We start from the raw sequence: 57,671 nt of genomic DNA, 5'->3' as shown, positions 1-57,671 counted from the left end.
TGAGGGGTTCGACCTGCTGTTCAGCCGCCCCACAGCCCAGGCGCTGGACGCCGCCATGGATGCCGCCGACCGCCCCTTCCCGGCCGGCCTGATGACCGGCATCGGCATGGTGGTGGCCAACCCGGCCTACGCTCCGGCAGCGGTGCAGGACCTGTTCCCGCGTACCGCCTATCACGGCACGGTGGTCTGGTCCTGGCAGCAGGCGCTGACCGCCGCCGGCCTGGCCCGGCAGCTCACCCGAACCGACCTGCCGGCCGGAACCAGGGCCAAGCTGACTCGGATGCAGACGGCCCTATGGCAGGTGATCGACGCCGCCAAGGGCGTGCAAAGCTCCGAACTGTGGTCCTGGGACTTCCGCGACGGGCACTATGTGGTGGCCCCCTTCGGCGCCGGCGGCGGCGATGCCGATGAGTCCAACGCCGCCCAGCTGTGGAGCACCGTCTACCTGGCGGTGCAGCCGCCCAAGCATTGACCGGCCGCCCGAGCCGTCAGCCCCCGGATTGGGGGCTGGCGCCGTCCAGATGATAATACAGGCAATTCTCGTCATCCGGCGTCAGGCGCACGGTACCGGTAACGACCACCAGGTCATAGCTGACGGTGACCGGCACCGTCGTGCGTACCTCCACCACCGTCGGCCGCGCCCGGCGGCGGGCAGAAGGGGCAGCTGGGGGCCAGCGCGCTCAACAGGAAATGGGTGGAGCGCTCCGTCTGTTCCAGCGGGATGATATAGCCGCCCAGGGTCAGGCTCTGCCCCGCCATATGCTGCACGTTCGGGCCGAAGATGGCGCGCAGCCGCGTGCCGTTCTTCACCTTGACCTCGACCTCCTTCACGTCGGCGATCCTGTCCCAGCCCAGGGTGGCCCGGGGAATGTCCTGCACCTTGGGGGCCGTCCCCTTTTCCAGGCGCAAGGCCAGGGCGGAGGACGGCATCAAGACGGGAAGAAGGGCGGCCAGCAGCAGGACCGGACGGTGGGGCAGCGGCATGGGGCAATTCCGTGGATGGCGATAAAAAGACGTTATGTTATAACATCTCTCAATTCCAGCACTTCGACGGGAAACGGGACGATGAACAGGGCAATCGTTGGGATCATGGCGCTGGCCATAGGCTTGGCCGCCGGGACGGCGCGGGCGCAGGACGCGACGACCACATCCGCCCCACCGCCCCAGGCGCCCACCCCGGCCACCCCGCCGCGGGCGACCAGCACCACGCCGGAAGACCCGGAACTGGCCGCCGCCGCCATCCGCAACATGCGGGAGGAGAAATGGCGGGAGGCCGCGCGCGCCTATCAGGCCACCCTGGGACCTGACGCGCCGCCGGGCGCATCGGGCCTGTGCTGTCATCCCACACCCTACGGCACGGAGTGGTGCCACTAGAGCCGACTCTAGTTGAGTCTGTCCGCGAGCGGATTCACGCTTCAAGGCGATTCCGCCTTTACGCGACCCGCTCTAAATCAGGACTGCGCCAGCGTCCGCGCCACGTCGGTGCGATAGGCCTGGATGGCCGGCAGCGCCGCCGCCACGGCGGCAACCGCGACCGCCAGGCCCAGCAGGCCCAGTTCCGCCGGCACCACCGTCCACGGGCTGAGGCCGAAGTCGCGGGCCCGGGGCGACAGGGTCGCGAACAAGGCCAGCCCGCCATGGGCCAGCGCCAGGCCGGCCAGGGTTCCGGTCCCGCTGACCAGCAGCGCCTCCACCCCGATCTGGACAACGATGCGGGCGCGGCTGGCGCCCAGGCTGCGCATGACCGCCAGATCATAGCGGCGCTGTTGCAAGGCGTTGGTCAGCGCCACGAAGGTGCCCAGTGCCGAGGTCAGCACCAGCAGCACGCCGATGGCGCGAAAGGCATCCAGCCCCGCCCCCAGCAAGGACATCAGGCGGACCAGTTCGGCGGCCGGGCTGGCGGCCTGGGCGCCGCTTTCGCTGTTGATGGCCCGCGGCAACCGGGCGGCGGCCAATGGCGAAGCGTAGCGCACCAGGATGGCCGTCACCTCGCGCGGTGGCTGGGTGCCCGGCACTTCCGCATGGTCGCCATCCCCATCGCCATCGTCGTCATGGTGATGATGGTGGTCGTGCACCGCCCAGACGCTTTCCACCGGCGTCAGCACCAGGCGGTCCACCACCGTGCCGGTGGGGGCGAGGATGCCGACGATGGTATAGGGCATGTGGGCGTGCACCTCCCCACCCGGGGTCAGGCCGTGGCTGCCGGCGATGGTGTCGCCCACGCGCAGCCCGGCCGCCCGCGCCACGGATGCCCCCACCGTGGCCTCCATCGCCGCGGCGAACATCCGCCCCTCGGCCGGTACCGCCTGGTAGTGGGCCGGGTAATCCGGCGTGGTGCCCACGATGCGGAACCCGCGATAGCTGTCGCCCAGCGCCACCGGGATGGCCTGTTTCACCAGCGGGTTGCGCCGCAAATCCTCCAGCGTCGCCAGCGGCACGTTGCCGGTGGGCACGTCGGCCTGGTAGACGCTGGACAGGATCAGTTGCAGCGGGCTGCCCTTGGCGCCCACCACCAGGTCGATGCCGGCGACATCGCGGGTCAGCCGGCCCTGCATCTGGGCGTCGATCAGCGCCAGGCCGGCGATGGCGGCCACGCCCAGCGCCAGCAGCAGCAGGTTCAGGCCGGTGGCCAGGCGGTTCCGGCGCAAATACGCCAGGCTGAGGCCGATGGGACCCAGGGTGCCGGTCATGCCGCGGCCCCCAGAACGGGGGACGCCAGCACCAGCCGGGTGGACAGGCGGGTCTTCAGCCGCGCGTCATGGGTGGCGATCAGCAGGGTGGCGCCGTTCTCGGCCGCCTGCTCCAGCATCAGATCCAGCAGGCGCTGGCAATTGCCGTCGTCCAGCGCGCTGGTGGGTTCGTCCGCCAGCACCAGCGCCGGCCGGTTGACGACAGCGCGGGCGATGGCCAGGCGCTGGCGTTCGCCTTGCGAAAGCTGCCGGGGATAGGCCTGGGCGAGAGGACCCAGGCCGATGCGGTCCAGCAGGTCGGCGACACGGCCGTCATCCAGGGGATACCCGGCCAGCCGTTGCGCCAGCCGCAGATTGTCGGCCAGCGTCAGGGCGTTCACCAGGTGCAGTTGCTGGAACACCAGGCCGATGCAGGCGCCGCGCACCACATCGCGCACGCCTTCGCTCAGGCTGGTCATGTCCTGCCCCGCCACGGTCACCTGCCCCGCCGTCGGCGCCAGCAGGCCGGCGATGATCTGCAACAAAGTGGTCTTGCCGCTGCCGCTGGGCCCCAGCAACAGTCCGTGATCACCGGAATTCACCCGCCAGTCGGGCAGGTCCAACACAAGGCGGCCGGCCACCGCATGGCGCAGGTCACGCAGATGGATCAGGGGTGGCAAGGGCATGGGCGATCCTGGCGATAAATTAGTTACGTTATAACATAACTAAATATCGGCTCCGCCCGGAACCGTCCATGCCTTTCTTGTCGCGCCTCACCGGGGCCATCACGCGGCCGCGGCGGGGCGTCCACGCGGGCCCCCGCCCGGTGCGGGCGATTTTACGATTTGGTGCCAATATTCCCGGCGTCGGATGATCACCAACGTAAGCGGTGCGTACGCCCCACCGGCATAGCGGTTGACGGTTCAGTTGGCGCCGCAGCAGCGCTTGTATTTCTTGCCTGATCCGCAGGGGCACGGGTCGTTGCGGCCGACCTTGGCCTGGCGGATCGGCTCCGCCTTCCGGGGGCCGCGTGCCGCTCTGATCTTGGCGATCTTGTGCAGGACGAGGATGGCGCGGGGGATTTGTCCGGCGGCCTCATTGAGGCGTTCGTCGATGTCCTCGGCGGGGACGAAGGCGCCGTCGTCGAGGTCGATGAAGCCGGCGAAGGGGGTGATGACCGCCTCCAGCCGTTCATCTCCGGCAAAGGCGGTCCAGCCCTCGGGCGCCAGAGCCATGGCCCGCCAGAAGCCGGAGACCCATTCCCGGACAGCCTGGTGGGTGGGCTTTTCTCCAGCGTCCAGGAAGGCCGGGCGGTAGTCGCAGACCCGCTCCGTTTCCAGCCGTTCAAGGCCGGCGTCGATCTCGCTCAGGAGGCTGTTGTAACGGGTCATCAGCGTGCCGAGCACCGCATTGAGGTCGGCGTCGTTGTCGAAGACCGGTTCCTCGTCGCCCCAGAGAGCGGCGATCCAGCGGCTGGGCGGGATCAGGTCGGGCGCCACCACGACGCCGGTCAGATAGCCTTCCAGCGCCAGCGGCGACAGCGCGTTCCCCGGCGCCGCCGGCGAGGTGAGGAGGCCCAGCCAGGCGGTGGATGAGGAGGTGATGGTCATGCAGCACACCTCGTCGCGATGGGCCCCGTCACGGTGGCCTGCGCCTTGGCCCAGGCCCACGGCGTGAGCTCTGCCAGCCGCGCGTTGGGCCAGCCGTCGACCAGCCGGGCCAGCACGTCGGCCAGGTAGGCCTCCGGGTTCACGCCCTGCAGCTTGCAGGTCTCGATGAGCGAGGCGATCACCGCCCAGTTCTCCGCCCCCCGGTCATGACCGGCGAAGAGCGCGTTCTTGCGATTGAGGACCAAGGGCCGGATGCTCCGTTCCACCGTGTTGGAATCGATCTCTATCCGCCCGTCGTCAAGGAAGCGGACGAGGCCGGTCCACTGGTTGAGCGCGTAGCGGATGGCCTCAGCCGTGGTCGATTTGGCGGAGACGCGTCCCAGTTGCCGCTCCAGCCATTGCTTGAACTCTTCGACCAGCGGCTGGCTCCGTGCCTGCCGGACGGATCGCCGTTCCGCCGCCGTGCGGCCCCGTATCTCCGCCTCAATGGCGTAGAGCCGGGCGATCCGTCGCAACGCCTCCTCGGCGATGGGTGCCGGTCCCGTCTTGGTGATGTCGACGAACTCCCGCCGCAGATGCGCCCAGCAATGCGCGAGCCCGATGCCGGTGCGGCCCGCTACCGTCTTGTAGACGGTATAGCCGTCGGTCTGGATGACGCCGGCGAACCCGTCGAGCACGGCGGCGGCATGCTTGGCACCCCGGCCAGGCGCGTAGTGATAGACCACCGCCGGCGGATCACTTCCCCGCCAAGGCCGGTCATCCCGCGCCAGCGCCCAGAAGTAGCCGCTCTTGGTCCTGCCCCGGCCCGGGTCGAGCACCGGCGCCCTGGTCTCATCGACGAACAGCTTGGCGGAGTTCAACAGGTTGGCACGCATCGCCCGCCAGACCGGCGTCAATTCAGCGGCGGCATAGCCCACCCAGAAGGCCAAGGTCGAGCGGTCGATCTTTATCCCCTGCCGGGCGAAGCCCTGGGCCTGCCGGTAGAGGGGAACGTGATCGGCGTATTTGGTGACCAGCACATTCGCCACCAGCCGCTCGGTCGGCAAGCCTCCTTCGATCAGGCGGGCCGGTGCCGGGGCTTGGACCACCGCGCCCGAACAGGCGCGGCAGCCATAGCGGGGACGGCGGGTCACGATCACCTGGTAGCGGGCTGGCACCACGTCCAACCGCTCCGACCGGTCCTCGCCGATCACATGCATGGCGCCCCGGCAGCAGGGACAGGCCGTGTTCTCCGGCGCCACCACCACCTCGACGCGTGGCAGGTGCGGCGGCAGCGATCCCCGTGCCTTGCGGCGCTCGCCGGTTCGCCGCCGCTTCAGCGCGGGATCATCCTTCTCCGCCACCGCCTCGGTCTCAGCCTGCGCCTGCTCAACGCCCTCCAGCGCCAGGTTGAGCTGGTCGGCATCGAGCCGCTCCGACCGCGGGCCGAACTGCATGCGCTGCAGTTGGCGGATGAGGTGGCGCAACCGGTCGTTCAGATCCTCGACCCGTCGGCGCTCCGTCCGCTCGGCCTCCAACGTCTCCGCCAGCGCCAGAACCTGGGCGCGCAAGGCCTCGACGTCGGCCGGAAGGGTGTCGGGATCAATCCGCATGGTAGCGGCATTTATAGCACGGAATCAGCCACTTGGGCCATAGCCCCCTGCGGCCCCGGCGCTATTGCGCGGCTTTCGGACGTCCCTGCCGCGGGACGTGCAACCGGCTCCAGTCCAGCCCGGCCAACAGCGCCTCCATCTGTGCGCCCGACAGCCGCATAACCCCGTCGGTGATCGGCGGCCAGCGGAAGGCGCCGGCCTCCAGGCGCTTCCACACCAACACCAACCCGGTGCCATCCCAGACCAGGAGCTTCAGTCTATCCGTGCGCTTGGAGCGAAACACGAAGACCGTCCCCGAGAACGGGTCCTGCGCCAGCACCTCCTGCACCAGCGCTGCCAGGCCGTCAGCACCGCGGCGGAAGTCCACCGGCCGCGTCGCCACCAGAACCCGGATGCCGGACGGGGGGATGATCATCCCAGCCGCTTCAGCGTGCGCAGCACCCGCGCCAGCAGGGCCGGATCGGTATCATCGCCTACTCGGATCACGGCGCCCGCATAGGCGATCTCGATACCCGGACCTGTCGCCGCCGCCATCCCTTCCGCGAGCACGGGTGCGAACGTGATGCCGACCGCCTTCTCCTCGCCGCGAAGTTCCCGGCGCCACGCATACAACTGGTTCCGATGCATCCCGTGACGCCGCGCCACGGCGCTCGCCACCGCGTCCGGCTCCCTACTCTCCGCCACGATCCGCGCCTTCTCTTCAGCACTCCACCGGCGCCGACGCTCAGGTCCGTCCAGCACCTCCGCCAAAAGCGACGTGGGCTCATTGATTGGCAAATTAATGGGCAAACGATCCAACCGGGCCTCCTTCAACAGGCCCGATCGTCGCACATCGTGGGATGCCGGACGACGTGGGGGCAAAACAGCGCTTACTCACCAACGAATGGCGTCCATAATTAACTGACAGCCAATGGTGGATTTATTATGGAAAAATGCACATCGTCCGCAGTGGAATCGTGGACCTGGGGCCTAAAATGATGTCCGCCAAGCCATTGGGACATTAGAGCGGAACGGGGCGAATGACCGAAGATGTATTTTGGAAGCCTGGCGGCAGCGCTTGATGAATTTCAGACAGTTTCGTCCAATAGATAGCAATCACCACACCAGCGCACACGCATATTTACTACATTAATAGAATTTGGTTAATTTCACAAATAAAGTGTTGTGTTATTCGTTGGTAAATTCAGATTATTTTTGGATATCTTGCCTTGTAAATCGTCATGTACCCATCCCCAAGACACTCCTTGAGCATGTTTTCTATTTTTGCGCATTGCAGATAAGCCTCATCCACGTCGGCGATATCGAGTTTCTTCCCCGCGTAGGCGGTCGTCTTTTCGTTGCAGACCTGCCGTGCCTCATACAGCGCATCGATCAGGTCACTCGGGTCGAGCATGTTCAATTCGCGCTTATGCGGGACGACTTGCAACTCCTGACCTGAATTCGCCATTTAAGCCCCCCCTTTCGACTGGTCAGACAAGATATACTCCGTCCCCAATAGTTGCTATAGGCCGGGGGCAATACGCCTGGTGGTATAGCCCCCGCCCCGGATGGCTTGAGCCCCCTGCATCCATCATGACGGACGAGATGTTCACCGGCGTGCGTCGTCGGCTTCCCCCCGTGCCGCCGACTGCCTGCACGTGACGGGGGCCGCCTTGGGCACGGGCAGCAGCCCGGCGCGTTTTCGTATCAGAGGTTCAAGATCTTGGTGCGCATGGTCAGCTCCAGCGACGCACTGTCGAAGACGTTGTCCCAGTCGCCCTCCGCGCGCGGGCGGAACAGACGCATGGACGGGTACCAGGGACAGTCCGTACGGTCCAGCAGCCACAACCAATGGGCGACATGGCCCAGCAGCACCCAGACCTCCTTGCCCAGCGCACCCGACAGGTGGGCCACGGAACTGTCGGTCATGATGATCAGGTCCATCTGCTCGATCGCCGCCGCGGTGTCGGCGAAATCGCCCAGGTGCGGAGCCAGGTCGATGATGGGCCCCCCCTTGGGCAAGTCATGCAGCGACTTCTCCGGCGGCCCCTTCTGCAGGCTGTAGAGTTGGACGCCGGGCAGCGCGAAGGCCTGGAAGAAACGCAGCAGCGGCTGGGCCCGTTCCTCGTTGCGCTTGAAGGTCGTGCTGCCGGACCAGACGACCCCCACCCGCAGGCGGCCGTCGCGGGGGCCCACCAATTGCGTGAACTTCGCCCGCCGGTCAGCCGGCGCCTTCAGGTAGGGTTGGGTCGGGATGCGGGCGAAATCCGCCGTGAACAGGCCGGGCAGGCTGCACAGATGGGCGTGGTAGTCGGCTTCCGGCAACGGCGCCCCCCAGGGGATCAACTGGTCGGCGACGCCCATTTCCGCCAGCAGGGGAATGATCTCCTTCTGGCATTCGACGATCAATTCCCCGCCCAGCGCCTTCACCCGCGACAGATAGCGCGCCACCCACAGCGTGTCGCCGAACCCCTGCTCCGCCAGCAGCACCAAGCGCTTGCCGCCGTAGGGGCGGCCATCCCACTTGGCGCTTTTCAGGTTCTCGCGGATCGGCACCTGGCCGCTGATCAGCCGGACCTCGTAATCCTCCCACGCCGGCAGGTAGTTGCCGAAGTAGAGGTAGCTGCGCCCCCGGTCCCAACGCGCCTTGTGGAAATCCGGGTTCAGCTCCAGGGCGCGGCTGAAGGACAGCACCGCCTCCCCATGGTCGCCGGCCTCCGCCAGCGAGGTGCCCAGGTTGTGGTGCAGCAGCACATCCCGGGGCGCCAGCTCGATGGCCCGGCGGTGGGCGTTGACGGCACTTTTCAGGTACTTCAGCTTGGTCAGCGCATTGCCCAGGTTGGTCCAGATGCCCGACCCGCGCGGGTTGGCCGCCACCGCGTCGCGGTAGCACCACAAGGCATCCAGGTGCCGCCCCATCTGCGCGAACATGACGCCGCGCGCGTTCAGCAAATCGCCGTCATGGCCCAGGCGGGCGATGGCTTCCCGCAGCATCACCTCGGCTTCCGCATATTTGCCCGCATCGTGCAGCGCCGTCGCCTGGCGCAGGACTTCCGGAGCGCTCAAGACTTCCGTCACTTGAACCGTGTCCACTCACTCTTCTCCGACCCATGGGATGGGGTTGGGCGCCCATCGGTGTCTGGCCAAGGCCGAACACCGGCGGGCCGCCCTTCCCTTCACTATACCAAACCGTGATCAGTGCGCCGCCGCCAACTGCAATTGCTGCTGGGTGGTGCTGGCGGGATCGGGCAAGGCCGTCGACATGCCGGACGACCCGCTGCCGCTGAGCCCCGCCATCGCCTGGATCAACTGCTGGGTGGCGTCGTCCACGCTATAGGCCAGGGCCACGGCGGCCATGGCCCCCGTGGTGCCGTCGGTCTTGGTGTAGGCCCCATCCGACAGGATGGTGTTACCATTGTCGTCCCGGCTGGAGTCCGTCCCTTGAACATTGAGGGATGAAATGCCGAGATCACTCAGGCTGACCAGGTCGGCGGCGTTGAAGACGCCCTGGCCGGTCGGGTCCACCCAGACCTTGAGGCTGGACCAGGCGGCGTCGGCGCTATTGATCACCCCGTCATTGTTGCTGTCCATCTGGGCTAACTGCGAATAGCCGGAGACGAAATCGCTGTCCTGGGTGACCGTGTCCTTGCCATCCGGATCATAGACCAGGATGCCCTCGCCCGCCGTCACCCAACCGGTCGGCTGCGTCGTACCGGTGTTGGCCATGTCGAACTGAACCGTCGACCCGTCCAGCCCCGTCGTCGATACCGGCTGGCCCGCAAGGTTGAGGATGATCGGATCGTCCTCATTTACCCAATCTAGGACCGGACCGTAGCTGTCGTTGTTGCCTTTGCTGGGTCCAATCCAGAATAGGACTGAGGCGCTGCCGCTACCGTACGCCGTATCGTACGTCCCATGAACATTGGCGGAGACATTGTCAGCCTCGTAAATTGCATCATGACTACCAGACAGCGTGAAGCTGACGTCCGGGACCGTATTGATCGTGCTGTTGGAAACCGTAACCGTCGAATTGCTGCCAATGATGCCAACCGTACCGCTGCTGGTGATGGTCGTAGAGATGCCACCCCCAACGTTCGCCACATCACTACCGGTATCGCCGTTGACGGTTACACCATCGCCATAAATAGAACTGGTTTCATTACTGTCTCCCGTCATGTTCAAGGTCGTGCCGGACGAATATATGTACACTACGTGCTTCTGCTTGGAACTGTCTGTTGGACCGGCATTTACTATGCTGGCGCTGCCGTAAATCGCGACGGTTCCACTGGTATAGATCACGTCACCCGTGCCGTTGACCGTGATGCTGTCACCGTCGTTGGCGTAAATCACGTTATTGTTGCCGTTGACGGTCATCGAACTGCTGGTGCCAACGGCGATGATATTGCTGTCGCCCTTGATCGTGGCGCTGATGTTCTGCAGCGTGTTGATCCTGCCGCTGGAAATGGTGATGTTGTTGTTCTGGCTACCGTTGATCAGGCCTATATAGCCGTTGCTGCCAACGGACACGGTATTGCTGCTGCCCGATATGTTGAGGGAGTCGTTGGCGCCCAGCGTCACGGCATTGGAGGAACCGTTCAGGCTGATGATGCCGCTGTTGCCGACGTTGTCCTTGAGTGTCACCTGCCCACTGGACATGTTGAGATTGTCCGACTGATCTCCTGAAACCAGGGTGGCGGAACTGTTGTCCCCCATCGTGGCGGTGACGCTATTCCCGATGAAAGTCGCCGTCGTCCCAGCCAGGGCGCTGACCCAACTGCTGGACATGGTCAGCGTTTCACTGCTGCCGCTGAGGCTCAGCGTACCGCTCGTGGCGTTCACGACGATATTGTTGCCGCTGCCGCCGACAGATTCCGTCTGCCCGTTCGCGATGTTGAAGGTCACGGTGTCATTGGTGCCATTGACGACGTCGTTGGCCCCCGTCAGCCAGATACTGGCGCCGGCATATTCATTCACCGTGACGCTGTCGCCGTGGATAGTCGCCTGCGCGTCCCCATACACCGAGACGGTGTCCCCTTGGGCGTTGACGGTATTATTGCCACCGGCGTGAAGGCTGATGTCGTCATGCGCGCCGGAACGCAAGTTGATGATGTTGCCACCACCATAGATGTTACTGCCGGTGAGGCCGCTAACATCATTGATGGTGATGTTGGATCCGTTGATGACATTCGCGGAACCGGTCAGGCTGAGCGTGGTGTTGGCCGCCTGCATGGTCAACGTGGAACCGGACGTCGTCACCGTGGCATTTCCGTTGACGTAGATCTTGTCGCCAGTGCCCGTGGTGGTGAGGACGTCACCGGCGTTGATGTACACCGTGTTGGTGTAGCCATTGATCGTCGCGGCACTGTTCTGGTCCAGATGGACATCGTCGTTGCTGCCGCTCAGCGTGAAGCCGACGGACTGCTGGGTATAGATCGTGCCGCTGGACATGGTGATGATATTGCCCTGGTACCCGCCGATCAGGCCCAGGTAACCGCCGTTCCCCAGGCTCAGCGTATTGCTGCTACCGACCAGGTTCAAGGAGTTGGTGGCCCCCATCGTCACGATGTCGGAGGAACCGTACAGGGTGGTGATGCTGGTGTTGCCGACATTGTCCTGGGTCGCCAGACGCCCGCTGGACAGGGTGACGACGGTCCCCTGGCTGCCGGTAAGAAGGCCGACGTAACCGCCGGAACCCATGGTGATGTTGTTGCTGTTGCCGGCGAAATTGAAGGTGTTGTTGGTGCCGGCGTTGACGGTCAGCGAAGACCCGGAGACGTTGCCGGTCGTGCCAGCCTGGGTGTTGAGGTAGCTGCTGGACATCACCACCGTCTGGTTGGTGCCGCTCAGATTAAGGATGCCGCCGGTGGCGTTCACCCAAGTGCTGTTGCCGCTGCCGCCGACCGTCTCCGTCTGGCCGTTCGCGATGTTGAAGGTCACGTTGCCGCTGGTGGAATTCACCGTGTCGCCGCCACCCGTCAGCCACACGCTGGCCCCGGCCAACTCAGTCACCGAGACGTTGCCGCCGTTGATGGTGGCCTGGGCATTCCCATACACCGAGACGGTGTCCCCCTGGGCATTGACGGTGTTGCTGCTGCCGCTGTGAAGGCCGATGTTGTCGCCGGTGTTCGAACGCAAATTGATGATGTTGCCACCGCCATAGATATCACTGGCGCTGACGCCGCCGATGTCGTTCAGGGTGATGTTGCTGCCGTTGATGACGTTGCTGGAGCCGGTCAGGCCCAGGGTCAAACCGGCCACATCGAAAGTAATGGTGCCGCCGGACATCACCAGCGTGGCGTTGCCGTCCACATACATCGCGTCACCGCTGCCATTGACGGTGGCTTGCGAGCCGGCAGCCACGCTCAAGACGCTGCCGGTGGTGTTGGCGACAATTCCTGTACCGTTAATTCGAATATGATCGCCGGCATTATTGGCCGCCGTGACGGTATCATTGCTTCCTGCCACGCTGACGGTGTCGGTGGCCCCTAGCGTGATCTGGTCGCCCGAACCTGTGACACTCGCATAGGCGCCATCGGCAAGGACGATGACGCCGTTCGACATCAGAAGGCTGTTGCTCACCCCCGTGCTGGCGCCATTGCCATTCGCGTGGATGGTGTTGCCAGCAACCGATGTGACGACGTTTCCAGTGCCGTTCACGGTCAACGCAGCACTTCCGGTGTTCATCCACACATTGTTGCCGTTCCCGTTCAGGGTCGCCGACTGGGCGGCGGCACTGGAAAGCGTCAGGTTGGAACTGGTGGCGTTGACGGTGTCCCCGGTCCCCGTGATGGTGCCATAGGCGCCGTTGGTCAGGGTCAGCGTGTCACTGGTGCCGTTCAGCGTGGCCTGGGCGCCGTTGATGATGGACACGGCGTCGCCGGACGCGTTCACGATGTTGGCCGTGCCGCTGGCAACCGTGATGCTGTCGCCGGAACTGCTCCGCAGGTTCACGGTGTTGCTGTTTCCGTTCAGGGTGCTGCTGGTGATGCCGGTGGAGTTGATGGTGTCGCCGCTGGCGGTGATCGCGTTGCCTGCGCCCGATAGCGTCAGCGTGTACGCAGCCGCAGCAAAGATGACTGTGCCCCCGCTCATGGACAGATTGGCGCCGGTACCAAAAATCTTGGCAACGTCGCCACCACCGGTAATGGTCGCGGACGCACCCGCCACCAAACTGATATTATTATTGCTTATTTTTACCGTATTACCGGAACCCGATAATTGAACGTACGTGCCGGAACCAGAAATTGTCGTAGAGTTGTTGTTTCCATAAATGGCAATACTATCGTTATTTCCACCGGAAACGCTATTCCCGTCACCATGTATGTCTGTAGTGGCATTATCCAAGTTATGGACTGTGATTCCCGACCCGAACACGACGTTCGCCGTGCCGCCCTGGCCGTTTCCACCGATATTGAGAGTATCCTGAGAGGTCAACCAGAGGGTATCACCGCCGCCGGACAGGGATAGCGTCGCGTTCGCCGCGTTCATCCACACGTTGTTACCGTTCCCGTTCAGGGTCGCCGACTGGGCGGCGGCACTGGAAAGCGTCAGGTTGGAACTGGTGGCGTTGACGGTGTCCCCGGTCCCCGTAATGGTGCCATAGGCCCCGTTGGTCAGGGTCAGCGTGTCGCTGGTGCCGTTCACCGTGGCCTGGGCGCCGTTGATGATGGAAACCGCATCGCCGGACGCGTTCACGATGTTGGCCGTGCCGCTGGCAACCGTGATGCTGTCGCCGGAATTGGTCCGCAGGTTCACGGTGTTGCTGTTACCGTACAAGGTGCCGTTGGTGATGCCGCTGGAGTTGATGGTGTCGCCGCTGGCGATGATCGCGTCACCGTTGCCCGACAGGGCCAAGGCGTAGCCGGTGGCGCCGAAGGTGACGGTACCGCCCGACATCGCCAGGGTGGAGTTGCCATAGACTTCGACAAGATCGAGTGTTCCGTTGACGGCGACCTGCGACGCGGCGGCAAGACCGATGACGTTGCTGGTGGTGTTGACGACGATGCCGGTGCCGTAAATCATCATGTTGTCGCCACCATAGTTGGTGGCCGTCACCGTGACGTTGTTCCCGATGACTCCCAGGGCGTCACCGCTGCCCAGCGTGATCTGGTTGCTCGATCCCGTGACGTCGGAGCGCGCGCTGTCGGCCAGAATGACAGTGCCGCTGGACATCTGCACCAGGTCGGAATTCCCCGCGTTGCCGTTCCCGGCGATCTTGATCGTATTGCCGGAAACGGAGGTGACCGAATTGCCCGCCCCATTCAGGTTGAGCACGTCGCCTGCGGCGGTCATCCCGATGATATTGCTGTCGCCGGTGACGGTCTCCGTATAACCGGTCGCCCCAGCGAACGTCACCGTGGCGCTGGTCGCGGCCACCGCAAGCGCGTTGCCGGTCGCGGTTATGGTGGAATTGGCGTTCAGGTTCAGCGTGAAGCTATCGCCATTGACGGTGGTCCCGGTCGTGCCGGACTGGATGGTGATGGTGGGCGCCTTCGTCGGGTCGATCGGCGACACCGTGAGGACGCTGTTGGTGCCGGTGACCGTCAGGTTGTCGCCCGTCACGGTCGTGGTGGTCTGGGCCTCCAGGATCAACGTGTCGCTATTGCCGTTGATGGTGGCGGACGTGGCAATGCCGGACACCGTCGACGTCAGCACGTGAACCGCCCCGCCACTGATGGTGGCGACGTTGCTCTTTCCCTTCAGCGTGACATTGTCTTTGCCGCCGGTCACCGTCAGCGTATTGCTGCCGCCGTTGACGGTAATGATGTCGCCGCTGCCGGCCGTCAGGGTGTTGCTGTCACCGTTGACAATGATGTTGGAGACGATATCGGAGGTGCCAATTTCCGCGATGACGGCACCCGACAGGTTGACCGTGTCCACCGTGCCGGACAGGCCGTTGCCACCGATGGTCAGAACCTCTCCCGTGCCGCCGTTGACGATTTCACCGGCGCCGGTGACGGTGACGCTGGCGCTGTTGGCCAGGCTGACCGTGCCGCCGCTCTGCGTGATGCTGTGGCCGGTGCCGCTGACGTTCAGGACGCCGGCACCGTCCGTCACGGTGACCAGGGCATAATTGCCGCCAATGCTTTCCGTCAGGGAGGCGCCCGACACGATGACCGTGGCGGCGTTCGTCGCCGTACCACTCGACGTCACAGCGTTGCCCGCGCCGGTCACCGTCACCATGCCGCTGGCGCCCAGCGACACGGTATTGCCCGTGCCGTTCAGGGTGGTGGTGCTGGAGGCCGTCAGGGTGAGGGTGCTGGTGGTGGCGGTGACGGTGTTCGGACCGCCGCTGAGGGTCAGCGTGTCGCTTGCCAGCGTGATGGTGGCGTGCGAACCCGATACCGTCTCGCTCAGGCCCGTAGCCCCGATCAGCAGGGTGGCCCCCACCAAGGGAAGGGTACCCGAGGCGTCGGTGAAATTCGCCGTCACCACGTCACCGCTACCCAGCAGGGTGGCGGTGGAACCGCCGAGCAAGCTCACTTGGTTGCCGCCGTTGCCGATGGAGACAGCGTTGCTGATGGAGGCAGTGCTGCCGGCAAGCACCGTGACGGTGCCACCGCTGATGGTCACGGCCTGGCTGATGCCGCTGACGGTCAGGGCATCGTTCGCGGAGGTTACCGTGACATTGCCATGCTGGCCGTTGATCGTTTCCACCAGGCCGGTGTTGGTGCTGATGAGCAGTGACGCATAGGTCAGGGCGACGGTGGCCTTGGAGCCCGTCAGTGTCGCGCTGGGGTTGGTACCGGTCAGCGAACTGCCATTCAGCGTCAGATTGTCGCTCTCGCCCGTGGCAAGAACGGCGGCGGCACCCGTCAGTGTCAGGGTGTTGGCAACGCCGTTCACGATCGCAGTGGCGGCACCAGTCATCGAGATGGTGTCGCCACCGCCCGTGACAGTCACGCTGGTGCCGGAGATGGCCAGGGTGTCGCTGGCCGCCGTCACGCCGATGGTCTTCCCGGTAATGGATACCAGGCCGGCCTTGGCAGCCAGCGAGACGGTCTGGCCGCTGCCGTCGATGGTGCCGTCGGCGCCGGCCTGGACGTTAACGGTGTTGCCCGTGCCCAGCACCGTGTTGACGCTGCCGCCCAGGGTGATGATATCCCTGGTGCCGGTGACGGTGTTGGTCGTGCCGCTGATGATGGCGGTTTCGCCCGCCACCGTCAGGCTGGCCGCGGCGCCGCTGGCGGTCAGGTTGACCAAGGCCGAGGTGCCGGTCACCAGCACCGTGCCGCCGCTGCCGGCAACCGTGTCCGCGGTGCCGGTGATGGTGGCGACCCCGCCGGCCGCCAGCGTGACGGCGTTGCTGTCGTTGTTCACCGTGACGCTGTCGCCGCTGGACAGGCTGACGGCGTTCTGGCCGCCATTGACGGTGGCCGTGGTGCTGGCCGCCACCAGGACCGTCTCACCGCTGCCCGTCAGCACGTGGCCGGTCCCGCTCAGGCTGATGGTGGTGCCGGACAGGGTCGCGTTGATCGTATCGTTGCTGCCGCCCAGGGTTTCAATGTAGCCCAGGGCCCCCGCCAGGACCAGCGTGCCCGCCGTCAGGGTGGAAACGTCGTTGTTGCCGGTCAGGGTGACGACCGTGCTTCCCTGGCTGCCGCTCACGCTGTTGCGGTTGCCGTTGATGGTCAGGCCGGTGCCGGCATACAGATTGAACACGGCGGCCGTGGCCGTGGCCGTGTTGCCGGTGCCGCTCATCCACAGGGAATCACTGCTGCCGGTGGCCGTCACGACGTTGTTGGCGCCGTAAATGCCGGCAACGTCGCTGGAGCCTATGGTCACTTGGTTGCCGGAGCCGGTCAGGTCCACGACGGCGTTGGCGCTTTCCGTCAACGTGCCGTTGGACAAAGTCACGGCATTCGTCGTGCCCGTCTTGGTATTGCCGCCCACGGTGACGTTACCGCCGCTGACCGCGGTGACGGTGTTGCCGGCACCGTGGAGGCTCATGTCGGCCCCCGCCGCCAAAATGACGACGCCCTGGCTGACCTTCAAGGATTGGCCGCTGCCGCTGACATTGATGGTTGCACCCGCCAACGCCGTCAGGGTGTTGCCGCTGCCGCCCAGGGTTTCCACCAGGCCGTCGGTCGCCCCTAGGGTGACGGTGGCGTCAGTGCCGGTGATGACGGCGCCACTGCCGGACAGGGAGAGCGATGCGCCGCTGGCCAGGCTCACCACGTCGTTGCTTCCGGTCAGCGTCGCGACGGCCCCCGCCCCCAGGAAGATGGTATCACCGCTACCCGTCAGCGTTTGCTTCGTGCCGGTAACGGTCAGTGTGTCACCGGCACTCAGGGCGACAACGGCACCACTGCCCGCAATGGTTTCCGCCAGGCCATCCGCGATCGTCAGGGTTCCGCCTGGGGTGGGGATTGTCAGGGTTGTGTTTGGAAGCGCCATGACACCATTGGCCGTGGTGATGACGTTGCCGTTGCCGCTGGCGATGGTCAGCGCGTCCGCGGCGGCCAGGGACACGGTGTTGCCGCTCCCCATCAGTATCGCCGTGGCCGCGTTCACATTGATGGTGTCCCCGCTGGCGGCCAAGGTCTGGTCCGCGCCGCCCAACGTGAGGGTGTTGCCGACCGCGACCATCTTGATGACGCCCTCGTACCCGGAGATGGTTGCCACCTGGCCGGCCGCACCGTTGAGGGTGACGTGCGATCCGGCGACATCGATCAGGTCGCTGGTGCCGGTTACCATGAAGACACTGCTATCGTCACCATACAGCGTATTAGTATTGCCGGAGGTGGTAACCGTATTAATATTCATCAAGGTATCGTAGGTATCGCTACCGTCAATACTGGCAGTATAAGCCATCATCAATGGCCCGTTCCCGCCCAGATTGACGACCAAATTGTCGGCGGAATACTGGGCAATCACCGCCACGGCGTTATTGGCATCCAAGGTATTGCCCATCCCGCTCGACACCAATGTCGTCAGGTCGCCGCCGGCGGCCAAGATCTCGCCCGCCCCATCGGCGATAAGGGTGTAAGTGCCCGTGGCGCCTGCGGACACACGGGCAAATGACCACGCGCCCGATATTTCCACCGCCGTGACACCCACCAGCGTGTCCGAAGAGCCGTGCAGGTTGTCAAAGGCTTCATCCTGACCGAGGGGACTGCCGATGCTGATGTCCATGTCGTCGGCAGCGTAAGTGGCCAGCGCGATCCCCCCATTCACCTCTAAGGTGCTGCCATTGGCATGGCCCAGCAGGGTGGCGTTGCCGCCGATAGCGATGAGGGTGGAGGCGGCGGCACCGGCGATCAGTGTGTCGTCCGTGCCGCTGCTGGTCAGCGTGCTGGCCACCGCATCACTGCCGATGATGGTGTCATGGGCGCCGGTGACCAGGATGGCCTCGATGCCCGCCAGGGTGCCGATCTCGCTGGTGCCGTTCACCTGCGACAGGTTGGTTTGCAGGTTGATGGTCAGGTCATCGGCCTCGTAGCCGGCGACCACACCCAGCCCGCCGTCGGTCACCAGGGTGTTGGAGCCACCGTTGGCCACCAACGTGGTGGCGCCCACCCCATGGCTGGACATCAGCGTGTCGTCGTAGCCGTTGACCACCAGCGTATCGAGCCCAAGGTTGGCCACGATGGTGGAATGGCTGCCGTTCACCAGCACGTTGTTGATGCCGTAGAGGACGTCCATGCCCAAGATGTTCCCGGCGGTGTCGCGCAGGGTCGCCTGTTCCGGATCCAGCGACAGGTCCACCGAGATGTTATCGGTGTTGTAGACCGCCACCGCTGTGGCGCCGCTGGCGCCGGCGCTGAGCGTGTTGCCCAGGCCGCTGGACACCAGCGAGGTGATGCCCGTGCCGGCGATCAACGTGTTGCCGACACCGGTGGCGATCAGCGTGGTGGTGTTGCCGCCACCGATAAGGGTGCCGTTGTTGCCCGACGTGGACACCGCATTGATGCCCACCAGCGTGTCGCTGACGCTGGCGCCGTTCACCTTGACGGTGTTGGTCGCCAGATTGACGGCCAGGTTGTTCAGGCTGTAGGCGGCCAGGACGCTCCCAGCAGCCACCGCCTCCAGCGTGCTGCCGTTGGCGTTGCCCCGGATGGTGCCGCTGGCACCGCCGGTGATCTCCAGCGTGGAGGCACCGGTGCCGGCCACCAGGGTCTCACCCGTACGGCTGGAAACCACCGATGCGCCATTGGCGGTGATGGTGCCGCCACCCGCGACGCCGGTGACCGTGGCCGAGGCCCCGGCCGACAACGCCATGCTGCCGCCCACGGCAAAGGCCACGTGCTCGGTCTGCCCGGTGACGGTGATCAGCCCCTGGCCCGAGACGACGGCGACGGTGTTGCCGCTGCCACCAATGGTCGCGGTCGGCGCCGATGCGGTCAGCGAGATCGTCGCCCCGGTCGCGGTGACCGTGTCGTTGTGCCCACCCAGGCTGAGGGTGGTGATGCCCGTCAGCACATCGGCCGCACTGGCGCCCGAGACCTTGGCCGTGCCGCTGCCGGCCCCCAGGCTGATGACCAGGTTGTCACCGGCGTAGGAGGCAACGACGGCGCCGCCGGCCGCCTGCAGGGTGCTGCCTTGGCCGGTGGCCACCATGGTGGTGGTCCCACCCGTGCTTTGCAGGGTGGCAGCGCCCGTACCCGCGATCAGCGTGTCGCCGGTGCCCGACACAGACACCACGCTCAGGCCGATCAGCGTGTCGGCCGTGCTGGCGCCGTTGATCTTGGCGGTGTTGGTCGCCAGGTTGACCGCCACGTTGGCCAGGCTGTAGGCCAGCACCACGGGGCCGGCGGCCCCCACGGCCTCCAGCGTGCTGCCGTTGGCGTTGCCCAGGATGCGGCCGTAGCCGGCGCCCGTGATCTCCAGCGTCGAGGCGCCCGTGCCCGCCGCCAGCGTCTCATTCGTCCGGCTGGAGACCAGGGTGGCACCGTTGGCGGTGGCGACACTGGTGACGTTGGCGCCGGTCAGGCTGGCCGAGCTGCCGGCCGTGAGGACCACGGCACCGCCGGCGGTGGTGTTCACCACGTCGGTGCGGCCGGTCAGGGTCAGCGTGCCCGTCGACACCGCCGTCTTGATGGTGGTGCCGGTGGCGGTCACCGCCTCGTTGCTGCCGGTCAGGATCAGCACGTCGCCCGTCGTCGGCACGACGGTGATGACGTCGTTGCTGCCGGCGATGGTGGCCGTCAGGCCGCCGGCCCCGGCCAGGGTGGCGGTGACGTTGCTGCTGGCGACCGTGTCGTTGTTGCCGGTCAGGATGGCGACGGCGCCCGCCGCCTGGGTGATGGTCGTGGTGCCGCCGCTGACCGTGGCCGAGGCATTGGCCTGCAGGGCCAGGGTGCCGCTGGTCATGGCCACCGAATGGCCGGTGCCGCTGAGGCTGAGCGTGTCGGACGCCGACGTCACCATGATGGTGTCGTTGCCGCCGTTGACGGTGCTGACCAAGGTGCCGGCGCCGGCGATACCCAGGGTCGCACCCGAAGCCGTGACCACGTCGCCCGAGCCGGCCAGCGTGGCGCTGGCGCCACTGGCGACCGTGATGGCATGGGTGGTGCCATACACCGTCGCGTCGCCCGAGGCGACGGTGACCCGGTCGCTGGTCCCATAAAAGATCTGCCCGGCGCCATTCAGGGTGACGGTGGAGCCGGTGTTGACGATGCTGGTGGTGTTGCCGCTGCCGCCGACGCTGAGCGTCTGCGGCCCCGCACCCACCATGATCAGGCCGGCGTTGCTGGCCGTGATAGCGTTGCCGCTCATGGTCATGGCCAGGGTGGCGCCGGCGTCCACCGTCACGGTGTTGCCGCTGCCGTCCAGGGTGGTGAGCCCACCGGTGACCTCCACCTGCCCGCCGTTCATGGTCAGCGTCTGGTTGGCACCGCTGATGGTGATGGTATCGCCGCTCGTGCTGACAATGCCGTGGCCGCCGCTGCCGGCGATGGTCTCATTCAGACCGGTGGTCGAAATCAGGATGGAGGCGCCGGTGGCGGCCGTGACGGTGTCGTTGCTGCCGTTCAACTGGGCCGAGGCGCCGGTCGCCAGCGTGACGACATGGCCGGTGCCGTTCAGCACGGCGCCGGCGCCGGCGCCCAAGGCCACCTGGTCCCCCGTGCCGGTCAGGGTGAGGCCACCGGAGGCGGCGACGGTCAGGACATGGCCGCTGGCCGTGACCTGCTGTCCCGCCCCGCTGAGGGTCAGGGTGTCGCGCGCCGTCGGCGTGCCGGTGGTGGCGATGGAAATGATGCCGCCGCCGCCGCCAATGCTCTCCGTCAGGCCCAGGGCACCGGCGATGACCACCGTGGCGCCGTTGACCGTGGCGGTGTCGCCGCCGCCGGTCAGGGTGGCGGTGCTGCCGCTGGCCAGGGTCAGCAGGTCGCCGGTGCCGGTGGCGGTCACCGTGGTGCCGCCGGCGCCGGTGATGATGTCGGCGTTGCCGTTGACGGTCGCGACCTCGGCGCTGCCGGGCGCCAAGGTGACGGACGTGGCGGCGCCGTTGACGGTGGCGGTGCCGCCCGCCAGCACCAGCGTGCCGCTGCCGATGTTGACCGACTGGCTGGCACCGCTGACGGTCACCGTGTCGGCGGCCGAGGTGACGGTGACGCTGTCATGATCGCCGGTGACGGACGCCGTCAGCGTGCCGGCGCCGGCCACGGTGATGCTGGCACTGGTGGCCGAGACCGCGTCACCCGTGCCGACCAGGGTGGCCGAGGTGCCCGCCGCCATCACCACCTGGTTGGTGGTGCCGGCCAGCGTGACATTGCCGCCCGTCAGGTCCAGCGTCCCGGTGCTCATGGTCAGCGACTGGTTGGCGCCGCTGAGGCTGATGGTATCGCCGGCCGACTGCACGGTGATGGTGCTGGCGCCGCCGCCGATGGTCTCGACCACGCCGCCGGCACCCGCCACCGTGAGGGTGGAGGACGTGGTGGTCACGACATCCTTGGCGCCGTTGATGGTGACGACGGCGCCGCCGGTCATGGTCAGCACGTCGCCCGCCCCCACGATGGAGGCCCGCGCCGGGCCGGCGACCGCCAGGGTGTCACCCACGGCGTTGATGACATGGCCCGTGCCGGCCGTGACCGTCACGCCGTCGGTGCTGTTGGACCGCAGGGTCAGGGTGTCGGCGCTGCCGGCCAGGGTGGCCGCCAACAGGCCGGTGGAGATCAGCGTGCCCGTGCCGGTGATGGTGTCGTTGCTGCCGCCCAGCGTCATGCCCACGCCGGACGCCGTCAGCGAGACGGCGGCGCTGGAGACCGTGGCGGTGGCGTTGATGCCGGCCATCAGCACGGTGTCGCCGACACCGGTGATGACGGCGCTGGAGTTGGCGTTGATGGTGATGGTGCTGTTATTGGCCGCCACCGCCTCACCCGTGCCGGTCAGCACGACGACGGAGTTGTCGGCAAGGTTGATGGTGTCGTTGTTGCCGTTGATGGCGATCGCGGCGGTGTTGCCCACGCCGTTCTGGGTGGCGATGGTGCCGCCCGACATGATGATGGTGTCGCCCTGGCTGCCGGTGTAAATGCCGACATAACCGCCGGCCACCGTCAGGGTGTCGCTGCTGCCGCCGACGTTCATGGTGTTGGCGGTACCGGCCGTCAGGGTGTCATGGTCACCGTAGAGGGCGTAGGAGGCATTGGCCTGGGCCACCAGCGTGCTGCTGGTCAGGTGCAGTTCGTCCGACTGGCTGCCCGACAGCAGCGTGAGGCTCTCCGTCGTGCCATTGACGACATCGGTGCTGCCCGACAGCACCAGGGTGTTGTTCACGCCCAGGTTCACCCGGTCACCGGTTCCCGTCAGGGTGGTGGCCGTCGTGGAGCCGACGCCGTCCTCGGTGGCCAGGGTACCGCCACTCATCGTGACGGCGTTGCCTTGGCTGCCCGTGTAAATGCCGACATAACCGCTGGTGGCCACCGTTAGGCTGTTGTTGCTGCCGCCGACCTCCAGGGTGTTGCTGGCGCCGGCCGTCAGGATGTTCCGGTCGCCGTAGAGGGCGTAGCCGGAGGTATTGCCCACATTGTCCTGGGCCACCACCCGACTGCCGCTCAAAAAGAGGCCGTCCGTCTGGTCGCCCGACAACAAAGTGACGGTGTCGGCCGTACCATTGACTGCGTCGTTGCTGCCGGAAAGAACAAGGGTGTTGCCCGCGCCCATGCCCACCTGGTCGTTCGACCCGGTCAGGGTGGTGGCCATCGTGGCGCCGACGCCGTCCTGCGCGATCAGCGTGCCACCGCTCATCGTGATGACGTCACCCTGGCTGCCCGACAGCAGGGTCAGGGTGCCGCTGGGCATGGTGAGGGTGTCGTTGCTGCCCGACAGGGTCAGGGTGTCGTTGGTGCCGACGGCGGTGATGGTGTCGCCGCTGCCGGCGATGCTGGCCACCTGGGCGGAGGCGTCGCCCAAGGTCAGGGCCAGGCCCGCCACCGTCAGGCTGACGCTGTCGCCGCTGCCCAGCAGGGTGTCGCCGGTGCCGCTGAGGGTGGTGCTGCCGCCCCCGATGGACAGGGTGTCACCACCCCCGGCCAAGGTCAGGGTGGCGCCGGTGGGCAGCACGGTGATGACGTCGCCGGTGGCGGTGACGCGCTGCACCTGGCCGGTGGCGCCCGCCACGGTGAGGGCCAGGCCGGTAGCGGTCAGCGTGGTGCCGTCGTTGGTGCCGGCCAGCGTGTCGCCGGTGCTGCTGATGACGGCGGTGCCGTTGTTCATGCTCAGCGACGCGCCGGCGCTGGCCAGGCTGATGGTGTCGCTGTCGGTCAGGACGGAGATGAGGCCGCCGGTGCCGCCAATGGTCTCCACCAGGTTGGTGGCGCCGGTGACGACCAGCGTGCTGCCGGTCAGGGTCACGGTGTCGCCGCTGCCCGTCAGGGTCGCCGCGACGCTGCTGCTGCCCAGGGTGACCTGGTGGCCGGTGCCATTGAGGGTGGCCGTGCTGGCGCTGGTGCCCTGGATGACGACGTCGTCGTTGGCGCCGTTGACGATGTAGGTGCCCCAGCCCGCGAGCAGCGTGTCGCCGGACATGTTGAGGGTCCGGATGGCGGCAGAAGCACTGCTGTTCAAGGTCACGCCGGTGGTCAGGACATCCACCGTGCCGGCGGCCTGGGCCGGCGGAACGACCGTCAGCGTCTCCACCTTGGCAACGGCGCCGGAGATGGTAATCGTGCCGCCATGCAGAAGGATCTGGTCGTTGTTGCCGGTTACCGAGATGTTGGTGCCGGCGGCACCGGTGATGATGTCGTTGCTGCCTGCCGCCACCAGGCTGGTGATGCCGACCAGGGTGTCGGAGGTGGTGGAGCCCGCCGCCAGCGCCGTGCCGGCCGCCAGGTTGATGGTCATGCCGGCGGCGTCATACTCCGCCACGGCCGCACCCCCCGCCGCCATCAGCGTGTTGCCCAGGCCGTTGCCCACCAGCGTGGCGTTGCCGCCCACGCTTTCCAGGGTGGCGCCCGTGCCGGTGGCCACCAGGGTGTTGTTGGTGCCGCTGGACAGGACCACGCCGCCGGCGATGCCGTCCGTCACCACCTCGCCCGACCCCGTCACGTTCAGGGTGCCGGTGGAGGCCAGGGTTGTCGCGGCCCCGCTGCCGGCCAGGGTGTCCACCAGGCCCGCGAGCAGCAACGCGGCGCTGCCGCCGCTGCCCAGGGTCAGGGTCTCACCGGCCGCGGTGAAGCTTACCGTGCCCTGGGACAGGCCGGCCGTGACGGCGGTCCCCTCCACCAGCACCCTGGCGTTGGAGCCCGATACGCCGACCGACCCGCCATTGCGGACATGGGCGGTGACATTGTTGCCGTTCACCGTCGCCTGGGCGTTCTCATAGACCGTCACCGCAGCGCCGTTGGCGGAGTTGAGCACCGCCCCGATGCCGTGGATCCCCACGCTGTCACTAGGGAAGGGGAGCAGGGTGAGAGTGTCGTTGGAACCATAAACGTCGGCGCCGCTGAGCCCCGTGCTGATGATGGTGTCGCCGTTGCCGTTGATCACCAGGCTCGAACCGCCGATGATCGCCGTCTGCCCGGTGCTGCTGAAATTGATGGTGCCGTTTTCGAGGATAGCCGTGACCTTGGCGCCCTCCACATCCACCACATCACCGCTGCCGGACAAGCCGACCGACACGCCGTTGCGGGCATGGACTGTGGCGGCGTCGCCGTTCACCGTCGCCTGAAGGTTCTCGTACACCGTGACGGCGGCGCCGGCGGCGGTGACCATATCGCCGGTGCCGTGGAGGCCGACGCTGTCGCCCGCGGCCAGGGTGACGGTGTCGCCAGCGCCGTAGAGATCAGCGCCGGTCAGCCCGGCACTGATGATGGTGTCGTTGCTGCCGTTGATCACCAGGCTGGCGCCGGACAGGGTAGCCGTCTGCTGGGTGGTGCCGAAGTTCACCGTGCCGCCGGACAGGCTGGCGGTGGCGGTGGCGCCGTCCACGTCCACCACGTCGCCGCTACCGGCCATGGTGACGGAGGCGCCGGCCTGGACATGGGCCGTGGCGCTGTTGCCGTTGACCGTCGCCTGGGCGCCCGCGTAAACGGTGATCACGTCGCCGGCGGCGTTGACCACATCGCCGGTGCCACCGTGGATGCCGATGGTGTCGGTGCTGCTGGCGCGCAGGGTGACGGTGTTATTCGAACCGTAGAGGTCGGCGTCGCCGAAGCCGGCGCTGGTCAGCGTGTCGCCGCTGCCGTTGATGGTCAGCTCACCACCCGCCAGCGTGGCCGACTGGCCCGCCGCCGTGAAGTTGACCGTGCCGTAAGCCATGCTGGCGGTGACGCCGGTGCCCTCGACATCCAGGATGTCGTTGCGGCTGTTGAAGGTGACCGCGGCGTTGTTGCGCGCGTGGACGGTCGCGTTCTCACCGGTCACCGCCGCCTGGGCGTTGTCATAGACCACCAGCCAGTCGCCGGTGGCGTTGACCAGGTTGCCGGTGCCGTGGATGCCGATGTTGTCGGTGGTGTTGGTGTTCAGGGTGATGGTGTTGTTGTTGCCATAGACGTCGGTGGCGTTCAGGCCGGCGGCGCTGGCCACCAGGGTGGTGCCGCTGGCGTTCAGGGTGTCGCCGCTGCCGGCCAGGGTCAGCGTGGTGCCATTCGCCACGGTGATCTGGTCGCCGCTGGCGGAGAGGATGTAGGTGCCGGGGAAGTAGTAGTTGATGTCCTGATAGCCGTCCGGCCGGGTGCCGACCTGGCTCAGCAGGTTTCCCGCCGCGTCGAACTGCTGGTCGACCAGGGTGTAGCGGGTGTCGTTATAGATCAGCACTTCCTTGGAACCGTCGGCGTGGAACTGATAGTCCACCGTCTTGGCGCCCGCCTCGGTGAAGAAGACGCTTTCCACCACCCGGCCCGTGGCGTCGGTGTAGCTGACCAGGTTGCTGCTGGCGTCGACCACGCTGAACACCACCGTCAGCGCGGACGCGCCGCTGCCCAGCCTGATGGTGGACAGCTTGGCGGAATCGCTGGCGAACCAGCCCTGCACCGTCACCTCGGTGGTGCCGTCGGCGCTGGTGATCACCAGGTCGTTGCCGCTGTGGGCGAAGCTCAACTGGCTGCTGCTGACGCCATCCTCGATGTCCAGCTCGCTGCTGGCGCCGGCGCCGGCCACGCCGTTGACCACCGTCAGCTGGCCGGCGGCGTTCAGCGCGTAGATGTCGGATCCGCCGTTGCCGATCAGCGTGTCATTGCCGCCGCCGGCCAGCAGGGTGTCGGCGCCGCTGCTGCCGTCCAGCACGTCGTCGCCCACCCCGCCCGACAGCGAGGTGTTGTCCGGCAGCACATAGGTGGCGCCGGCCACGCCCATGCCGGCGGATGCGCCCGGATCATCCACCGCCGGGGTGATGCCCGCCGCCAGGTTGCCGTAATAGGCCGCCAGCGACGCCGTCACCTGCGTCCCGTTGTAATCGATCTCGCTGACCCGCGCGAAGCTGTCGGCATAGAAACCCGAGATGGTCACCTGGTCGCCGGTGGCGTTGGTGAGGACCACCAGGTCCACGCCCTTGCGCACGAAGCTGACGCCCGTCACCCCGCTGAATTCCAGCTGGCCGCGCTGCTCGTTGTCGATGGAGATGCCGTTATCGACCGTGACGTAACCGTCACCCGCCTTGAAGGTGTAGACATCGTTCCCGCCGCCACCGATCAGCACCTTCTGGTCGGCCGTGGCCTCCAGGTTATCACTCCAGGTGCCGCCCTGGATGCTGGTGCCGTAACCCATCTGGCCCGCGATGGCGAGTTCTGTCACCCAACTGGCAGCGAAGGCGGAATTAGGGTTCGCGGCGACCAATTCGTTGATCATCGCTTGATTCTGAATATAGGTCTCGTAATCCTCGGCGATCTGGATATCGCCCGCCAGCGTCTGAACGCCCGGTGTATCGGAAGAGCGCAACGTTGCATCGATGGCGCGCTCAATATAAACGTCACCGCCACTGAACTGCATCGTCGCTAATTGATGCATGACCGCATAATCGGTCAGCGCGGTGGTATCGCTATAGGCGACACTGTCGTAGCCTTCATTACTGTTATATGAATTCTTGCCTTGATAAATACCGACCGAGAATTCGTGACCAGCCTCGATTAGGGTGCCACCAACCGTCTGGGTGATCGCGTTCAGTTCGGCCGCAACGCTGTCGCCGTATTCCACAGCGGTCTGGTCATACTCCCCGCCCTGCGGCGAATTCAGGCCATCCTGGACAAACATCCCATTTTCGTACTTGACGGTCGCCAAGCTATAGGGCTCCGGCCCTGCAAAGAGACTGCCTAGAAGCTCTCCAACAATGAATCCAACGAATGCCCCAACAAAAGGTACAATGACTCCACCGATTGCCTCTGGCGCGAGGCTAATTCCGATTTGAGACAATGCATTGGCGATAGCGGCATCGGCAGCTGCTACCCCCGTACCCGCGCTAATTGAGCCCAACAGTCCCGTCGCGCCAGCTACCGTCCCCAAAGTAGCTCCCAATTGGGCGCCCAAAGCCGCTTCGGGAGAGTCTGGAGAAAGAAGTGCTCCTGCCAGCGCTTCTCCCAAATAACTGCCAACAGCGCTACCAAAGGCGCCCGACAGGCCAGTATTCCAGCTCGCCGCATTAGCACCATCTACAACCTCGGTCGCGAGATTCTTCGCAATAGTCGAGATGGTAGTGGCAGCAACTGTATTCGCCAATCCACCGACAAATGAACTCGGATCAATTCCCAGCGCGTTCATCAGATCAGCAGAAAGATAGCCGCCCAGCGCGCCCGCACCAGCACTCTCAAGATTCTGGAAGAGGCCACCCTTGGTGCTGGAGAAATCTTGATTGATTGCGGCGGCTAAGTTCGTCGATCCGTTTATGGAACCTGCGACCTGCTCAAGCAGAGTGCCCAACGTTGCACTGACGCCGATCCCCTCGAAAGCATTACCCCCCACCAACATGCGGCCTAAAGATGATCCTAACGCCTGGCCAATACCAGCAGCCAAACTATTATCATTGTATGGAGTTTCGTATAAGTCGCCAATACTTTGATTAGACACTTTAATGGGAGAAGATTGAACCACCTGCCCATTACTCAAAGTGGAAACCACCCCCATAAGCTGCCCGTCAGCGTTCTCCGTTATTGTAAGGCTATTAAAAGTTGCGCCAACTTTGTCGATATCACCAAACAAAGACGACCCATAATAGAAAGTCTCAGAAGAGGAAGTTAATGTTGAATCATAATACTCACTTACAGCCTGTGAAGTTTCATCACCATTCTGATTTCTATTGACTATTTCTTTCTGTACATTTCCATCTTCATTAAAATATCTATCATCAGTTGACGTTCCATCGGCATTAACTGCAAGAGATTCACTACCATTGGACGATTTATATAAACCAATCGTCTGCGGTGACTGGTCACCACCGGAAGCGGAATGCCCTACTGCGTAGACATTCCCGTTAGAATCCACGTCAACGCTACCTATAAGCGTCCCATTTTCATCATAGATGGTCGAACTTGTCGCAACATAGGAAGTTCCTGAAGATGAATCCGACGGATCCACAAGGACTGATGCACCACCATCAGAAGAATATGCCGCAGACTGATTGTTCTTGACATCCGACACCGTGCCAGAGACAAACTGGGCAACAGTCAGACTCGGATCTTCTTCCTGGCTTTGTTGGTATTTTTGCTCAACCAATCGATTAAGCTGATCAACGATATCCGAGGGGACGTTTCCGGCATTATCGCCCAATATCCCAACCGATGCTGGCTGGTAATTGTTAAGACCAGCACCAGCCCCGCCCATAAGATTAACAATATCACGCGCAGTCGCCCAAATCTGATCAACCGCTTCCTGACCGCCCACAGTTCCTACTACGCCACCAATTAAACCCCCAACCAGCCCCGCAACCACGGCGCCGGGCCCAGTTTCAATACCAAAAAGCGCCGCGAGACTTGCACCTGCCGCCGCACCCTCTGCGCCAACGGCCGCACCGCCGTACAGTCTCGCACCAAGACGCGTTAACGTCTGGAGGGCACCGTCTGTATCGCCACTTTCTATTTGCTGAACTGCCATCTCGGCCGTTGTGACAACATCATAGGCAATCCCAACTTCTCCGACGACCTTAATAGAGCCCTGAACATATTCTCCAAAGTTTACGTGAGTTGCACCATCCATGACCCTGAGATCATCAGAAACAGCTGGCGTCTTAGCAATTTCTTCAATCGTTGAAGGCGTAATCTTCTCAGAGGCGTCAATAATTTTGGCGTCAGCACCATATTTTGCAGCAACATCGTCATACGACTCGAGCCCAGCCGGATCTAATCCAAATAAATCCGCACCTTCCTTCGTCAAGTTAATTACCAAATCCCCGCTTGACGTATCAGCGTACATAGCCCTGTCAAATATTCCGGCCGATACTTGATTTATATCGTTGAAAACAGACTCAATACCCTTTGATGCAGCCTGTGCGCGCAATTCATCAATTGGTATTCCGTTAATGGACGTGATATTTGGATTGCTTAAAAGAGCAGGCAATTCATCTACAAAGAAAACACCGAGCTTGCCAGCTCCACCCGTAAGAGTTGTAACATCCCCAGTCAGAGAACTGGCAAAATCTCTTGATGCTTGAGCCCAAACCGAAGGAACCCCTCCGGTAGTCGTGGAATACGAAAAAAATTGATTAAATGCATTTTCTGCAGCGACTCCGGTTAACCCCGAATTCGCAATTATTCTTTCGGCGGCGGCCGTGAATTCCGGAGCAGTGATTATCTGAGCACGTGGCGTGCTATCGATAAGGCCATAATTCAATTGAGAATTAATTTGCGGTACTATACTGAAAACACTAACACTTAAATCAGAACCTAGCATTGACACGCTTCCGGAGTACAGCAGGCTATTTGCTGGTTGGGAAGACGCAGCGGAAAAAGTTTGCGCAATTTGGCGCAGTTGATCCAGGCTCGTTGCAGAGTTAATCTGATTGATAACGAGATCAATGTAAGACATTAAGAGATTCCCCACGTAAATATAATATTTTTCTGGTCATTGGCCGGACTAATTTGCCTTTGAGGCGAAAAGAAATCCCGAATTGAAAAGAATTTCGTTATATTTTCCTTTATTATCTCAATATTTTCTTTGTTTGGAACGAAAAATGGGCCCCTTATTCTGTAAACTGAGGCCGCATGAATATTAATGTTATACCCCCCCTCCTCGCACGCCTCAGATCTTAGATAGAAAAAAAACTGTTCGCATTTATCTCCATAAAAATAACATGATCCAAGCTCTGGCCGAGCTCCAGCTCTCCCAATATAAAACTTTCCATTAACCCCCATCATTTCAACAAGAGTTTCAGGCTTAATTTCGTCAAACTTAGTTTTAATTTCCAAAATAGCCTCCCAGTGATTCAGATGAATTAGCCAACAATGCTAACAATCTTCCGTTCCCCCGTATTGGGGTCGGTCTGCTGCAGCTTGAAGGTCTTGCCCTTCAGGGCCGTCTGGCGCAGATCGTCCAGCATGCGGGGGGCCAGCAGGTTTTCGGCCGTGGTGGTCGGCGCCACCAGGTCGATGATCCAGCAGCGGTCGCCGGACTTCCAGTCGGCCACCTGGGGGCGCTGGCCGGACAGCAGGCGGCCTTCCGCCTCCTCCGACAAATAGGCCCAGGTGACGACGCCCACGGGCTTGGTGCCGTCGCGGAATATCCGGTACTGCTCCGCCAGCAGGGGCGGCATCACCAGCCATTCCAGGTCCGCCACCTTCAGCTGGCGGTGCAGCGGCGACTGGGTCAGCAGCCACACCAGCTCACCGAACATGTGGCTGACCGTGTGCGGAATGGCCGGGGCGGTTTCGGCGGAAGCGGCGGTGTCGCCGGGGATGGGGGTGCGGGTAGGCATGATCATGTCCATGGTTGTTGGCCCTTGCGGCCGCACTCTATCAGGGTTCGGGCCACGGCCGCATCGCGCGGCACGCCCAGGCCCAGGCTGTACAGCTGCCCCAGTTCCACCAGCGCCGGCGGGTCGCCGGCGGCCAGGGTGGTGTGGTTGATCGGCACGGTGAAGCTGGGCTGCTTGCCCACCGCCGGCGCCACGATGAACTGGGTGGTCGTGTTCTCGACCACCGCGGCGCGGCGGGTCCAGGCCAGCGCCCGGGCCGGGTCGGCCGCGACGCCCAGGCCGGTGCGGTAGCGTTCGCCCAGCACCCGCGCCGCCGCCCGGTCGCCATCCTCGGCCTTGGCCTCCAGCGCCGGCGCGTCCAGCCCGTCGTAGGTGTTGGACGCCACCGCCGCAGCGGTGGGCGCCGGGCAGGTCAGGCCCAGCAGGGGATCACCCTGCGGGCCGCCGCAGGACGCCAAAGCCCCCGCCAGCAGCAGGGCCGGCAGGGGGCGGGACGCGGGGACGCGTTGAGTGCGGGAACGATCCGCCATCATCGCTCCCTCAAGCCATCATGCGCGTACTCGCCCAGGGGGGAGAGCAGGTAATCGATCACCCGGCGGCGGCCGGTCTTGATCTCCGCCGTCACCGACATGCCGGTGGCCAGGTGTTCCTCGCGCCCGTCCACCATCAGGGTGGGGGTGTCCAAGGCGATGTGCGCCACGTAGACCGGCGTGGTGTCGGTTTTCTGCCGGTCGGTGGCGCTGGCCTGGTCCTCCCCCGGCGCGCGGGCGGTGTTGTTGGCGGTGGGCGTGGCGCGGTCGGGCGTGACGGCGTCGCGGCTGACGTCCAGCACATGGCCGTGCACCAGGCCATAGCGGGTGAAGGTGAACGTCTCCACCTTCATCTCAACCTCTTGGCCGCGATGGACGAAGCCGATGTCGCGGTTGTCCACGCTGGCCTCCACCACCAGCGGCACGTCGTCGGGCACGATCACCAGCAGCGCCTGGGCCGGCGTCACCACCCCGCCCACCGTGTGCACCGCCAGCTGCTGCACCGTGCCGGCGATGGGGGCCGACAGGGTCTGCTGCGCCAGGTGCTGATCCGCCTTCACCAGGTCCTGCGCGTATTCCGCCGCCTTCTGGGTGGACGTGCCCAGGTCTTCCAGCACCTGGTGGGCATAGTCGCTGACCGCCTGGGCCCGCTGCCCCTCCAGCGCGCGCCGGGCGGCCGCCACCTCCGCCGCCTTCTGCGTCTGGGCCGACAGTTCGTGCTGGGCCTCCACCAGGCGCTGCTGCACCTCAAGGTAATTCAGCTTGTTGCCGTACTCGCTTTCCATCAGCTGCCGGCGGATCTCCGTCTGCTGCGCCAGCAGCTTGGTCGAGGCCGTCAGCTTGGCCGTCGTCACCTCGACCTCGTCCGCCTCCGCCGCCTTCTGCGCGATCTGCTGGTCCAGCCCCGCCAGCTTGGCCGCCTGCGCCTGCGCCTGGGCCCGCAGGGCCGCGCGCGTGCGCTCCACCAGGGCCGGCGCCAGGTCGGCCGGCGGCACGAAGGCCTTCTCCGCCTGCGCCAGGCTGGTCAGGCTGCCGGTCAGGCCGGCGCGCAGCGCCGTCAGCCGCGCCACGTCCAGCCGCGCCTGGACCAGGTCCGCCGTCGCCCGGTCGCGGTCCGCCGCCGTGGTGGTGGCGTTCAGCAGGATCAGCGGCTGGCCCGCCGCCACATGGTCGCCGTCCTGCACCTGGATGGCGGTCACGATGCCGCTGTCCATCGGCTGCACCACCTTCACCTGGCCCGAGGGCACGATGCGGCCAGGGGCCGTGGCGATGATGTCGATGTGGCCGATACACGCCCAAGCCACCGCCAGGGTGAAGAAGGCGATGATCACCCCACCGATGGCGCGGCCCACCGGCGAGGCCGGGGTGTCCATGATCTCCAGCGCCGCGGGCAGGAACTCGCGCTCCTCCCGCCGGCGCTTGGGCGGGGCCGGCGGCTTCACCAGCGGCTTCAGGCTGGGATCGGCGCTCAGCGGCGCGCTCATGGGTTCAGCCGACATTGGCCACCCCCACCGGCGCCATGCCGGCCTGCATGTGGTACAGCGTGGCGTAGCGGCCGCCGGCGCGGACCAGCTCGTCATGGCTGCCGTCCTCCACCAGGCGTCCGCCCTCCAGCGTCAGGATGCGGTCGCAGTGGCGCACGGCCGACAGGCGGTGGGCCACGATGAAGACGGTGCGGTTGCGACTGATGGCGCCCAAATTCTGCTGCACCACCCGCTCGCTCTCATAATCCAGCGCGCTGGTGGCCTCATCGAAGATCAGGATGCGCGGGTCGGTCACCAGGGCGCGGGCGATGGCCACCCGCTGGCGCTGCCCGCCCGACAAGCTGGCGCCCCGTTCCCCCACCACCGTGTCGTAGCCCTGCGGCAGCGCCAGGATGAACTCATGCGCCCCCGCCAGCTGGGCGGCACTCATCACCCGTTCCAGCGGCATGGCGGGGTCCGCCAGGGCGATGTTCTCCCGCACCGTGCCGTTCAGCAGCACGTTCTCCTGCAACACCACGCCCACCTGGCGGCGCAGCCAGGCGGCGTCGATCTGGGCGATGTCCACCCCGTCCACCAGCACGCGGCCCGCCTCGGGCACGTACAGGCGCTGCAGCAGCTTGGTCAGCGTGCTCTTGCCGGAGCCGGAGGGGCCAACGATGCCGATACTCTGCCCCGGCTGCACCGCCAGGGTCAGATCCTCCAGCACCGGGGCGGCGTCGGGGCGGTAGCGGAAGCGCACATGTTCCAGCGCCACCGCGCCTTTGAGGTTGGGTAGCGCCGTCTGCCCCGGCCGGGCCTGCGGTTCCATCGGCGTGTTCAGGATGTCGCCCAGCCGTTCCACCGACAGGCGCGCCTGGTGGAAATCCTGCCCCAGCTGCGCCAGGCGCAGCACCGGCTGGCTGACACGCCCCGCCAGCATGTTGAAGGCGATCAGCTCGCCCACCGTCATTTTGCCGCTGATCACGGCGCCGGCCCCGAAATACAGGATGCCGGCCGACACCAGCTTGGAGATCAGCTGGATGCCCTGGCTGGCCACGTTGCCCAGGGCAGAGACGCGGAAGGACGACTGGACGTAGCCGGCCAGCTGTTCCTCCCACTTGCGTTGCAGCTGCGGTTCCACCGCCATGGCCTTCACGGTCTCGATCCCGCCCACCGCCTCCACCAGGAAGGCCTGGTTCTCCGCCCCGCGGCGGAACTTCTCCTCCAGCCGGCGGCGGAAGACGGGACCGGCACCCATGCTGATGGCGGCGTAAAGGGGCAGCGACAGCGCCACGATGGCCGTCAGCCAGCCGGAATAAGCCAGCATCACCGCGATGAACACCACGGTGAACACCAGGTCCACCACCAGGGTCAGGGCGGAGCCGGTGATGAAGTTGCGGATGGTCTCCAGCTCCCGCACCCGGGCCACGCTGTCGCCCACCCGCCGGTTGGCGAAATAGGCCAGCGGCAGGCCCAGCAGGTGGCGGAACAGCCGGGCGCCCAGTTCCACGTCGATGCGGTTGGTGGTGTGGGCGAAGACATGGGTGCGCAAGCCCGACAGCACCGTCTCGAAGATCGACACCGCCACCAGGCCGAACACCAGCACGTCCAGGGTGCTGAGGCCCCGGTGCACCAGCACCTTGTCCACCACCACCTGGAAGAACAGCGGCGTCACCAGCGCGAACAGCTGCAGGAACAGCGACGCGACCAGCACCTCGCCCAAAATCCAGCGGTACTTGACCAGCGCCGCCAGGAACCAGCCCAGGTCGAAGCGGCGCCCCAGGTCGCCCAGGGACAGGCGCTTGGTCGCCAGCACCAGGCGGCCGGTCCAGCGCCCCTCGAACTCCGCCCGGCCCCACAGGGTGGGCCGGCCCGTCGCCGGGTCCAGCAGCAGCACGCGGTCGTCCACCACCCGCGCCAGCACGACGTAGCCGCCGTCCGACAGCACGGCGATGGCCGGAAGCGCCAGGGCCGGCAGGCGGTCCCAGCCGCTGGTGAGCTCACGCGCGCTCAGGCCCTGGCGCCGCGCCAGGCGCACCAGCTCCGCCGGCGTCAGCGCCGCGCCGGTGCCCGTGGCATGCCGCAGCTGCCCCACGTCCGCCGCCAGGCCGTGAAAGCCCAGCACCGCGCGCAGGCACAGCAGCCCGCTGTCCGGGAGGCTGGCGGCCGGCGGCGCCCCCGCCTCGGGTTGGGTCTCTGTGGGTTGCACCGCTTGACGACTTCCGTGCCGAAATTGGATTCAGGATCGGCACTGAAATGCGATACGGAACGGACTGCAAATAATAATGCTTGCGGAGATGCGAATTAATGTTTCGTTCAAGCGTTGTTCACATCGATGGATACCGATCATACGTATATGCGTCAACATGACGCACTTCGCCCTGCATATACCCGTTGACCAACCGTGGCGCATGCACGCTACCCCCAAAGGCATCGGCGGCGACATGCCCCTGGCCCCAAGTCTGCCCCCCCGACTCGGGGAAGGCCTTAGGCGCCCGCCGTTCCCCTGCAGCGCACACCGTTCCCGGCAACGGGCGGGTGCGCGCACCCAGAAGCCCGAAAATGAATATGGTATCAATATATCAGTTACTTATCGCTTCATCCAGCGACCTGCCGAAGCCTCAAGTTCCTGTCCCGTGGCTTACCAAGGCAATCGCGTCCTTTTTCCCCGCACGCAGACGATGCACCCCGCCGGACAGGAAGCACTCTCGCAATGAGTGCAATTAAATAATAGTTCTACCACCCATTACCCAGATGTGGAGCCGTCGGGCCGAGGCTGGGCCAGGTTGATGCATAAGCAGTGAAACGCAGGTATTCGTGCGCTTTCTCTTATCCTAACGATGACTTTAATGGTGCGCTGAAAGATCAGGAACCAAGATGGGCCTGCCACAAAGGCTTCATCCCCTGCCTTAAAAAGGTTAAACCCCATGTCCGTCAGCGCCATTTCCTCCGGCGCGGCTGCGCCGACCAATGTCTTGGCCGCGCAACTTGCCGCCCGTGCCCAATACCAGAAAACCGGGATCGACAAGGACGCCGCCATCGGCGATCCCGATCACGACGCCACCAAGCCCGGCGCCGTGCCCGCGGCCGCCAAGGCGGCGCCGACGGCCTCCCCGGCCACCCAGGTGGCGGCCACCACCATCGCCTCCACCGACGGCAACGCCACCAGCACCGTCTCCTCCGCCACCGCTGCCCAGGCTTACACCGCGCGGTCGGCCAAAGGCTGATCTTTCGGGGACAACAGACAGAAACCAAATCATCTTAAAGTAACTGCCGTGAAAAGCCGGGCGCGCCATGGGTGCGCCCGGTGATTATCTATTTTTAAACTGCGAAAAATACGGGATAATAAATTACATATATTTAACTTGAACTATACGTTGACTCTAAAATCCTGTTTCATTATTGCTGATGCGACTTATTATCACCTATAAGGAGCCTCGGCAAAATGTCGCGCAAGACGACGTGTTCCATTTCCCATTCCGCTTTGCGGCGCCCGCTGTTGGCCCTGTCGGTGGTCGTGGCCGCCACCGGTGCCGGTCTGCCGGCCCGCGCCGGAGAACCGCTGTTCGGCTACATCTACACCACCGACCTGCTGCCGGCGGGCAAGGTGGAGGCGGAGCAGTGGATGACCGGCCGCCTGGGCAAGGCCGGCGGCGACTACAGCGTGTGGGAGGGCCGGACGGAAGTCGAATACGGCCTGACGGACAACCTGCAGATCGCCGCCTATGCCAACTATGCCTGGACACACGTCCGGCAGGACGGCGTGGACGGCGCCACCGCCGTGCCGGAGGTTTTCGCCGAATACACGCCGGCCAGCGACACGGCCGCTTTCAACGGCACCAAGTATGAAGGCACGTCGGTCGAGCTGATCTACCGCCTGCTCAGCCCCTATACCGATCCCGTCGGCCTGGCCTTCTACGTGGAACCGCTGGTGGGGCCGAAGACGCGGGAGCTGGAATCCCGCATCATCCTGCAGAAGAACTTCATGGATGACCAACTGGTCGTGGCGGCCAACATCACGGTGGGGCAGGAACTGCGCCGCCTGAACGGCGATCCGGAGGCCGATCCCCTGTCCAACGAGGCGGTGGAGCATTGGGACCATGAGACCGACGTCAATTTCGGCCTCGCCGCCTCATACCGCATCGCGGCCAATTGGTACGCCGGTGTGGAATTCCAGAACGAGCGTGAATTCTCCAACTTCCATTTCTGGACGGCGAACTCGGCGACCAACGTCGCCTATTACGCCGGCCCCACCATCCATTATGGCGGGGAACGGTACTTCGTGAACCTGACCTATCTGGAACAGCTGCCCTTCGCCCAGGATCTGGCCGACCCGTCGCCGGGTTTCGTCAAGGGCGGCCGCACCTACGCCGACGATTTCGAAAGGCGACGCCTGCGCCTGAAGGTCGGCATGTCGTTCTAAGCGGCGGTCGTTTCGGATTTTGAACGCCGGCCCCGCGGAACACCGGGGCCGGCCCGGTCGTGACGGAGAATTCCCGAGATGCGTTTCCATCCCCTGACCTTGCTGGCCCCGGCCCTGGTACTCACCCAGCCGGCCGTGGCCGAGGTTTACCTCACCCCCGAACAGGCCCAGGCGGCCCTGTTTCCCGGCCAGGCGCTGACCCCCCTGCCGGTCACCCTGACGGGGGCCCAGGTCGATGCCATCGAAAGCAAAAGCGGCGTCGATGTGCGTAACAAGGCGGTCCAGGCCTGGCGAGCACCCGATGGCGCCACCTTCATCCTGGATGAGGTGCTGGGCAAGCATGAGTTCATCAGCCTGGCGGTGGCCATTTCCAAGGACGGCGCGGTCCAGGGCGTGGAAATCCTGGAGTACAAGGAAAGCTACGGCCATGAGGTGCGCGAGGCCGAATGGCTGGCGCAGTTCAAGGGCAAGACGGCGGCTGATACACTGAAGCTGGAGAAGGACGTCACCAACATCTCCGGTGCCACCCTGTCGTCCAAGCACGTCACCGACGGCGTGCACCGCTTGCTGGTCACCTGGAATGTCGCCCTCAAGCCCTAAGGCGCGGCGGGCCCGCCCCCTGCTGGGCACGGTGGTGGAGGTGCGCATCGACACCGCCACCGCGCCGCCGGGGGCCGCCATCGTGGCAGCGTTCGAGGCGGTGGCCCGGGTGCAGCGGCTGATGAGCTTCCATGGGCCCGACAGCGACCTCACGCGCCTGAACCGGATGGGCCATTGCCGGCCGGTGCCGCTGCACCCCTGGACGGTCGATGTCCTGCGCCGCGCCCAGGCGCTGCACCGGGCGACCGGCGGCCTGTTCGACCCGGCGGTGGCGCCGGCCCTGGTGGATCTGGACTTCCTGCCCATGCCGACCGCCGACCGGCCCGGGCGCGGCACCATCGCCGACCTGGTGGTCGAAGGCGGGGCGGGATTCAGCGACCGGCCCCTATGGCTGGATTTGGGGGGCATCGCCAAGGGCTATGCCGTTGATCGCGCGGTGGACGCCCTGCGTACGGCGGGCGCCACGGCGGGGGCGGTGAACGCGGGCGGCGACCTGCGTGTGTTCGGTGAGGCGCCGCAGGCGATCACGGTGCGTGATCCCGCCGACCCCGGCCGGCACTGGTCCCTGGGAGAATTCCAGGAGGCCGCCATCGCCACCAGCGCCGGCTACCACATCGCCCGCGCCACGGCGGCGGGTCCCGTCATGCCAGTCATCGACCCGCGCGACGGCCGGGCGCTGCCGGTCGGGCCCAGCGTCACCGTCGTGGCGGCCGACTGTGTCACCGCCGACGCCCTGACCAAGCCCGTCCTGCTGTCGGGTCTGGCGTCCCCACCCTGGCTGGCGGCGCTGGGCGGGCAGGCCTTATGGCTTGACGGAAAGGATACGGCATGAGTCCCCCCCTCCACACCGTGCGGGCGGCGGCGTTCGGCCTTACCCGGGGCCATCGCCAGTGGCTGCACCGCGCCATGCTGGCGGTGATGCTGACGGGCCTGCCCTGGATCATCGTGCATTACGGGCGCGCGTTCATGCGCCTCGACCGGCATGCGGCCGGTGCTGTGGAAGCATGGGCGATGAAGCTGCATGGCGCCGCGGTCATGGCGGCCCTGGTCGCCTTCGGGTCCGTCCTGCCCCATCATGTGCGCCTGGCGTGGCGCGCGCGCCGCCACCGCCGGTCAGGCGGTGGGCTGGTCGTCGCCGTGCTGACATTGGTGCTGACGGGCTATGGTCTCTATTACCTGGGGGATGAGGACTGGCGTGATTACGCCAGTTGGTGCCACCAGGTGCTGGGCGGCCTGGCGGTGGGCGCCTGCCTGGTCCACCTGCGGGCCGGCCGCCGCGCCCGGGGTTAGCCCAGGGTGATGCGCATGACGCAGCCGGGGTGGCCGTCCAGGACCTCCAGCTCAAAGCCGTGCAGTTGCGTCACGGCGGCGACCAGGCTCAGTCCCAGGCCATTGCCGGGCGCGTGGCGGGCGTGGTCGCCCCGGGTGAAGCGATGGAACATCATGTCCCGCTGGTCGGCGGGAATGCCGGGCCCGGTATCGCGCACCGACAGCTCGGGCGTGCGGCCGTTGTCCTGCGCCAAGGTCAGGGTGACGGTGCCGCCGGCCGGTGTGAACTTGATGGCGTTGTCCAGCAGGTTGCCCAAGGCCTCGAACAGCAAATCCGCGTCGCCCGTCACCGCCGCCGTGGCCCGGATGTCGGCGATGAAGGTCAGGCCCCGCGTGGTGGCCAGGGGCTCGTAAAGCTCGGCGGCCGCCATCGCCAGGGTGAAGGGCTCGACCGAGGCGAACGCCGCCCGGCGATGCCCGTCCTGGATCTCCGCGATGCGCAGCAGGGCGCGGAAGGTGGCCAGGATCTGGTCGGCGTCGGCGATGGCATCCTCCATCGCCGCCCGGTGGGCCTCGACGTCGCCGCCCCGGCGCAGGGCGCCCTCCAGCCGGGTGCGCAGGCGGGTCAGGGGGGTGCGCAGGTCGTGGGCGATGTTGTCGCCCGCCGCCTTCACGTCGGTGATCAGCCCCTCGATCTTGGCCAGCATGGCGTTGACGATGGTGGCCAGCTTGTCGAAATCGTCCCCCGATCCCCGGGTCGGCAGGCGTTGCGAAAGGTCGCCCGCCATGATGCTGGCGCTGGCGCGGTGGATGGCCTCGATCCGCCGCAGGGTGCCGAAGCTGAGCGCCAGGCCGCCGATCAGCGCCAGGCCCACGCTGCCGGCCAGGCCCGCCGCCATGGCGCGCAGGATCAGTTCCCGCACCTCACCCACCTCATCGATGCGCAGCGCCAGGACCAGGATGCCGCCGTCCGGCAGGCGGCGGGCCAGGCCCCGCGCCGGGTGACGGTGCCCGGTGGTGGGGCCGGCCCCGTGCGGCAGGTCATGCACCTGGTTGTCGATGGCGCGCAGCTCATGCGGCACCCCGTCCAGGTTGCCGGCCACCCAGTGCCCGTCGGGCGCCAGCAGGACGGTTTTCCAATAGCCCCGGCTGTCGCTGTCCACCAGGCTGTTGATGTGGGTGGTGCGTTCGCTGGCGGAGGTGTGCAGGAACTCCTCCGTCTCGCGCACCAGGGTGTCGTCCAGGCGGCTGGTCAGGAACACGCTGGCCTGCCAATAGACGAAACCCAGCACCAGTAGCACGGCGGTGATGGTCAGCACGCCGAACAGCAGGGTCATGCGGAAGGCCGTCGTGCGCGGCAGGTCCGTCAGGCGCAAGGGCGGCCGTTCAATCCGGGGCATGCAGGCGCCAGCCCCCGCCGCGCACGGTACGGATCATCGGATCCTCCATCTCTAGATCCACCTTGCGGCGCAGGCGGCCGATATGGACGTCGATGACGTTGGTGCCGGGGTCGAAGCTGTATTCCCACACCGCCTGGTACAGCATGGACCGGGTCAGCACCTGTTCCGCGTTGCGCACGAAGAATTCCAGCAGCCTGAATTCCCGGGGCGTCAGGTCCAGGGTGCGCGCCCCCCGCGTCACCCGCCGGTCCATCAGATCCATGCTCAGGGGCCCCACCTGCAACAGGGTGCCGGCCGGCTTGTCGCCCCGGCGGCGGGCCAGCGCCATCACCCGCGCCACCAGTTCAGCCAGGGCGAAGGGCTTGGTCAGGTAATCGTCGCCGCCGGCCCGCAGGCCGCGCACCTTGTCGTCCACCCCGTCCAGCGCGCTGACCACCAGCACCGGGGTGGTGACGCCCTCGCGCCGCAATTCGGCCAGCAGGCTCAGGCCGTCCAGGCCGGGCAGCATGCGGTCCAGGGTGATGGCGTCATAGGCGGTCTTGCGGGCGGCCTCCAATCCGCCGGGGCCGTCGTCGCGGCTATCGACGGTGTAGCCCTCGGCCTTCAGCGCATCCGCGATCTCCTGCGCCGTCCGCTGCTCATCCTCGATCACCAATATCCTGGGCATGGGGCCTACCTTAGACTGTCGCCCGCGTTCCCGAGGGCGTGGACGCTACGATAGCGGCACGGCCGCCCCGGGGCATCCGGGGACATTGGTCTTAACGCAAAAGTTAGCCGGGGCCGGCGGTGTCACCGGCCCCGGCGGAATACCGAGCGATCAGAAGCTGACGCGGACGGTGCCCATCACCGACCGGGGGGCGCCCGGCTGGTTGAAGTTGATGCTGGTGCCATGGCCGGACACGATGTAGCGCTCATCGGTCAGGTTGTAGACGTTGACCTGCAGGCGGACGTGTCCTTCCTCATACCAGGCCATGGCGTCGCCGGTGGCGTATGAGGGCAGGATCACGGTGTTGCCCGGGTTGGCGAAGCGGTTGCCGACGTAGTTCATGCCGGCGCCCACGCCGAAATGGTCGCCGATGGCCTTGGTCAGCCAAAGATTGCCCATGTGGCGGGGCGCCAGGGTGCCGCGCCGGCCCTCCACCGGGCGGCCGCTGTCCACCGCCACCGAGTCCGTGACCACGGAGTCCATGTAGGAATATCCGGCGATGGCCTTCCACCCTTCCGTCAGGTCCAGGGACGCGGTCAGTTCCAGGCCGTCGGTGCGCTGGGTCCCGACGGCGATCATGGTCAGGGTGGTGGGATCGGTCGCCTTGATGCCGCTGCGTTCCAGGCGGAAGAGCGAGGCGGTGGTGCTGAGCCGGCCGTCGAACCAGTCCAGCTTGGCGCCGACCTCGATGTTGTGGGTGCTTTCCGGGGCGATGTCGGCGTTGTTGGCGGCCAGGGCGAAGGATTCGCCCGACGGCTGGAACGACCGGCTCCACGACACGTAGTAGGACTGGGTGCCGGTGGGCTGCCACACCAGGCCGGCGCGGGGGCTGTAGTTGCGGTCCACGCGGGAAAGGTTGGCCTGGCCCGCCAGGTTCTGCAGCGTCCGCTGCTCGAACCGGTCGAAGCGGATGCCCACCAGCGCCTTCACCTGGTCGGTCAGGGTCAGCATGTCCTGGGCGTAGACGCCGGCGTCGTCGAACAGGCCCCGGTTGTTGGCGGTGATCGTCCCGGCGTTGCCCGGCGTCACCGTCGGCAGCACCGGGTTGAACAGCGATACCGTGCCCACGGTGCCGCGCGAGATGGTGATGGCGTCCTTGGTCTGGTGCGACAGTTCCACGCCCACCAGCAATTCGTTCTGGATGCCGGCCACGTCGAACTTCTGGTCGGCCTCCGTCTGGTTGGTCCAGCCATGCTCCATCCGGCCGACATGGGCGTGGGTCAGGGTGGCGGTCTGCGCCGCCTCGTTCACCGTGCCGACCTGGGTGCTGTTGCGGTCCAGGCTGTAGCGGTAATAGCGAAAGGCCTCGCGCAGCTTCAGGGTGTCGCTGACCTCATGCGTCAGGGTCTCGGTGGTGGAGGCCACGCGCGACCGGACGTAGTCGGCGGCCGCCGCGTTGGCGGCACCATAATAGGTGCTGGGCGACACATTGACCGGCAGGCCGTGGTAAGAGGGCACGCCGAAGTCGTTGACCCGCTTGTCGTCCAGCCAGTCGGCCTGGACCAGCAGCTTGGTCTTCTCACTCAAGTCCACCGCCACCGACGGCGCCAGGGCCTTGCGCTCCAGCATGCCTTGCGACCGGTAGCTGTCGGCGTCCTCGACAGCACCGGTCAGGCGGAAGGCGACATGGTCCTCCGGCATGGCGTGGGCCAGGTCGACCTCGCCCCGCACGTCGCCCCAGCTGCCGTAGCGCAGCGTCGCCTCCGCCAGGTCGATGCCCGGCTTCTTGGTGACGCGGTTGATCAACCCGCCGGAGGAACCGCGGCCGTACAGCACGGCGGCCGGGCCCTTGACCAGTTCCACCGACTGCACATTGGACAGGTCGCGGAAATACAGGGCGTCGTCGCGCAGGCCGTCGACGTACTGGTCTTCGATGGCGGTGAAGCCGCGGATGAAGACCTGATCGCGCTGGCCGTCGCCGGCACCCATGGCCACGCCGGGCACGTTGCGCAGGGCGTCCTGGATGGAATTCGCCCCCTGGTCGTGCAGCACCGCCAGCGGCACCACGTTGACCGTCTGCGGCACATCGCGCAGGGGCACGTCCAGGCGGGTGGCGCTGGTGGCGTTGGTGGGGTTGTAGCCGATGGCCGCCTGGCGGTTGGCGTTCACCACCACTTCCGTCGGGGGCTTGCCGTCAGCTTGCGCGCTTTCATCGGCCGCCGCGTCCGCCGCCGTGGCGGCGTGGGCGGGCAGGGCCAGCATGGCGGAGGACAGCGCGGACAGCAGCAATGCGCGCCATAACGGAGAAGTCATGGGGGAGGCTCCAACTGTTGAATTTCGTGATTATTTGGTTGGGCGATGAGTTCGCCGTTTTCTCGAAGTATCCGGAAAAGGCACCGGATAATGGCCAAGCGTCGGCAGTGCGTGCGCTAGCTCGCGCACGCCCGGGTCGGCTTGGCGTCGAAGGGTGATCAGAAGTCGTGGCTGAGCGTTGGAGTCCTGGCGTCGCAGGATCCAAATAAAGATGCGTGGGGATTTGAGGGTGTTGACCGCGTTACGGCGACTTTATAGTCGCTAGCGATTCTCAATTGCAATACAAAAATGTCAGGCCAGGCATGACCATGCCAAAGATCGAGTAATAGACGCCAGATTATTGGCACCTATACTTACAATACCTACAGGTCATCAAAACTTAGACCGGGACGATAGCCAGAGTAAACCCGGATCTACAAGTATAACGAAAAAGTTAATGGGCAGCATCCAACGCGCCGCGCCGATAAACGGGGCGGACTGGTGGTGTGAACCACGGGATGGGGCCGCGGTGGCGCCGTCAATCCCGGGATGCTTGGGTGGTGATACGCCCGCGTTTGGGAAACCCTGCATCATGATTTTGCCGCACCTCGCTAACGCAAAAGTTAGCGCCGCCCGGCTGGCGATGCGGTTATTGAGCAGGCGGCTTCCCCCTGCTGCAAGAAGGCCCGCCCCATGCCCCTCCTCCGTCACCGCCTGTCCGTTGCCGCCCTGGCCCTGATGGCCATCCTTCCCGCCGTCCCCGGCTTTGCCGCCGCCCCCTATCGCGCGGGCGCCAGCATTCCGGCGCCGGATGGGCCGTGGGATTACGCCAGCGTGGATGCCGCCGCCCGGCGGCTGTACGTGGCGCGGGGCGACGGCGTGCTGGTCCTGGACCTGGACAGCGGCCACGTGACGCCCACCCTGGTGCCGGGCCAGCGGGTGCACGCTGTCCTGCCGCTGGATGGCGGTCTGGTTCTCAGCACCAACGGCAACAGCAACACCGCGACCCTGTTCAACGCCGCCGATGGCGCAGTGCTGGCCCAGTTGCCGACGGGCGCCAAGCCGGATGCCGCGGTGCGTGCCGGCGCGCGGGTGGCGGTGATGGATGGCAAGCAGGGCGACATCACCCTGATCGACCCGGCCCGACGCGCCGTCGTCGGCCATATCGACGTGGGCGGCGCGCTGGAGTTCGCCGCCGTGGACAAGCAGGGGCGGCTCTACATCAATGTGGAGGACCGGAACGATTTGGTGGTGGTCGATCTGGCCGGGGGCACCGTCCTGGCCCGCCGGCCCTTGCCCGATTGTGACGGGCCCACCGGCCTGGCGCTTGATCCCGACGCCGGCGTGCTGGTCTCCGCCTGCGCCAGTGGGCGGGTGGTGGTCACCGCCGCCGCCGATGGCCGGGTGTTGGCCAGCCTGCCCATCGGCAAGGGCGCCGATGCCGTCATCTTCGACGCCAAGAACGACCGCTTCCTCATCCCCTGCGGCCAGGATGGCGTGCTGGTCATCCTGGGGCGGGACGGGGCGGGCGGCTTCGCCGTGACGGCCACCATCCCCACCGCCAAGGGGGCCCGCACCGGTGCCCTGGATCCGGTGACCGGCCGGGTCTATTTGCCGGTGGACACGCGCCTGCCCATGGTGGCCGGACAAGCGCCCCACAGTGAGCCGGGCAGCTTCCGACTGCTGGTGTTGAACCCTGTCGGGTAAATGAAAAAAATGTCATGTCCAATGACTAACTGAAAAGTCAATGGATGGTGGCGGGATATTCTGGCGTCTTCCCGTCTTGAATTCGTGATCTATTCACATCGAAGCCAAGACATGCCCATTCGTACTTTTCGGCTGAAGGGACTGGCCTGCCTATTGGCCGGTTCCTGTCTGGCCGGTTGCGCCGGTTACAACCCCGCCCCTTTGGCGGAGACGCCGGATCTGGCCACCAGCCTGGCCGGCATCACCGTCGATCCGGCATCGATGCCCCTGCCCGCCCTGCGGACCCATGCCGTGGATCCGGCCCGGCCGCTGGACATCGACGCCGTGGCCATGGTGGCGGTGGCCCGCAATCCGGACCTGAAGGCCGCCCGCGCCCAGCGCGGCGTGGCGAGGGCGGAGGCGTTCACCGCCGGGCTGCTGCCCAACCCGCAACTGTCGCTGGACTACGGCTTCCTGACCTCCGGTCCCGGGGTGATGGACGCCTTCACCTTCGGCCTGATGCAGGACGTCATGCCCTTCCTCACGCGGTCGTCCCGCAAGGATGCGGCGGCGGCCACCCTGCGCGGGGCGGAGCTGGACCTGCTGTGGCAGGAATGGCAGGTGGTCGCCCAGGCGCGGCTGCTGGTGGTGCGGGCCCAGGCCTTCGCCCGCCAGCGCGCGGTGCTGGAGGCCAACCGCGCCCTGTTCGCCGACCGCCATCGCATCTCCGCCGCCGCCATGGCCCGGGGCGACCAGACCCTGCCCACCGTGGTCAGCGACCTGGCGGCGCTGAACGGCGTGGAAACCCAGCTGCACGACCTGGACCAGCAGGCCTTGCGCACTGCCATGGACCTCAATGCCCTGCTGGGCCTGACGCCGTCCGCCACCCTGGCCCTGGCGCCGCTGACGGACGGTGACCTGGCCCTGCCGCCCGTCGCGGCCATCCGTGCCGACCTGCCGGCCCTGGCCGGCCGGCGGCCCGACCTGCTGGCGCTGAAGGCCGGCTACCAGACGCAGGAAGAGGCGGTGTGGCAGGCGGTGCTGGGGCAGTTCCCGGGCCTCGGCATCGGCAGCAACCGCGCCCGCGACAGCTCCAACGTCAAGACGCAGAGCCTGGCCCTGTCCATCAGCCTGCCGCTGTTCGACGACAACCAGGGCGCCATCGCCGTGCAGCGCGCCACCCGCGACCAGTTGCGCCTGACCTACCAGGCGCGGCTGGACGCCGCCGTGGCGGGGGTGGAGCAAGGCCTGGCGGTACTGGATCAGCTGGAGGCCCAGCACCGGTCCACGGTGGACAGCATCGCCGCCCTGGACGGGGCCGCGACCGACGCCGGTGCCGCCTTGCGCGCCGGCAGCCTGGACGAACGCACCTACGCCGACCTGCAAGGCGCCCTGCTGGCCCGCCGGCTGGAGGCGCTGAAGCTGGACCAGGCCGTGCAGGAACAGCGCGTGGACCTGATGACCCTGATCGGCGGCGATCTGCCGGAAACGATGCTTACGCCCAAGGAGGGCGCACAATGATCCGTTCCCCCCTGGGTATGGCCCTGGTGACCGCCGCCCTGCTGGCCGGTCCCGCCCTGGCGGCCGAGACACCGGCGGCGGCGGTCGCCGTGCAGACCGTTCCCCTGACCCGCCAGCCGGTCGCCGTCCTGGTCGGCGGTTATGGCACCGTGACGCCGGACAGCGACGCCCTGGCCAGCGTCAGCTTCCAGCGGGCGGGCCAGGTGTCCCGCGTGCTGGTGCGGCCGGGTCAGCCGGTGGCCAAGGGCACGCCCCTGGTGGACTTGGTCACCGACCCCACGGCGGCGGCCGGTTATGCCAAGGCGCAATCGGCCCTGACCTTCGCCGCCGGCGAACTGGACCGCACCCGTCGCCTGCGCGACCAGCACCTGGCCACCAATTCCCAGGTCGCGGCGGCGGAACAGGCGGAACGGGATGCGCGGGCGGCACTGGATGCCGAACGGCGCATGGGCACCGACCGCGCGGATGAAACGCTGACCGCCCCATTCGACGGGTATGTCGACAGCATCCCCGTGGCGCTGGGCGACCGCATCCAGCCGGGCGCGCCGGTGGTGCGTCTGGGCCGGGGGGCCGGCGTGCGCGTGGTGGCGGGCGTGGACCCGGCCGACATCGCCGCGGTCAAGGTGGGCCAGCCGGTGGCGGTGACGCCGCTGCTGGGCCACGCCGCCGCGCTGAGCGGCACCGTCGCCGGCATCGCCGGCATGCTGAACCCCGCCACCCGCTGGGTGGATGTCACCGTCGTCCTGGACAGCGGCGCCGGGGTCCTGCCCGGCACGCCGGCGCGCGTCGCCGTCACCACCGACCGGCACGACGGCTACGTCGTGCCCCGGCAGGCGGTGTTGAGCGACGCGGCGGGCGCCTACCTGTTCCAGCTCACGGGCGCCAAGGTCCGGCGCGTCGCGGTCGAGACCGGGGTGGACGGGCCGGCGGGCACGGAGGTGCGCGGCGATGCGCTGGACCCCGCCCAGCCGGTGGTCGCGGTCGGCAATTACGGGCTGGAAGATGGTGCTGCGGTGAGCGTCGAGGCCGGCCGATGACCGGGTTCGCCGCCTGGGTCGGCGCCCATCGCCGTTCGCTGTTGTGCCTGCTGGCCCTGCCGGTGCTGGCGGGCCTGATCCTGGCGGCCCGGCTGCCGGTCACCCTGTTCCCCACCGTCACCTTCCCCCGGGTGCGCGTCTCGCTGGAGGCGGGCGACCGGCCGGCCCAGCAGATGCTGCTGCTGGCCACCCGCCCGCTGGAACAGGCGGTGCACCGCGTGCCGGGGGTGACGGACGTCCGTTCCACCACCAGCCGGGGCAGTGCCGAACTATCGGTCACCTTCGCCTGGGGCACGGACATGACCACGGCGGAACTGCAGGTGAACGCGGCGGTGGGCCAGGTGCTGCCCACCCTGCCGGCGGGGTCGGCCGCCACCGTGCGCCGCATGGAACCCACGGTCTTCCCCATCATCGCCTACAGCCTGACCTCGGCGACGCTGTCGCCCACCCAGCTGCGCGACCTGGCGCAATACCAGTTGCGGCCCCTGCTGGCCGGGGTGGAGGGCGTGGCGGAGGTCGGCGTCACCGGCGGCACCGAGGAGGAATTCCAGGTCATTGCCGACCCGGATCGCCTGCTGGCCCACGGCCTGGCCTTCGACGATGTGGTCAAGGCGGTGGGCAACGCCAGCCTGGTGCAGGCGGTGGGCCGCATCGAGGACCATTACAAGCTGTTCCTGGTGGTGTCGGACAACAGCCTGGCCGGCCTGGACGCCCTGCGTCACGTGGTGCTGTCCAGCGGGCCCGGCGGCGTTGTGACGGTGGGCGACGTGGCCCAGGTGGTGGACGGCACCGTGCCGCAATGGACGCGGGTGACCGCCGGTGGCCGCGACGCCGTGCTGCTGAACGTCTATCAGCAGCGCGATGGCAACAGCGTGAGCATCGCCCAGGCCGTGCGCGACAGCCTGGCGGCCGCCAAGCTGCCCCCGGGCGTCACCGTCAGCAACTGGTACGACCAGAGCCAGCTGGTGCTGGCCTCGGCCGGCAGCGTGCGCGACGCCGTGCTGATCGGCATCGTGCTGGCGGCCCTGGTGCTGTGGCTGTTCCTGCGCGACGTGCGCATCACCCTGATCGCCGTGCTGGTGGTGCCGGCGGCGCTGGCCGCCACCGTGGTGCTGCTCAGCCTGCTGCACCTCAGCTTCAACATCATGACCCTGGGCGGCATGGCGGCGGCAGTGGGCCTGATCATCGACGACGCCATCGTCATGGTGGAACACATTGTCCGCCGCCTGCGCGAGGGGCATGGCCAAACGGAGGGCGGCGTCCTGGCCGCCGCCCGCGAATTCACCCGGCCGCTGGCGGGATCCAGCGCCGCCACCCTGGTCATCTTCGTGCCGCTGGCCTTCCTGAGCGGTGTCACCGGCGCCTTTTTCCAGGCGCTGTCGCTGACCATGGCGTCGGGCCTGGCGTTCTCCTTCATCATCACTTGGCTGGCGGTGCCGCTGGCGGTGGAGCGGCTGGTCGATATCCACCGGCCGCACGCCGTGCCCCGGGCGCTGGCCTGGGTGGACGCGCGCTACGCCCGCCTGTCGGTCCGGCTGCTGGCCCGGCCCTGGCTGGCGGTGGCGGCCCTGCTGCCCCTGCTGCTGCTGGGCGGCCTGGCCTATCGGGCGGTGGGCACCGGTTTCATGCCGGCGGTGGACGAGGGCGGCTTCATCCTGGACTACCGCAGCGCGCCCGGCACCGCCCTGTCGGAAACCGACCGCGAACTGGCGCAGGTGGACGCCATCCTCAAGGCCACACCGGAGGTGGAGACCTGGTCGCGGCGCATCGGCGCCGGCCTGGGTGGCGATTTGAACGAGGCCAACAAGGGCGACTATTTCGTGCGCCTGAAATCCGGCAGCCGCCGCCCCATCGATGATGTCATCACCGATGTCCGCACCCGCATCGCCCAGCGCGTGCCGGATCTGGAGGTGGAGATCGCGCAGCTGATGGAGGATCTGATCGGCGACCTGACGGCGGTGCCGCAGCCCATCGAGGTCAAGATCTTCGGCGACGATCCCGCCACCCTGCTGCCCACCGCCCGCGCCGTGGCGGCGGCCCTGGCCGGGGTGGACGGCGTGGTCGACATCAAGGACGGCATCAACCCGGCGGGCGATGCCCTGGACATCCGGGTGGACGGCGCCAAAGCGGCGCTGGAGGGCATGGACGTGGCCGGCGTCACCAGCCAGGCCATGGCCTGGTTGCAGGGCACCGTGGCCGCCCAGGTTCCCACGCCCATCAAGCAGATCGGCGTGCGGGTCTGGGTGCCGGCCGCCGTGCGCACCACCGACACCGACATCGCCAACCTGCGCCTGCGGGCGCCCGACGGTCACATGTTCCCCCTGAAGCGCGTGGCCACCGTCGTGCCCGTGAGTGGTGAGCCGGAGATCGGGCAGGAGAACCTGCAGGGCATGGTGGCCGTCACCGCCCGGATCGAGGGGCGGGACATGGGCTCCGTCGCTGCCGACGTGACGGCCCTGCTGGATGGCCGCCACCTGGTGCCGGCGCCGATGCGTTATGAACTGGGCGGCCTGTACCAGCAGCAGCGCATCGCCTTCCAGGGCCTGATGACGGTGTTCGGGGCGGCCGTGGCCGCCGTGTTCGTCCTGCTGCTGTTCCTGTACGAAAGCTTCGTCACCGCCGCCGTCATCCTGGCCATGCCCCTGCTGGCGGCGGGGGCGGTGTTCATCGGCCTGTGGCTGACGGGGACGGAACTGAACATCACCGCCATGATGGGCATGACCATGGTCATCGGCATCGTGACGGAGGTCGCGATCTTCTTCTTCTCGGAATTCGAGGGGTTGCCGGCGGACATGGCGCTGGCCGAGCGGCTGTCGCAGGCGGGGCGCAACCGCTTCCGTCCCATCGCCATGACCACCCTGGCCGCCATGCTGACCCTGCTGCCCCTGGCCTTCGGGTTGGGCGAAGGGGCGGGCATGCAGCAGCCCCTGGCCATCGCCATCCTTTCGGGCCTGGCGGTGCAGCTGCCGCTGGTGCTGCTGGTCATGCCGTCGCTGTACGCCCTGCTGGGGCGGCGATGAGGGGTGGACCACAATACGGCGATCCGCCAAGCCTCGTCTATCGGCCTGATATGCATGTTCTTGCGAACGCGCGTACGAATACGAGTATAAATTTTCCGTTAGTTTTGGTAACCGTGTATTGATGTTGATTTTCAAAGTAAATATCAAACGCAGCCCTTTACAAGGGGCAGGCAGTGCGACATAAGGTGCAAATGAATTTCATTTGCACTGGATGGATCATGCGTCGCCCCGGCTTCGCAGCGTTGCTTGCTGCCCCGCTTTTCGTCACCAACGTCGTTTCCCAGGACGCCCACGCCCAGGAGGCGCAGCCTCAGGCGGCCCAGGCCCCGGAAAGCCAGGCGGCATCGCCCGAGACCTCGGACACGGTCAACGTCTATGCCAACGCCGACAAGGGGCTGGTGGCCCAGCGCGTCGGTGTCGGCGCGTTCCGTGACCAGTCCATCATGGACGTGCCGGCGACGGTGAACGTGGCGACGCGCGACCTGATGGACGCGCAGGCGACGGTCAGCCTCTACGACGTGCTGCGCAACGCGCCGGGTGTCACCAAGCAGCAGCTGGGCGGCGACACCATCGACAACCTGGCCATCCGCGGCGTCATCCTGGACAACCGCAGCAACTTCCGCCTCAACGGCTCCCTGCCCGTCCTGAACCTCATGCAGTTGCCGCTGGAGGACAAGGAACGGGTGGAGGTGCTGAAGGGCGTCTCGGCCCTGTATTACGGCTATACCGCCCCGGGCGGTGTGGTGAACCTGGTGACCAAACGCGCGGGCGACAAGCCCGTGACCTCCTTCGGCCTGTCCACCAGCGACAATGGCGGCCTGATCGGCACGGTCGATGTCGGCCGGCGCTTCGGCGACCATGACCAGTACGGCCTGCGCGTCAACCTGGCGGGCGGCGACACGGAATCCCCCATCGCCGGCATCAACGGCGAACGCAAGATGGCCAGCGGCGCGTTCGACTGGCGCGCCACCGACCGCCTCAACATCCGGCTGGACGGCGAATACTTCCAGCGCACGGTGGGTGAGCAGAGCGTGGTGACCTTGCCGGCGGCCAAGAACGGCACGATCACCCTGCCCAGCCTGCCCGATCCGTCCAAGCGCCTGTCGCCGGGCTGGGCGGATTTCGTGGCCCACGGCAACAACCTGCTGGCCCATGTCGATTACGCCGTCGCCGACAACTGGATCGCCACGGTTGAGGCCGGCCAGGCCCGCCTGACCCGCGACGCCCGCGCGTTCACCGAGGTGAAGAACTACAACATGACCACCGGCCAGGGCACCCTCACCGGCAACCGCCAGGAAAACGTCAGCTGGGTGAACAAGAACGTCCGCGCCGAACTGTTCGGCACCTTCGCCACCGGCCCGGTGGGCCATGAACTGACGGTGGGGGCGGCGCAGACGCAATCGGACCAGAGCCCGACCTACACCGCCCAGTTCAGCGGCGCGCAGAACCTGTTCAACCCCATCAGCCTGCCGTGGCTGCCGACGACCAGCACCACCTACACCGCCCCCCTGACCGCCACCGACAAAGGCGTCTACGCGACCGACCGCATCAGCTTCCTGGAAAACTGGCAGGCCATCGTCGGCGGGCGCTACACCAACTATGTCAGCGACCAGGGCACCAACCACTACACGGCGAGCAAGACCACGCCGCTGCTGGCCCTGATCTACAAATTCACGCCGTCCCTGATGGCCTACGCCTCGTACGCGACGGGCATCGAGCAGGGCGACCGCGCGCCCAACACCGCCGTCAACGTCAATGAGGCGCTGGCGCCCACCATTTCCAAGCAAAAGGAAGCGGGCCTGCGCTGGGAAGCGACGTCCACCACCCTGTTCTCCGTCGCGGCCTTCGACATCCAGCGCGGCGCCAGCTACGTCAACAGCGCCAACGTGTTCGTCGGCGGCGGGACCGAGCGCTACCGCGGGTTCGAGGCCAGCGCCCAGGGCCAGATCGACGACAATTGGTCGGTGCAGCTGTCCGGCCAGTACCTGCACGCCCGGTTCGAGGACATCACCGCCGATCTGCTGGGCAAGACGCCGGAGAACACGCCCACCTACACCGGCAGCCTGTTCGTCGCCTACGCCGTGCCCATCGTGTCCGGCCTGTCGCTGAACGGCGGCGTGCACTACACCGGCAGCCGCCCGGTGAACGACGCCAACCAGGGCACCGTGCCCGGCTTCACCACGCTGGACCTGGGCGCACAGTACCGGACGACGATCAATCACACGGCCGTCACCTGGCAGCTGAACGTCGATAACGTCACCGATCTCCGCTACTGGGCGGCCGCCGGCAACAACCGCCTGGCGGAGGGCCTGCCCCGCACCGCCAAGTTCAGCGTCCGCGTGGACCTCTGAGGACAAGACCCCATGTTTCATCGTTTCCGCATCATCACCGTCGCGGCCCTGGCCCTGCTGTTCTGCGCGCTGGGCCTGGGCGGCGCTTTCGCCGCCACCGGCAAGGTGCTGCTGGTCGTCCGCAAGGACGGCAAGAGCATCGAGACCGACCAGGCCGTGCAAAAGCACCTGGAGTCCTTAGGGTTCACCGTGACGCTGTACGACCAATACGCGCCGGCCAGTGCTGCCGACGGCATGGACCTGGTGGTGCTGTCGTCCAGCGTGCGCTCACGCGATCTGCTGGGCGCCTACCGCAACGTGACCGTCCCGCTGGTCACCTGGGAAAGCGACCTGCTGGACGACATGGGCATGAGCGGCAAGCGGCCCGAGACCGATTTCGGCAAGACCGACAAGCAGCACGCGCTCTGGCTGGTCAACGCCCCGCACCCGCTGGAAGCCGGCCTGCCGGCCGGCATCGTGAACGTCTACGCCAAGAACGCGCCCATGAACTGGGGCAAGCCGGGCCTGGGGGCGACCATCATCGCCACCTTGGCCGGCGAGCCCGAGAAGGTGGCCATCTTCGGGTATGAGAAGGGTGCGACCATGGATTACGAGAGCATCGCCCCGGCCCGCCGGGTGATGATCTTCCTGGACAACGACACCTTCGGCAACCTGACGCCCGAAGGGCTGCGCCTGTTCGACGCCGCCGTCACCTGGGCGCGCGGAGAACGCTGAATTGGCCTGCCGACGCGGGAAGCCCCGCGTCGGCACTGGTCCTCCCGTTCGAACGGACCACCAATTTGGCCAGCGCCGGCTTGCGGTATCCGGATGCCTATACCAGGCGGGCCAATATCCGGTCGCGCAGGTCCGCCGACACCCCCAGCCCCTGGTCCAGGTAGCCATCCACCGACCCGTGGCGCCGTGTGATCGCCTGAAAAGCGGCATCCAGGAAATCGGGCCGCACCTCCATCACCACGCGCACCGCCGCCTCCGTCGGGACGACGCTGCCGTGGGCGGCGGCCAGGGATGCCGTGACCTCCGCGCTATGGACGTCGAAGGGCCAGTGCCGGTTGGTCGCCAGATAGTCGGCCAGGATGTCGTCACGATGGACACCCAGCAGATGATGGGTCAGGGCGATCAGCAGGCCCGTCCGGTCCTTGCCGCCGGTGCAGTGCACCAGCAGGGCACCATCGCCGGCGCCCAGTGCCTGGAAGTAGCGGGAAAACAGGTCGACATGGCGCACTTCAAAGGCGGCACCGGCGTAAAAGCGGCGGATGTAATCCTCCAGCGTCGCCGCACTCAGGTCGCTGTCGCGCAGGAAACCCGGCCAGGGGTCGATGTCGCCGCCGGCATCGCTGGTGATGGCCTCCAGCGCTTCGGCCCAGGGCCCGGTGGGATGGCGTCGCCTCTCATCCGGCCACCGCAGGTCGACGATGGTGGACACACCCAGTTCCCGCAAGGTGGCGACATCCGCCGCCGTGGCCTGCGCCGGCCGGCCGGACCGGTACAGCACGCCCCGCCGCAGCGGCACGCCGTGGCCGGTGGCGTAACCGCCAGCGTCGCGGAAATTGGGCACACCCGACAGCATCCAATCCTCCGTCACGAGAAAAAGCGGTTGCGCGGCACCGGCAGGCCCAGCGTATCGCGCAAGGTGCGGCCGGGATAGTCCCGGCGGAACAGGCCGCGCCGTTGCAGTTCCGGCACCACCAGGGTCACGAAATCCTCGATCCCAGCGGGGGCGGAGGGGAACATGATGGTGAAGCCGTCGGCGGCCCCCGTGGTCACCCATTCCTCAAAATCGTCGGCGATGCTCTCGGGCGTGCCGACCAGCACGCGGTGCCCGCCGGCGGTGAACCGGGTGTACAGGTCACGCACCGTGGGGCGTTCCCGCCGGATCCAATCCACCATCAGGCACTGGCGGCTTTTGTGGCTGTTGGTCTCCGCGATCTCATCGGGCAGTTGGATGGGCTCATCAAACGGCAGGATGGAAAGGTCCACGCCCAGGCTGGCGTATTGGGACAGGCCGCGCAGGGTGGCGGCGCGGTCGCGGCTGCAAGCGGCCGTGCTCATCCCGCACGCCGGGGCCCACGGCCACCACCTCGCCCTCCTGGGGCTTTTCCTTGACGGTGTCGGGGATGATGATCCCGCCCTTGGTCTTTTCTTCCTGGTCCAGGCGCCGGACGAGGACGCGGTCATGCAGGGGACGGAACGACATGGAATGGGTTCTCCGTAACGGGTGGTACGGGGCAACCCTAGAAATTCACACCGCGGATCGTCAATTCAGATAAATTCAACAATCCATTTTCGGTGTTCCCAGGAATCACTGCGGGGGCGGCACATGGCCGCCCCCGCGTTGTCCCCCCATCCTTTTTTTCAGGGAATGCCTATCGGGATTCTTGGCGCCCCCGTGCACGCCCCATAGAAATTACATCGACCAGCGCAGCGACACCCCGTAGGTCGCCGGATCGCCGGGCACGGCAAGGCCGGTCGCACCGGAGACCGCGATATTGCGGTAGTAGTGCTCATCCGTGATGTTCTTGGCCCAGGCGGCGATTTCCCAATCGCCCAGGTGCAGGGCGGCGCGGGCATTCACCAGGCCGTAGGCCGGCTGGTAAAGGCCGGTGACCCTGGTGTTGGCGGCGTCGAAGAAGCTTTCCGTCTGATAGACGTATTCACCGCGCAGGGTCAGGTCGCGGGTCCAGACGGGAAGGGTGTATTCCGCCCCGAAGGAGCCTGAGAAATCCGGCGACCGCAGCTGGGTCTTGCCGGCGTAGCTGGTGGTGCCCGTCATGTATTGGCCGAAGCGGGCCTGCTGGTAGGTCATGGCCGCGTTCAGGCGGACGGCCCCCAGCACCAGGTCGATCTGGCCGTCGACGCCGGCCGTGTGGGTGCTGCCGGCATTGTCGATGACGTTGGTGGAATTGCCCAGCACGCGCAGGATCTGCTGGTCGGTGATGTCGGCGTAGAACACGGCGACGTTGGTGCGCAAATGGTGGTCCAGCCATTCGCTTTTGAAACCGACCTCGTAGGAATTCACCTTTTCCGGCTTGAAGGGTGTCGCGGCCACCGCCGCCGTGGCCGGCAGCAGCGTCTGGAAGCCGCCGCTCTTGAACCCCTGCCGCCAGGACGCGTAGGCCATCATGTCGGGTGACGGCTGGAAGCTGAGCGTCACCGCCGGATCAAAGGAACTCCAGCTGGCATTGGGATCGACATAGTAGGTGGGCGCGCCGAAGCGGCTGACCCAGCGGTTGTCTTCCTTTTCATCGTGCGTCCAGCGGCCGCCGGCCGTCAGGCTCCAATCCGGGGTGAAGAAATAGGTGGCCTGGCCGAAACCGGCGATGCTGTCGGTGTGCAACTGGCTGTGGTCGATGCTGGTCAGGTCGCGCAGCGCCACGGGCGGATAGTCCGGGCCGGTGATGACGGTGTCCTGCCGCGTGGTGTCGTCGTTGTAATAGAACAGGCCGGCCACCCAGTTGACGTTGGCGGTCTGCTTGGACAGGCGCAGTTCCTGGCTGAACGACTTGTCCTGTTCGGCGGAATCCAGCTCATAGGAGTCGGCGATGGTGCCGTCCTGGTCCTGCTTGCGGCTGAACTTGTTGGACCGGTAGGCGGAGATGGCCGTCAGCTTGGCGAACGACAAATCCCATTCCAGCCGGGCGGTGACGTCGCCCACGTCCTGGTTTTCGAACCCGTCGACATTGTAATAGTGCGCGTAGAAGCTTTCCCCCGACGGCAGCGCCGCGATGGCGGCCGGCGTCAGGAAGGTGGCCTTGTTGGCGGACGACAGGAACTGGTTGGTCATGCCGTTGCGGGCCGAATAGCCGTCGGCCGTCAGCAGCAGCGACATGTCGCCGTGGACGTATTCCAGCTGTCCGCGCACGCCGCCGCTCTTGATCGTGCCGGGATCGGCGCCCCCCGCCAGGTTCTCGGTATAGGCGCCCCGGTTCTGCATGGTACCCGCCAGGCGGAAGCGCAACTCGCCATCGCTGGTCAGCGGGCCGGAGACGGCGCCGTTGACGCTGCGCAGGTCATAGTTGCCGACATTGACGGAGGCGTCGGCGCTGAAATCCGCGGTGGGGCGCTTGGTGGTGATGCTGATGGCGCCGGCGGCGGCGTTGCGGCCGAACAGGGTGCCCTGCGGGCCCTTCAGCACCTCCACCTGGTCGATGTCGTACAGGGCGAACTGGGCGCCCGCCGTGCCGGTGACATAGACCTCATCCACGAAGAAGGCGACGCTGGGGTCGGAGCCGGCGTCCAGCTGGTTGGTGCCGCTGCCGCGCATGTAGGTGTAGCTGACGAAACCGCTGCCCACCGTGGCCATGGAC

General features: G+C 66.3%; 34 protein-coding genes and 1 pseudogene (2 of these 35 cut by a window edge). 13 read left to right on the top strand and 22 right to left on the bottom strand.

The features are described 5' to 3' along the window. Positions 1-472: the end of a hypothetical protein gene (locus PW843_11165; GenBank protein ID MDE1147164.1), read on the top strand. It extends 1,577 nt beyond the left edge of the window; only the last 472 of its 2,049 coding nucleotides appear in the window; its start codon lies off the left edge, out of view; its stop codon occupies positions 470-472. A 113-nt stretch (positions 473-585) separates the two neighbouring features. Here the strand turns inward: PW843_11165 and PW843_11160 are convergent, their stop codons facing one another. Continuing rightward, entirely contained in the window at positions 586-984 is a 399-nt protein-coding gene (locus PW843_11160) for a DUF3299 domain-containing protein (GenBank protein ID MDE1147163.1), read from the bottom strand. 81 nt (positions 985-1,065) lie between these two features. On the opposite strand from PW843_11160, the gene PW843_11155 reads away from it, so the two are divergent. Further along, positions 1,066-1,374 (top strand): hypothetical protein, encoded by a 309-nt coding sequence (locus tag PW843_11155; GenBank protein MDE1147162.1) that lies wholly within the window; start codon positions 1,066-1,068, stop codon positions 1,372-1,374. Between the two features lie 77 nt (positions 1,375-1,451). Here PW843_11155 and PW843_11150 read toward each other — a convergent pair whose 3' ends face one another. The 14 genes from PW843_11150 to PW843_11085 all read right to left on the bottom strand — a co-directional run bounded on the left by PW843_11150 (position 1,452) and on the right by PW843_11085 (position 35,331). Beyond that, complete coding sequence (locus PW843_11150; protein MDE1147161.1) at positions 1,452-2,690, bottom strand: ABC transporter permease; 1,239 nt, start codon at positions 2,688-2,690, stop codon at positions 1,452-1,454. Beyond that, on the bottom strand, positions 2,687-3,355 hold the full coding sequence (locus PW843_11145) for an ATP-binding cassette domain-containing protein (GenBank protein ID MDE1147160.1): 669 nt from the start codon (positions 3,353-3,355) through the stop codon (positions 2,687-2,689). Before PW843_11145 ends, PW843_11150 begins: the two co-directional genes overlap by 4 nt. A gap of 237 nt (positions 3,356-3,592) precedes the next feature. Next, positions 3,593-4,279: a YecA family protein gene (locus tag PW843_11140; GenBank protein ID MDE1147159.1), complete on the bottom strand. Its 687-nt coding sequence runs from the start codon at positions 4,277-4,279 to the stop codon at positions 3,593-3,595. Next, entirely contained in the window at positions 4,276-5,871 is a 1,596-nt protein-coding gene (locus tag PW843_11135; protein MDE1147158.1) for an IS66 family transposase, read from the bottom strand. The genes PW843_11140 and PW843_11135 overlap by 4 nt, the downstream gene beginning before the upstream one ends. A gap of 61 nt (positions 5,872-5,932) precedes the next feature. Further along, positions 5,933-6,286, bottom strand: a complete 354-nt coding sequence (gene tnpB / locus PW843_11130; GenBank protein ID MDE1147157.1) for an IS66 family insertion sequence element accessory protein TnpB — start codon at positions 6,284-6,286, stop codon at positions 5,933-5,935. Continuing rightward, positions 6,283-6,621: a transposase gene (locus PW843_11125; protein MDE1147156.1), complete on the bottom strand. Its 339-nt coding sequence runs from the start codon at positions 6,619-6,621 to the stop codon at positions 6,283-6,285. Before PW843_11125 ends, tnpB begins: the two co-directional genes overlap by 4 nt. Before the next feature lie 433 nt (positions 6,622-7,054). After that, positions 7,055-7,318 carry a hypothetical protein gene (locus PW843_11120; GenBank protein ID MDE1147155.1) on the bottom strand — a complete coding sequence of 88 codons (264 nt, stop codon included), beginning with the start codon at positions 7,316-7,318 and terminating at the stop codon, positions 7,055-7,057. A gap of 239 nt (positions 7,319-7,557) precedes the next feature. Next, a complete protein-coding gene (locus tag PW843_11115; protein MDE1147154.1) occupies positions 7,558-8,943 on the bottom strand; it encodes a tetratricopeptide repeat-containing glycosyltransferase family protein in 1,386 nt (461 codons plus the stop codon). Between the two features lie 102 nt (positions 8,944-9,045). Continuing rightward, positions 9,046-27,480, bottom strand: a complete 18,435-nt coding sequence (locus tag PW843_11110; GenBank protein ID MDE1147153.1) for a hypothetical protein — start codon at positions 27,478-27,480, stop codon at positions 9,046-9,048. Between the two features lie 2,762 nt (positions 27,481-30,242). Continuing rightward, positions 30,243-30,623, bottom strand: a complete 381-nt coding sequence (locus PW843_11105; protein MDE1147152.1) for a hypothetical protein — start codon at positions 30,621-30,623, stop codon at positions 30,243-30,245. Positions 30,624-30,649: 26 nt separating this feature from the next. Continuing rightward, complete coding sequence (locus tag PW843_11100) at positions 30,650-31,129, bottom strand: toxin-activating lysine-acyltransferase (GenBank protein ID MDE1147151.1); 480 nt, start codon at positions 31,127-31,129, stop codon at positions 30,650-30,652. Positions 31,130-31,131: 2 nt separating this feature from the next. Continuing rightward, a complete protein-coding gene (locus tag PW843_11095; protein ID MDE1147150.1) occupies positions 31,132-31,662 on the bottom strand; it encodes a hypothetical protein in 531 nt (176 codons plus the stop codon). Next, on the bottom strand, positions 31,659-33,158 hold the full coding sequence (locus PW843_11090) for an HlyD family type I secretion periplasmic adaptor subunit (GenBank protein ID MDE1147149.1): 1,500 nt from the start codon (positions 33,156-33,158) through the stop codon (positions 31,659-31,661). The genes PW843_11095 and PW843_11090 overlap by 4 nt, the downstream gene beginning before the upstream one ends. Further along, positions 33,148-35,331: a type I secretion system permease/ATPase gene (locus tag PW843_11085; GenBank protein ID MDE1147148.1), complete on the bottom strand. Its 2,184-nt coding sequence runs from the start codon at positions 35,329-35,331 to the stop codon at positions 33,148-33,150. The genes PW843_11090 and PW843_11085 overlap by 11 nt, the downstream gene beginning before the upstream one ends. A 718-nt stretch (positions 35,332-36,049) precedes the next feature. On the opposite strand from PW843_11085, the gene PW843_11080 reads away from it, so the two are divergent. The 5 genes from PW843_11080 (at position 36,050) to PW843_11060 (ending at position 39,435) form a co-directional block, all read left to right on the top strand. After that, positions 36,050-36,349 (top strand): hypothetical protein, encoded by a 300-nt coding sequence (locus PW843_11080; GenBank protein ID MDE1147147.1) that lies wholly within the window; start codon positions 36,050-36,052, stop codon positions 36,347-36,349. A gap of 218 nt (positions 36,350-36,567) precedes the next feature. Continuing rightward, entirely contained in the window at positions 36,568-37,545 is a 978-nt protein-coding gene (locus PW843_11075) for a hypothetical protein (GenBank protein ID MDE1147146.1), read from the top strand. A gap of 78 nt (positions 37,546-37,623) precedes the next feature. Then, entirely contained in the window at positions 37,624-38,145 is a 522-nt protein-coding gene (locus PW843_11070) for an FMN-binding protein (GenBank protein ID MDE1147145.1), read from the top strand. Further along, entirely contained in the window at positions 38,126-38,977 is an 852-nt protein-coding gene (locus PW843_11065; protein MDE1147144.1) for an FAD:protein FMN transferase, read from the top strand. The genes PW843_11070 and PW843_11065 overlap by 20 nt, the downstream gene beginning before the upstream one ends. Next, on the top strand, positions 38,974-39,435 hold the full coding sequence (locus tag PW843_11060) for a hypothetical protein (protein MDE1147143.1): 462 nt from the start codon (positions 38,974-38,976) through the stop codon (positions 39,433-39,435). Before PW843_11065 ends, PW843_11060 begins: the two co-directional genes overlap by 4 nt. Here PW843_11060 and PW843_11055 read toward each other — a convergent pair. From PW843_11055 to PW843_11045, 3 genes are all read right to left on the bottom strand, one after another. Then, entirely contained in the window at positions 39,432-40,814 is a 1,383-nt protein-coding gene (locus tag PW843_11055) for an ATP-binding protein (GenBank protein ID MDE1147142.1), read from the bottom strand. The genes PW843_11060 and PW843_11055 overlap by 4 nt on opposite strands. After that, positions 40,801-41,481 (bottom strand): response regulator transcription factor, encoded by a 681-nt coding sequence (locus PW843_11050; protein ID MDE1147141.1) that lies wholly within the window; start codon positions 41,479-41,481, stop codon positions 40,801-40,803. Before PW843_11050 ends, PW843_11055 begins: the two co-directional genes overlap by 14 nt. A gap of 150 nt (positions 41,482-41,631) precedes the next feature. Then, positions 41,632-43,773, bottom strand: a complete 2,142-nt coding sequence (locus PW843_11045; protein ID MDE1147140.1) for a TonB-dependent siderophore receptor — start codon at positions 43,771-43,773, stop codon at positions 41,632-41,634. Positions 43,774-44,445: 672 nt separating this feature from the next. On the opposite strand from PW843_11045, the gene PW843_11040 reads away from it, so the two are divergent. The 6 genes from PW843_11040 to PW843_11015 all read left to right on the top strand — a co-directional run bounded on the left by PW843_11040 (position 44,446) and on the right by PW843_11015 (position 54,081). Next, the gene (locus PW843_11040; protein MDE1147139.1) at positions 44,446-45,459 is read left to right on the top strand and encodes a hypothetical protein; all 1,014 of its coding nucleotides are present in this window, start codon (positions 44,446-44,448) and stop codon (positions 45,457-45,459) included. A gap of 111 nt (positions 45,460-45,570) precedes the next feature. Then, a complete protein-coding gene (locus PW843_11035; GenBank protein ID MDE1147138.1) occupies positions 45,571-46,959 on the top strand; it encodes a TolC family protein in 1,389 nt (462 codons plus the stop codon). After that, positions 46,956-47,996 (top strand): efflux RND transporter periplasmic adaptor subunit, encoded by a 1,041-nt coding sequence (locus PW843_11030; GenBank protein ID MDE1147137.1) that lies wholly within the window; start codon positions 46,956-46,958, stop codon positions 47,994-47,996. The genes PW843_11035 and PW843_11030 overlap by 4 nt, the downstream gene beginning before the upstream one ends. After that, complete coding sequence (locus PW843_11025) at positions 47,993-51,016, top strand: efflux RND transporter permease subunit (protein MDE1147136.1); 3,024 nt, start codon at positions 47,993-47,995, stop codon at positions 51,014-51,016. Before PW843_11030 ends, PW843_11025 begins: the two co-directional genes overlap by 4 nt. 218 nt (positions 51,017-51,234) lie before the next feature. Beyond that, positions 51,235-53,367, top strand: coding sequence for a TonB-dependent receptor (locus tag PW843_11020; GenBank protein MDE1147135.1), 2,133 nt, complete (start codon positions 51,235-51,237; stop codon positions 53,365-53,367). A gap of 12 nt (positions 53,368-53,379) precedes the next feature. Next, positions 53,380-54,081 (top strand): hypothetical protein, encoded by a 702-nt coding sequence (locus tag PW843_11015; GenBank protein MDE1147134.1) that lies wholly within the window; start codon positions 53,380-53,382, stop codon positions 54,079-54,081. A 97-nt stretch (positions 54,082-54,178) separates the two neighbouring features. On the opposite strand, the gene PW843_11010 is transcribed toward PW843_11015, so the two are convergent. The 4 genes and pseudogenes from PW843_11010 to PW843_10995 all read right to left on the bottom strand — a co-directional run. Further along, the gene (locus PW843_11010) at positions 54,179-54,934 is read right to left on the bottom strand and encodes a tyrosine-protein phosphatase (protein ID MDE1147133.1); all 756 of its coding nucleotides are present in this window, start codon (positions 54,932-54,934) and stop codon (positions 54,179-54,181) included. An 11-nt stretch (positions 54,935-54,945) separates the two neighbouring features. Continuing rightward, the gene (locus PW843_11005) at positions 54,946-55,416 is read right to left on the bottom strand and encodes a xenobiotic (desulfurization)monooxygenase subunit A, NtaA/SnaA/SoxA/DszA family protein (protein ID MDE1147132.1); all 471 of its coding nucleotides are present in this window, start codon (positions 55,414-55,416) and stop codon (positions 54,946-54,948) included. Next, a pseudogene (locus tag PW843_11000) lies at positions 55,400-55,561 on the bottom strand (co-chaperone GroES). The gene PW843_11005 and the pseudogene PW843_11000 overlap by 17 nt, the downstream one beginning before the upstream one ends. Positions 55,562-55,771: 210 nt before the next feature. Next, a protein-coding gene (locus tag PW843_10995) for a TonB-dependent receptor (GenBank protein MDE1147131.1) crosses the window boundary here: on the bottom strand, positions 55,772-57,671 show its 3' portion. It continues 260 nt past the right edge of the window; only the last 1,900 of its 2,160 coding nucleotides appear in the window; its start codon lies off the right edge, out of view — the gene reads right to left on this strand; its stop codon occupies positions 55,772-55,774.

The sequence above is a fragment of the Azospirillaceae bacterium genome (assembly GCA_028283825.1).
In the GTDB taxonomy this organism is placed as follows: domain Bacteria; phylum Pseudomonadota; class Alphaproteobacteria; order Azospirillales; family Azospirillaceae; genus Nitrospirillum.
The sequence above is the reverse complement of the archived record's forward strand: the minus strand, read 5'-3'. Positions and strand labels throughout refer to the sequence as shown.

What these genes read in the sequence shown, in the direction of transcription:
- PW843_11160 (MDE1147163.1), bottom strand. Translation starts at nt 984, where the DNA reads ATGCCGCTGCCCCACCGTCCGGTCCTGCTGCTGGCCGCCCTTCTTCCC.
- PW843_11155 (MDE1147162.1), top strand. Translation starts at nt 1,066, where the DNA reads ATGAACAGGGCAATCGTTGGGATCATGGCGCTGGCCATAGGCTTGGCC.
- PW843_11150 (MDE1147161.1), bottom strand. Translation starts at nt 2,690, where the DNA reads ATGACCGGCACCCTGGGTCCCATCGGCCTCAGCCTGGCGTATTTGCGC.
- PW843_11145 (MDE1147160.1), bottom strand. Translation starts at nt 3,355, where the DNA reads ATGCCCTTGCCACCCCTGATCCATCTGCGTGACCTGCGCCATGCGGTG.
- PW843_11140 (MDE1147159.1), bottom strand. Translation starts at nt 4,279, where the DNA reads ATGACCATCACCTCCTCATCCACCGCCTGGCTGGGCCTCCTCACCTCG.
- PW843_11135 (MDE1147158.1), bottom strand. Translation starts at nt 5,871, where the DNA reads ATGCGGATTGATCCCGACACCCTTCCGGCCGACGTCGAGGCCTTGCGC.
- tnpB (MDE1147157.1), bottom strand. Translation starts at nt 6,286, where the DNA reads ATGATCATCCCCCCGTCCGGCATCCGGGTTCTGGTGGCGACGCGGCCG.
- PW843_11120 (MDE1147155.1), bottom strand. Translation starts at nt 7,318, where the DNA reads ATGGCGAATTCAGGTCAGGAGTTGCAAGTCGTCCCGCATAAGCGCGAA.
- PW843_11110 (MDE1147153.1), bottom strand. Translation starts at nt 27,480, where the DNA reads ATGTTTGTCCAGGATGGCCTGAATTCGCCGCAGGGCGGGGAGTATGAC.
- PW843_11100 (MDE1147151.1), bottom strand. Translation starts at nt 31,129, where the DNA reads ATGCCTACCCGCACCCCCATCCCCGGCGACACCGCCGCTTCCGCCGAA.
- PW843_11095 (MDE1147150.1), bottom strand. Translation starts at nt 31,662, where the DNA reads ATGATGGCGGATCGTTCCCGCACTCAACGCGTCCCCGCGTCCCGCCCC.
- PW843_11090 (MDE1147149.1), bottom strand. Translation starts at nt 33,158, where the DNA reads ATGTCGGCTGAACCCATGAGCGCGCCGCTGAGCGCCGATCCCAGCCTG.
- PW843_11080 (MDE1147147.1), top strand. Translation starts at nt 36,050, where the DNA reads ATGTCCGTCAGCGCCATTTCCTCCGGCGCGGCTGCGCCGACCAATGTC.
- PW843_11075 (MDE1147146.1), top strand. Translation starts at nt 36,568, where the DNA reads ATGTCGCGCAAGACGACGTGTTCCATTTCCCATTCCGCTTTGCGGCGC.
- PW843_11070 (MDE1147145.1), top strand. Translation starts at nt 37,624, where the DNA reads ATGCGTTTCCATCCCCTGACCTTGCTGGCCCCGGCCCTGGTACTCACC.
- PW843_11065 (MDE1147144.1), top strand. Translation starts at nt 38,126, where the DNA reads ATGTCGCCCTCAAGCCCTAAGGCGCGGCGGGCCCGCCCCCTGCTGGGC.
- PW843_11060 (MDE1147143.1), top strand. Translation starts at nt 38,974, where the DNA reads ATGAGTCCCCCCCTCCACACCGTGCGGGCGGCGGCGTTCGGCCTTACC.
- PW843_11055 (MDE1147142.1), bottom strand. Translation starts at nt 40,814, where the DNA reads ATGCCCCGGATTGAACGGCCGCCCTTGCGCCTGACGGACCTGCCGCGC.
- PW843_11050 (MDE1147141.1), bottom strand. Translation starts at nt 41,481, where the DNA reads ATGCCCAGGATATTGGTGATCGAGGATGAGCAGCGGACGGCGCAGGAG.
- PW843_11045 (MDE1147140.1), bottom strand. Translation starts at nt 43,773, where the DNA reads ATGACTTCTCCGTTATGGCGCGCATTGCTGCTGTCCGCGCTGTCCTCC.
- PW843_11040 (MDE1147139.1), top strand. Translation starts at nt 44,446, where the DNA reads ATGCCCCTCCTCCGTCACCGCCTGTCCGTTGCCGCCCTGGCCCTGATG.
- PW843_11035 (MDE1147138.1), top strand. Translation starts at nt 45,571, where the DNA reads ATGCCCATTCGTACTTTTCGGCTGAAGGGACTGGCCTGCCTATTGGCC.
- PW843_11030 (MDE1147137.1), top strand. Translation starts at nt 46,956, where the DNA reads ATGATCCGTTCCCCCCTGGGTATGGCCCTGGTGACCGCCGCCCTGCTG.
- PW843_11025 (MDE1147136.1), top strand. Translation starts at nt 47,993, where the DNA reads ATGACCGGGTTCGCCGCCTGGGTCGGCGCCCATCGCCGTTCGCTGTTG.
- PW843_11020 (MDE1147135.1), top strand. Translation starts at nt 51,235, where the DNA reads ATGCGTCGCCCCGGCTTCGCAGCGTTGCTTGCTGCCCCGCTTTTCGTC.
- PW843_11015 (MDE1147134.1), top strand. Translation starts at nt 53,380, where the DNA reads ATGTTTCATCGTTTCCGCATCATCACCGTCGCGGCCCTGGCCCTGCTG.
- PW843_11010 (MDE1147133.1), bottom strand. Translation starts at nt 54,934, where the DNA reads ATGCTGTCGGGTGTGCCCAATTTCCGCGACGCTGGCGGTTACGCCACC.
- PW843_11005 (MDE1147132.1), bottom strand. Translation starts at nt 55,416, where the DNA reads ATGAGCACGGCCGCTTGCAGCCGCGACCGCGCCGCCACCCTGCGCGGC.